Source organism: Anoxybacillus sp. MB8 (assembly GCF_011006755.1).
GTDB classification, from domain to species: domain Bacteria; phylum Bacillota; class Bacilli; order Bacillales; family Anoxybacillaceae; genus Anoxybacillus; species Anoxybacillus gonensis.
The window spans coordinates 1-57,671 of the sequence record NZ_RXXX01000007.1; the positions used below are offsets into that span (position 1 = coordinate 1).

Genomic DNA, 57,671 nt, shown 5'->3' on the forward strand with positions numbered 1-57,671 from the left:
CCACGGACACCCTTGCGTTAAGCTAACTGCTACTTCTGCCTTCGCAGTTCGGGACTTTCACCCTAGAGATTGCACCCATGCCGAGCGCACAAGAGAAACAAAAGAGGCATCATCGCCTCTTTTGTTCATCTTCCTGTTCAATAACCCCGCTAATGTATGCATCTGTAATTTGTTCCGTTACTTCTGCGACTCCATTTTCATCGTAATACAATTGTTCTTTTTGTTCCTTTTCACGCATCGTTTTACCCCTTTCGTCATAAATTTTTCGACAATACGTAGTGTTTGTTTTACAAAAAATGATATACTTGAATTGGAAGGAAAATTTTTTATTGGGGGAGTGTTTATGTACAAGTACAAAAAAATTTTAGTAGCAGTCGACGGCTCAAAAGAAGCAGAATGGGCGTTTAAAAAAGCAATTGAAATTGCTAAACGGAACGATGCTTCACTCGTTCTTTCGCACATTATCGACGTTCGTTCATTCGCGACGATCGAAGCATACGATCGAACAGTGGCAGAACGAGCGGAAAAATTCGCAAAAGAATTGTTGCAATCATACGAAAAGCAAGCAGTCGATGCGGGCGTGAAAGAAGTCGTCACAGATATTGAGTACGGTTCCCCAAAAGTAAAAATTTCGAAAGAAGTCGCTCCGAAATATGAAGTAGATTTAATTGTTTGTGGCGCCACAGGAATGAGCGCTGTGGAACGATTTTTCATCGGAAGCGTTTCCGAACATATTACAAGATATGCGAAATGCGACGTACTCGTCGTACGCACACCTGAACAAACAGAGGCATAAAAGCGTTTGCTTTTATGCCTCTATCATTTGTTTTGCTTTCTCAATGGCTTTTTTCACTTCCGTAAACCCTGTTCCTCCTGCGCTCATGCGACGGTTGACAGCTGTATACGGATTCAGCGCTTCATAAATGTCTTCCTCAAATAGAGGGGAAGCTTGTTGATACACATCAAGCGGTAAATCAGCTAAAAAAACACCTCGTTCAATACATGTCAGCACAAGTTTTCCAACGATTTCATGCGCCTCGCGAAACGGTACACCTTTTTTCGCTAAATAATCAGCTAGTTCCGTTGCATTTGAAAAATCTTGTTTCGTTGCTTTTTCCATCACATCTGTGCGGACTGTCATCGTTTCAATCATACCAGCAAAAATTTTTAAGCTGCCGATCACCGTTTGAACGGTATCAAACATTCCTTCTTTATCTTCTTGCATATCTTTATTGTAAGCAAGCGGTAGCCCTTTCATAACGGTCAATAAAGCCATTAAGTTCCCATACACTCGCCCCGTTTTCCCGCGAATGAGCTCAGCCATATCTGGATTTTTCTTTTGTGGCATAATGCTGCTTCCCGTCGCAAACGTATCATCCATTTCGATAAACTGAAACTCCTGGCTCGACCAAAGAATGAGCTCTTCACAAAAACGAGATAAATGCATCATTAAAATAGAGCTATTGCTTAAAAATTCAATAATAAAATCGCGATCACTTACCGCATCTAAACTATTTTCATATATGCTATCAAAACCGAGAAGTTGTGCTGTTAAATGGCGATCGATCGGAAACGTTGTCCCTGCGAGCGCTCCAGCACCGAGGGGTGATTTGTTAATTCGTTTGAGCGATTCGGTAAAACGTTCGCGATCCCTTTCAAACATCCATACGTACGCCATGAGATGATGGGCAAACGAAATCGGCTGCGCCCGTTGCAAGTGCGTATAACCAGGGACAAGCGTTTCAATATGTTGTTCCGCCTTTTGAACAAGCACGCGCTGCAGCTGACGAATAAGTTCAACGATCTCAATCACTCGTTTTCGCAAATATAAATGCATATCTGTCGCCACTTGATCGTTGCGGCTTCTCCCTGTATGAAGCTTACCACCGACAGCACCAACTTCATCTATTAACATTTTTTCAATGTTTAAATGAATATCTTCATAAGCAACAGAAAAAGAAAGTTCCCCTTTTTTCGCTTTTTCTAATAACTTCATTAATCCGTTTTTGATCGTTGCGACGTCTTCTTTCGGTAAAATGCCACATTCGCCAAGCATCGTCACATGCGCGATACTTCCTTCGATATCTTCTTCAACGAGCTGTTGATCAAAATGGATCGACGCCCCAAAGTCATCGACCCATTGTGCTGCTGTTTTTGTAAATCGTCCCCCCCATAACTTTTTCACACGTTCACCTTCTTTTCTCCATTGACGATGCTATATACTTTTGTAGGCAAGCCAAATAGAGAAATAAATCCAACAGCTGCTTGATGATCGAATTCGTCTTCTGCTGTATATGTCGCTAACTTTTCATCATATAACGAAAACGGAGATTTTCGCCCTTCTACAATTGCATGACCTTTAAACAGTTTCACACGTACAACGCCTGTAACATTTTTTTGCGTTTCTTTTAAAAATGCAACAAGCGCGTCTTTTAGTGGTGAAAACCAAAGACCGTTATAAATGACTTCCGCAATTTTTTGCTCGATAATCGGCTTGAAATGAGCTACTTCTTTTACAAGCGTTAAGTCTTCTAACTCTTTATGCGCTTTAATTAGCGTCATCGCTCCAGGACATTCGTACACTTCACGCGATTTAATGCCAACGAGTCGATTTTCAACATGATCGATGCGGCCGACACCGTGTTTTCCTGCTAGTGCATTTAATTGTAAAATGAGCTCTGCAAGCGAATATGCTTTTCCGTTAATTGTTTTCGGTACCCCTTGTTCAAAACCGATTTCAATGACATCTGGTTCATTCGGTGTATGTTCAAGTGCAGTTGTTAACTCATACGCTTCTTCTGGCGGTGCTGCCCACGGATCTTCCAAAATGCCACATTCGTTACTTCTTCCCCATAAGTTTTGATCAATGGAAAACGGGCTATCTAAATCGATTGGAATCGGAATGTGATGTTGCTTTGCATATTCAATTTCTTCTTCGCGCGACCATTTCCACTCCCGAACAGGTGCAATTACTTTTAAGTTCGGATTTAATGCTTGAATGGATACCTCAAAACGCACTTGGTCATTCCCTTTTCCTGTGCAGCCGTGCGCAACAGCAACCGCTCCTTCTAATTCAGCAATTTCAACGAGTTTTTTTGAAATTAACGGACGGGACAACGCAGAGATGAGCGGATATTTTCCTTCATATAGCGCATGGGCTTGTAAAGCAATTAACGCATATTCATTCGCGAATTCTTCTTTCGCATCAATCATATATGATTTTACAGCGCCAACTTTCAACGCTTTTTCTTTCACAAACTCTAAATCTTTTCCTTCTCCGACATCTAAACAACAAGCTACAACATCATATCCTTGTTCTTGTAGCCATTTAATCGCTACCGATGTATCTAAACCCCCAGAATAAGCGAGCACTACTTTTGGTTTTGCCATGATCGTTCCTCCCTAAAGAATAAAAATACTTGTTATTTAATATTTATTCATTTTGCATATTAATAATGTAACAGCTATTTTTCTTTTTTTCAATAACTATTTTGATTAAAATAAAAATTAATAAGTGAAAAGGATGGGAGAACGAAATGAGTGCACATTTTGTATATGATGAACGTCTTGGCATTCGCTTGCCACATTTAGAAAAAGCTTGGGATATGTACACGAAAGAAGAACAAGCAGAAATTTTATTAGAGTGGGAGACGATTCGCGGGAAAATTCCTGATCGAATTATTGAATTAGAACAGCAAATTAATGAAAAGCAAAGACAACTCGGAGAAGAAAGCGATTTTAACCGCTCATGCATGCTCAACTTTGAAATTGCAGCTCTCGCTTCAATTATTAACGATTTATGGATTTGGTATCGAATGAATCAAACAGTAACAAATCGCATACATCAATAGGAAAAGGTGCCCGTATGGACACCTTTTCTTACGCTAAGTTCGCTAATCTCATGACGTCGCGAGCAATCATCACTTCTTCATTCGTTGGAATGACTAATACTTTTACAGGCGAGTGCGGATAGCTAATAAACGCTTCTTTGCCGCGTACTTTATTTAATGCCGGATCCCAGTATACGCCCATAAATTCAAGACCACGCAATACTTTCGCACGAACGACATCACTATTTTCTCCAATACCTGCTGTGAAAATAATTGCATCGACACCACACATACGCGCTGCGTATGAACCAATATATTTATGAATACGCCCTGCAAACACTTCAAGCGCTAATTCAGCACGTTGATCGCCTTTTGCTGCCGCTTCTTCAATATCGCGCAAATCGCTTGAAAAACCAGTTAAGCCAAGCATACCGCTCTTTTTATTTAAAATATCAATTACTTCTTCTGCTGTTTTTCCTGTTTTTTGCATAATGTATGGGATTAACGCTGGGTCAATATTACCAGAGCGTGTCCCCATCGCTACACCTGCAAGCGGCGTAAAGCCCATGGACGTATCAATTGACTTTCCACCTTCTACCGCTGCGATACTTGCTCCATTTCCTAAATGACAAGAAATTAAGCGAAGTTGCTCGATTGGACGTCCTAATAGCTCAGCTGCCCGTTGTGTCACATATTTATGTGATGTGCCGTGGAACCCGTATTTACGAATGCCAAACTTTTCATAATACTCGTATGGCAAGCTATATAAAAACGACTGCTCTGGCATCGTCTGATGAAACGCTGTATCGAATACAGCCACAGCTGGTACGTTCGGTAACACTTCACGAAACGCTTTAATGCCAACAACGTTTGCTGGGTTGTGCAATGGGGCTAAATCTGATAAATCTTCAATTTCTTTTAACGTTTCATCTGTAATTAAAACAGAGTCGCTAAACTTTTCACCGCCATGCACAACGCGATGGCCAATTCCTTCAATTTCATCAAACGATTGAATAATGCCAAGCTCAATTAATTTATCAAGCAACATTTTCACAGCAACCGCATGATCTGGAATGGATGTTACTTCTTTTATTTTTTCTCCATTGACTGTAATATTAAAAATCGCATCTTCAAAACCGATTCGCTCAACCACACCTTTTGTTAATACTTCTTCACTCGGCATGTTGAACAATTGAAACTTTAACGAAGAACTTCCCGCATTGATCGCAATGACTTTTGGCATTTGACTAAACAGCTCCTTTAACATCGTTCACAATTATTGTATGCAAATATGCGAATTTCATCGGTACGTTTCTCATTTTACGGGTCGTTCATCGCTCTTTTCAAGTACGCAAACGTTACGAAAACGTTTTCTTCACATATTTGTTATATTCAGAAGGTTATGAACGATTTTCTTTCAGCCATTGTTCGAGTTTTACGACCATCGCTTGCATCGCCTCTTTATTTGAAAAGCTAGGAAGTTGTGCAAGCAATGCTTGTTTTGGCGCTTTCGCATGCGCACCTTTCTTTTGTAAAATAAAAATACTTTTCGCTGCTGCTTCATTTTTAAACATCGAAAGCGGAAGCTGCAACAAGCCTTGAATAAACGTTTCCTCTTTAATTAACGCATGCAACTTTTTTGATTCATCTGATGTAAAAAGCGTATTTGGGACGAGGAAAAACAAATATCCGCCTTCTTTCGTATAACGAATGCTTTGTTCAATAAATAAATAATGGGCATACGAATGGCCAGTTTCGGCATGTAAACGAAACGATTTGGCATGTTCATCGTCTGGATAATATCCGATCGGTAAATCGCATACGACTACATCGACTGGTTCAATAAACAACGGCTTTAAGCTATCTTGATGGAAAAATTGAATTTCATGTTGTTGTAAGTTTGCATTGACATAAGCAAGTTTCAATAGTAAATCGTCTGCATCTGCTCCGTAGCTTTTTACTTTTTTATTTGTGAGTTGATTCAACACAGCCGTCATTAAATTTCCTGTTCCAACAGCAGGATCGAGAATGGATAGCGAAAAATATGTTTTTGTAAATTCATCAATTAAATAACCGATAAATACCGATACAGCATCTGGTGTCATTTGATGATGAGGTTGTACATATTGTTTCATTCCTTTTAACATTGCCAATTGCAATGCTTTACGAATGTGTTCATTTTTCCAATCATGCAAACGGACGGAAGCGTACGCCTTTTTTAACCGTTTTTTTAACAACTCGTTTACTTCTTCTTGCAAAACATCTCCATGAAATAAGTTTTCACCTGTTTCTGCGACAGCTTCTAAATACGAACATTTTAACTCCTCTTGCAACCATGTCGCCGTTTCATCGATGACTGTAAATAGCTTTTCCAATGTGTTTCACTCCTTTCGGTCCGACATTTTATTTTAAAAAATATAAACGAAAAAGGCTATCCCTTTTTGAGATAGCCTCAAACAATTATTGTTGAGCCGCTTGTTTTGCTGCTTCAATGGCTGCTTCGTAGTTTGGATGATTTGTTGCTTCTGATACGTACTCGACATATGTGACGCGATCGTTACGATCAACGACAAATACTGCACGAGCGAGTAAGCGTAACTCTTGAATGAGCACACCGTACGCTTGGCCAAACGATACATCGCGATGGTCAGATAATGTAACAACGTTTTCTAATCCGTTTGCCGCGCACCAACGTTTTTGAGCAAATGGCAAATCAACGCTAATCGTTAACACCTTTACTCCTTCAATGTTTCCTGCTTCTTCATTAAAGCGACGTGTTTGTGCATCACAAACTCCTGTATCAATCGATGGCACAACGCTAATTAAACGAACAAATCCTTTTGTATCATCTAATGTCACCGGCGATAAGTCGTTGGCAAGCACAGTAAAATTCGGAGCTGCATCACCGACTTTCACTTCATGACCGACTAATGTGACAGGATTTCCTTTAAATGTAACCTTCGCCATAGTAAGCCTCCTCTTTATATAAGATACAGGCTCATCATAACGTAATTAGATGAAAAATTCAATTATTTCGATTGAGACTAAATATCAAAATCTGTTGCTTCGTTATGTTGTTCCTTCGGTTTTTCTTTTTTCTCAAACATTTGTTGAATTTTTTCGATCGCTTGTGGGGCGAGATCTAAAATTTTCTCGTATAAATGCGTGCTTTCATCTACATGTAATAGCTTTACGCCTGAACTGTTCACAATTAAAAAAGCAATCGGTGTAATTGATACACCCCCGCCACTTCCTCCACCGAATGGATGAGCTTCTTTTTGTTGTTCATTGCCATGATTCAACATAAACTCGCTACCACCTGCTGCAAAGCCGAAACCGACTTTCGATACAGTTAAGATGACGCTTCCATCAGGTGTCTCGACAGGATCACCGATAATCGTATTGACATCAATCATTTGTTTTAAATTTTCCATCGCTGTCGTCATTAATCCTTCAATCGGATGTCCATTCATTTTCATTCCTCCTAGAAACTTTTGCACCTTTTTTCCAATGTTTTACGACCTTCAGTCCTGCTAATATAGCATAACCGATTCGAAATCGAACCATACATGTAAACGATGTACGCGATAATGCGCCTTGAAAAAAAGGAACGATAGAAATGGAAGGAGTGCTACAAACGTTCATATATTTGCTCATTATTGCCACCATGTAATATTTAACCGACCAACCGATCCCGACGAGCAGCGCTGTTTTTGCCGCATCTCCGACGCCGATTTGCGTATGCCATTGAAACTGTAAAACCGAAACTTTTTGTAAAAATTTTTTTATAATCGTATGTAAATGAACGATGTCATTTAACCACCGTTTGATTTGTGCGATACGTTGGCGCGCATCAGTAACAGTAAATGTCGTTTTTTCATCTTTCCCTGTACTTGTTTTTTGTTCTGTCACTAATCCGGCTTCTCTTTTTGATATTTCAATGAGCGGAACAGTAAAACGATAACGAAGAAAACGAAGAAGGCGAATATCTATTGTTAATTGATCATTATCTTGTGCATGTTGAAATTGAATCGTCATGCGCACATATAAAAAAGGAATGATTGCTAAGAAGGCAATAAAGATGATGGCAATAACGAAAATCATCGGTTTTTCACTTCCTTCCCGATGACATTTTCGACAAAAATGAGCAAAATTAAACGAATAAATTCGCTATGAATGGAAAATAAATGATAAAATAAACATGAGGACATTTTAACGGAGGGAAAACGATGACTGAACGCCGTAATCGCATGTACTTCTTTCATAAACACGATGAAGAAACGACGAAACAAGTTCAACCGCTCATTGAGCTCGCCAAACAGTATGAATTTCAAGTTGTAGATGAGGCAAAACATGCAAACATTATTGTAAGCGTCGGTGGAGACGGTACATTTTTGCAAGCGGTGAGAAAAACCGGATTTCGTGAAGATTGCTTATATGCTGGCATTTCAACATTAGGCTCATTAAGTATGTATTGTGATTTCCATATTCACGATACAGAAAAAATGATTGAAGCGATGACAACGGAACAAATCGAAGTGCGTAAATATCCAACGATTCATGTGACAGTCAATGATTCTACGTCATTTTATTGTTTAAATGAATGCACGATTCGTTCAAGTATTATTAAAACGTTTGTCATGGACGTATTTATCGACAATTTGCATTTTGAAACGTTCCGAGGCGATGGAATGATCATTGCCACACCTACAGGAAGTACAGCTTACAATAAATCGGTTAATGGGGCAGTCGTGGACCCGATGCTGCCGTGCTTCCAAGTAAGCGAATTAGCATCACTAAACAACAATCGTTATCGCACGCTCGGTTCATCATTTATTTTAAGCGGAAATCGCAAGCTAACATTAAAAGTGGTACAAGACGGAAACGACTATCCAATTATCGGTATGGATAATGAAGCGCTAAGCATTCAACATGTTGAAAAAATAGATATTGCATTAAGTGGAAAAGTGATTAAAACAGTCAAACTGAAAGATAACTCTTTCTGGGAAAAAGTAAAGCGGACATTTTTGTAAAAAGAGGCATTACGCCTCTTTTTACCATTTTCTTCGATCGATGAGACACCGCTCTCCCTCATTTACACGATCAACAGAAACAAATGTCGGTGTGATACGAATAACGTTTTTTATTTTTTGTTTTGCTTCTTCATCAAGCTCTTTTTCGATGTAAATCGTCAATTGATCATGATCACCTTCATTTGTTACGACCGCTTGAAATAGCGGACATCCTACGTCAGCCATGACTTCCTTCAACTGTTGCTCATGCACAAACATCCCTTTCACTTTCACGCTTGTTCCGACACGTCCAAGCACGCCAACAATCCGTTCACCTTTGTACCCATCGACCCAACGTGACACATCTCCCGTACCAAATCGAACGAGAGGGTACGTCCGATCAAATATCGTAACGACAATTTCTCCCTCCTCATCAAGCGGTACTCCGCTAATCGGATCACACAGTTGGACGATAGCTCGCGAACTAATTTTCAACCCTGGTTCTTGACGATCTTCAAACGCAATACAACCACAATCGGCTGTCCCATATCCTTCAAAAACACGAATACCCCGTTGTTCAAACTGGTCGCGCATGTTTTCTGTTAACTTTTCTGCCGTGAAAAACGCCTTTTTCACCGTTACGTGTATTCCTTTTTCATCCGCATACTGCAACAATAAATGTAAAAAACTTGGCGTACCAACATATCCAGTCACTTGCAAGTCATTCATGAGCTGCACTTGCAATTCGCGATTGCCTGGTCCTGCCGGCACAACTGTTGCGCCGATACGGCGAAGAGCGCTATCAAACATAAAACCTGCTGGGGATAAGTGATATGAGAACGTATTTTGTACAATATCATCGCTTGTAAATCCAGCGGCTCGAAGTGCTTCCGCAAATCCCCAATCATCCTCTTCCTTTCCTTGCGGATCGTAAATCGGTCCTGGGGACATAAAGATGCGTGCCAATTCATTCGAGCGTGTTGTAATCATATTTCCAAATGGCAGCTGATGTTTTTGTAAAAGAGGTAATTGTTCTTTTTTCAATACCGGAATGCGATTCAGTTGCTCAATCGTTTCTAATTCGTATGGACTCATATTTGCTGCATCTAATCGCTCACGCAATGCTAATGACCGTTCATACGCCTCAATCAAAAATGATTTCCATCGTTCCATTACAACCACCGCTTTCTCCGTTTATACGACTTCACTTCGCGATAATTTTTACGCCCTTTTTCGCTCATCCCGAGGTAAAATTCTTTTACATCTTCATTTTCAAGTAATCTCTCCACAGGACCGTCCATGACGATGCGGCCATTTTCCATAATGTATCCGTAGTGCGCAATCGATAAAGCAATGTTCGCATTTTGTTCAACGACGAGAATTGTCGTTCCTTCCTCTTCATTAATTCGCTTAATAATTGAAAAAATTTCTTTCACAAGCAACGGAGCAATCCCTAACGATGGTTCATCAAGCAGTAAAATTTTTGGTTTTGCCATCATGCCGCGGCCAATGGCTAGCATTTGCTGTTCTCCACCCGATAAATATCCTGCTTGGCGATGGCGCAACATATGAAGCTTCGGAAAGTAATGATATACTTTTTGTAAATCTGCTTTAATATTGTGGCGATCTTTTCGTGTATGAGCACCGACAATTAAATTTTCTTCTACCGTTAAATGTTCAAACACTCGTCTTCCTTCCATACATTGAAAAATTCCTTTTTTCACAATTTCTTCTGCATCTTTTCCTTCAATTCGTTCTCCATATAGCTCAATATAGCCATCTGTTACTTCGCCATCTTCACTTCTTAATAATCCCGAAATGGCTTTTAACGTCGTTGTTTTCCCTGCCCCATTGCTGCCGAGCAACGCGACAATTTTCCCCTCTGGAATAACCATCGACATACCTTTTAACACAAGAATGACTCGATTATACATCACTTCGACATTGTTTAACGTAAGCATTTGTCTCCCCCTTTCTGAAAGCGAAAGGGTGCTTCCGATTGAAAACACCCTTTCATTCACTTTAGTATCCGAAGTAGTCTGTAAACACCTTAAACTGTCCATTTTCTACTTTTGCTAAACGAATTTGATTTGTCCCCGCATGATTATCAGCCGTAAACGTCACTGGTGCAGCTAAGCCGCCTAAATCAAGATCTTTTAATTTTTCTAATCCTTGACGAATGCCTTCTCCCGTCGTTGGATCGTCCGCTTGCTTAATTCCTTCTACTAAAATTTTCGCTGTGACCCACCCTTGAATAAACTTTTGGTTTTTATCCTCTAATTTTTCACCTTTGCTTGCTAAATACTCTTTCACTTCAGCCATACCTGGCAAATCTTCATATGGAAACGCATGTGTCACAACGCCGATAAACCCTTCTGCCGCATCTCCTGCAATCGGGAGCAATCCTTCACCAGTTGTCCAGTTTAAGCCAATAAATTGCGTTTCAATGCCTAATTTTTTCGCATCTTTTAAAATCGTTGCTGTCGCACCCCATGTTTGTTGAATAATCGCATAATCCGGTGCCTTTTTCTTCATGTTCAATAGTTGAGATGTCGCATCAAGCGCTTTTAAGTCAACGATTTGTTCGTCTACAATCTCTACACCAATTTCTTTCGCAAAGTCTTTTGCATCTTGAATTGGCGATTTTCCAAATGCCGTGTCATTATAAATGAGCGCAACTTTTGGTGTTCCACCTGTATGATTTTCTTTAATCCAACGAAGTACAGAGCGCGCTTGATCAGAGTAAGACGCCGCTGTTAAAAAGTTGTATGGGCTTTCTTTTATATTTTTTAAATTTTCTGAATAAGAAGCTGAGAAAAATGGTAGTTTATCTGCTGCAACTTGTTGTCGCAACGCTTCCGTATCGGCTGTTCCCCATCCTAAAATGGCTGACACTTTATCGCTCGCTTTATATTTTTGATACAGCTTTTGCGCTTCAGGAATTTTATAAGCGTAATCTTGTCCGACAAGCTCAATTTTATAGCCGTTCACACCGCCTTTTGAATTAATGTATTCAATATACGCTTTTTCTCCTTCAGCATACGGTGTACCAACATCTCCCGTTGCCCCTGTAATATCGAACAATGCACCAATTTTAATCGTTCCTTGTTCTTTTCCCCCTTCTTTTGCCGGTTCTGTCGCTGTTTTGTCACCTCCTGAACATCCGAATAACATGCTTGCTCCAAGGAGCAACGTAGCGAGTAGTGCACCTTTTTTCTTCATTCATTCATCCCCCTTATCTGTTTTTCATTTTATATAAAGCGGATATGCCGCTTTATACTACTTCGTATAAGAAAATGGCCAAAGGCGAAAATAATTTTTTATATTTGACCAAATTTTATTTAATCCATCTGGCTCATACACGAGAAATAAAATGATGACAACACCGAAGACGACTTCCTTCATTCCAACAAGTACTCCCTCTAATCCAGGAAACGTGCCGCTTAATACATCGACAACGCTTCGTAGCACAACGGGCATAAGCGTAATAAACACAGCCCCATATAATGAACCGAACACACTTCCTAAACCGCCGACTAAAATCATGGCTAAATATTCAATTGAAACGGAAATGCTGTAAAGCTCAGGGCTGACAATCATCGTGTAATGACCGAGAAGGGCGCCGGCAATACCGACGAAAAACGAGCTAACGAAGAAAGCAAGCACTTTATATTTAAACAAATCAATACCCATCACTTCCGCTGCAATATCGCGGTCGCGAATCGCAATGAACGCTCGCCCAACACGCGTGCGAAATAAGTTGAGTGAGAAGACGATTGTGATCAGTAAAACGACAAACATTAAATAGTAATAGCTCGTTTCGCTCATGAACGTAAACGAACCGATCTGTGGACGGTTCAATACGAGCCCAGCAGTTCCCCCTGTTAATGAATCCCATCTTGAAATGACAAACAAAATGATGACTTGCGCCGCCAATGTGGCAATGGCTAAATATAACCCTTTTAAGCGCAAAGACGGGATCCCAAACAGAGCACCGACAAGCGCAGTAATTAACCCAGCAAGCGGAAAAGCAACCCAAAAGCTAAGCCCTAATTTCGTTGTTAAAATCGCTGATGTGTAACCTCCTACCCCTAAAAATGCGCCAACCCCGATCGAAATTTGACCAGTAAACCCTGTCAAAATATTTAATCCGATCGCTCCAATGGCTGCAATCCCGCATAATGTCGCCAAACCGACTACATAGTCTGTCGCGACCATAGGAAAAAGAGCAAATAGCGCTACAATCATAAAAATACGCCAACGCACGCGAGCAATTTTCCAAATGGCCATATCTTGCCTATAATCAACATGAAATTCACCACATTGCATCACAAACGGATTTCGCACCATTTCTCACACCCTTTCGATTTCTTTCTTTCCAAATAGCCCATACGGTTTAACCATTAAAATGATAACTAAAATGACAAATGGGATCACTTCTTTTAAGCCGCCGCCGACAAGCGGGTCCAAATATCCTCCTGTCATACTTTCAATAATCCCGATTAAAATACCGCCAATGATCGCCCCGGGGATGCTGTCAAGCCCACCTAAAATAGCGACAGGTAACACTTTTAATCCGATTAGTGAAAGCGAAGAGTTGACCCCGTTAATATTTCCTAATAACACTCCACCAACAGCTGATACGATGGCTGCAATTGCCCAAGCAATCGCAAAAATTGTTTTTACGCTAATCCCCATAGACAAAGCCGCTTGTTGATCGTCTGCTGTCGCTCGCATGGCAATTCCAAACCGCGAATATTTGAAAAACAACGTAAAAATCATGAGCCAAATCATAACAATGACAAACGACCATGCGTATACAGGTGCGATAATGACTTCTCCGAACTGCAACGGTTTTTCTGAAAAAACAGGCGGATATACGCGCGTTTCGTGTCCCCAAATAATATGAACGATTCCTGCAAGTACGCTCGATAATCCGATCGTTGCCATAATCATAGAAATGACTGGCTTTCCAATGAAAGGACGCAACACAACTTTTTCTACGCTCCAACCAAGCAACGCACTAAACGCTAAAGCGAGCAACAAGGCAGCAATGAACGGAACGTTATAGCTAGCCACAAGCGTCAAACAAACGTACGTCCCGATGAGCAAAAATTCGCCTTGAGCAAAGTTAATAGCATCGCTCGATTTGTAAATAAGTACAAACCCTAGCGCAACGAGCGCATATACGCTCCCGACAACGATACCAGTGACAAGCATTTGTAAGAAAAAAGCCATTTACGCTGCTCCCTCCCCTTCATCAATCGAGACGACTTTCAACGTCGTTTTAATGACTTGCTCTTTGCCATCACGATATTTAATGGTTCCTTCTACATCAATGTGGTCTGTTTCTGAGTACATCCCTTCAATAAGTGAGGCATATTTTTTGGCAATGAATTGACGGCGCACTTTTTTCGTTCTCGTTAATTCTTCATCATCTGCATCAAGCTCTTTATAAAGCAAAACAAACTTTTTCACACGCGCCTTTTCTGGCAACGATTGATTAATTTCATTCACTTGTTCTTGAATGAGTTGAATCACTTCTTGTTTCGCGGACAAATCGGAATATGTCGTATACACAAGCTGATTTTTTTCTGCCCATCGCCCAACATTAGCCATATCGATATTAATGATCGCCACAACGTACGGACGATCGCGCCCAATGGCGACCGCTTCTTGAATGTATGGGCTAAATTTCAGTTTATTTTCAATAAATTGTGGGGAAAACATCTCACCTGTTTGCAAACGAATGACATCTTTTAAACGATCAATAACATACAAATGGCCTGATTCATCTACATACCCCGCATCGCCTGTATGAAGCCAGCCGTCTTCGATCGTCTCTCTCGTTGCCTTTTCGTTTTTATAATAGCCACAACATACACTCGGGCTTTTTAACAAAATTTCGCCTTGCTCAGAAATTTTCACTTCTGTTTCTGGGATTGGTATGCCAACGCTATCTACTTTAATGTCCCCGTCGCGATGAACAATCGCAATTCCTGATACTTCTGTTTGACCATAAATGCTTTTTACGTTCACCCCAATGCTATGGAAAAAGCGAAACACATCTGGACCTAACGGAGCGCCACCTGTATACGCTCGCTTTAAGCGCAACAACCCAAAATGGTCACGAATAGCGCTAAAGACGAAATAATCAGCTAGTTTATACAAGCACTTCGTCCAAAAGGAAACATCGCTTTTCGTAAAATGAGCTTCTGCTACTTTTTCTCCAATCGGCTTGCACCATTCATACATTTTTCGTTTAAACCAACTTGCGTCTTGAATGCGCACTTGAAATTTTGAAACGATGTCTTCATAAATGCGCGGTGGTGAAAACATAACGTGTGGTCCAATCTCTCGTAAATTTTCAAACACCGTTGAAGGTTCTTCTGGAAAGTTCACAACAATGTTGCAGTGGAATGCCATGGAAATGGTCATCATTTGTTCGCCTATCCAAGCGAGCGGTAAAAATGAAAGGTATTCGTCTTGTTCGTCAAGTGGATCGATTTTTGCGAGGTTTTTTGCCATTTCGAATAAGTTGCGATAAGAAAGTTCCGTCCCTTTCGGATTGCCCGTCGTTCCAGATGTGTATGATAAAATGGCGATATCATCATAACATCCTTTTTGCACTTCATCATCAAAATATGTCGGGTGCGTTTGTTCAAATTGGCGACCGAGCGTTTGTACATCTTGAAAACACAATAATTTATTGTGCTTATAGTTTCGCATACCGCGTGAATCGTAGTAAATAATATGTTTCACTTTCGAAAGTTCTTGTTCCACTTCTAACACTTTATCAACTTGCTCTTGATCCTCGACGACAACAAACGTCGCATCGCAATTGTCAATAATATACGCTAATTCGTTTGGTAACGATTCTTGATAAATGCCAACGGAAACGCCTCCTAAACTTTGAGCTGCGAGTTGGCTAAATACCCACTCTGGACGGTTATCACCGATAATAGCTAGTTTATCGCCGCGTCGAAACCCGAGCGAAGCAAGCCCTAATGCGAGCGCTTTCACTTGTTCGTAGTAGTCTCTATATGTGTATTCGTTCCAAATACCGTAATCTTTTTCGCGCAGAGCGACTTGCGTTGGTTTTTGTCGCGCACGAGCGGCTAATAGCTGTGGAAACGTCATTTGTTCCATAAAACTCCCCCTTTATCCCGCATGTTCTTCTCCTAAATATGCTTCTATGACGCGCGGATTTGTTTGCACTTCTTTTGGCGTTCCGTACGCGATCAATTTTCCGAAATCTAACACAGCAATATGATTGGATAAATCCATCACAACGCCCATATCGTGTTCAATTAAAATAATTGTCGTCTTTTTTTCTTCGTGAATATCGATAATATAACGCGCCATGTCTTCTTTTTCTTCGTTGTTCATGCCAGCCATCGGCTCATCAAGCAATAGTAAATCAGGCTCCATCGCTAATGCGCGACCGACTTCTACCCGTTTTTGTAGACCGTAAGAGAGCGTACCAACAGGCACATTGCGCACATGTTCGAGCTCTAAAAAATCGATCACTTCTTCGACTTTATAACGATGCTCTACTTCTTCTTTTTGCGCTTTCCCCCAGTACAATCCACCTGCAAGCACTCCTGTTTTCATGCGCACATGCCTACCGAGCATAAGATTGTCCAATACAGATAAATGAGGAAATAACTCAATATTTTGGAAAGCCCGTGCAATGCCTAAGGCCGCTCGTTTATGCGGCTTCACATGTGTAATGCGCTCATCTTTGAAAAAGATATCCCCTTCTGTCGGTTTATACAGCCCGCTAATACAGTTTAACATACTCGTTTTTCCTGCTCCGTTTGGGCCGATCAATGAGAAAATTTCCCCTTCTTTCACTTCAAAGGAAACAGAATCAAGTGCCAATACACCGCCGAAGCGAATGGACACGTTTTGCACTTTCAATATACCCACTTCATTCCCCCCTTTTTCTTTATTTCTCTCTCTTTCGATAACACTTTATGGACGTTTTTATATCTTTATGACTTTACACAACGAAAAAACAAAAATGTAAGCGTTATCAAAAGAGGTCACAAAAAAACATTTCTTAATTTTAAGAAAATTCTAAAAAGAATAGTACACAATTTTTTTTGGTCCGTCAAGCTTTTTTTCCGCTCCGAATGAATCGGAGCGGAACATGTTATTTTTGCATCGCTTTCATTTCACGTTCGCGCAATTCAACACGACGAATTTTTCCCGAAGTCGTTTTTGGCAGATCGTCGACAAACTCAATTTTGCGCGGATATTTATACGGCGCTGTGAGCTGCTTTACATGCTCTTGAAGTTGCGGAATTAAATTCGGGTCATTTTTATCTACTCCTTCACGCAATACAATAAACGCTTTAACAACGTGTCCCCGAATTTCATCTGGACTAGCAACAACCGCACATTCTTTCACAAATGGATGTTTCACTAGCGCATCTTCTACTTCAAACGGTCCAATCGTATAGCCGGAGCTAATAATAATATCATCGCCACGGCCTTCGAACCAGAAATACCCTTCTTCATCTTTTTTCGCTTTATCACCCGTAATATAATATTCCCCTCTGAACTGCATCGCTGTTCGTTCCGGATCTTTATAGTAACATTTAAACAAAGCTGGCGTTTCAACATGAACAGCAATATCGCCAACTTCTCCAACGGCACAAGGCTCCCCAAACTCATTAATAATTTCGACGCGATTTCCTGGCGTTGGTTTCCCCATCGATCCCGGTTTTATTTTCATTCCTTTCATAACCCCGACAAGCAATGTGTTTTCTGTTTGTCCATATCCATCGCGAACTTGAACACCGAAATAGCGCTCAAACGTATCGATCACTTCACGATTCAACGGTTCGCCAGCGGATACAGCGCTATGCAAATGCGGTAATTTATATTGGGAAATTGTCGGGACTTTAGCCATGAGACGATATTCTGTCGGTGTACAACAAAGGACGTTGATATGATATTTTTCTAACAGCTGCAAATATTTTTCTGGCTCAAACCGACCGTAGTACACAAACCCTGTCGCTCCAGAGCCAAGAGTCGATAGAAATGGACTCCACACCCACTTCTGCCATCCAGGGCTTGCTGTTGCCCAAACGAGGTCTCCTTCTTCAATACAAAGCCAATTTTTTGCGGCTGTTCGTAAATGGGCATATGCCCAAGCGTGCGTGTGCACTACACCTTTTGGATTTCCTGTCGTTCCCGATGTATACGATAAAAACGCCATATCTTCTCGCGACGTTTCTACAGCCATGAATGTATCGCTTTGCTTTGCCATTTCGTCATGCAAATCGAGCCAGCGCTCAGTCGAACCGCCAACAGAAAACGAAACAATATTTTCCATCCCTTCAATCGAAGAAAATTGCTCAATATATGGAAAATACGCAACAACTCCTTTTACTTCCCCATGGGAGATGCGATATTGTAAATCTTTTGTGCGCAACATTTCAGAGCTTGGAATAACGACAAGTCCTGCTTTCAATGCCCCAATATATACTGCATATGCCTCCAACAAACGCGGGAGCATAACGAGTACTTTATCGCCTTTTTGTAACTGATGACTAACGAAAGCGTTTGCAATTTTGTTCGCCTGTTTCATCAGTTCAACATATGTAATCTCTTTTGTTTCCCCCGTTTCACTTTCCCATTTTAAAGCGACTCGTTTTGGATCATCTGCATACTTTTCAAATTCGCTTGTTAAATTATACTTTTCTGGTGCGATTAAATTCATTTTCCTCTCCCCCTTAACCATATGATACAAGAAAATTATACAAAAAAATTGAATAGTTTTGTATAACTTTTCTAAAAATTTTTAAAAGATAAAAAACTCGGTAGAACGCGCTACCGAGTTTTGTTTATTATTTATTTTGACTACTTAGTTGTTGTTCTGCCATTTTCACGAGACGTTTTGTAATCTCGCCACCAACAGAACCGTTTGCTCGTGCAGTTGTATCTGGACCTAACTGCACACCAAATTCTTGAGCGATCTCGTATTTCATTTGGTCAATCGCTTGTTGCACACCAGGGACGAGCAATCGATTTCGATTTGCCATTCGTTTTCACCCCCTCGCATCTATAGGTTGTGCAAAACGAATGAACTTCATACATTTAAAAGAGCTCGTCCAATGGTTGATCTGGTTTCAACGTAATCGTTTCGACACGAGCGACCGTCTCCGCAATCATTTCGTCTAAAGGTAAAAATTGTTCATATTGAATAATTTTCTCTTTTTTCGGTTTCGTTTTTGGTGCTTTTGGAGTAAAAATTGTACAACAATCTTCATATGGACGAATGGAAATATGATGTGTCCCAATTCGTTCAGCAATTGCAATAATCTCCGTTTTGTCCATTGAAATAAGTGGCCGAAGAATTGGTGTCGTTGTTACATCGTTGACGACGACGATACTTTCCAGTGTTTGGCTAGCCACTTGTCCTAAACTTTCTCCCGTCACGATTGCTAATCCATTTTCTTTTTTACGAATTTCATCTGTAATGCGCAACATCGCACGACGAGTTGAAATAAGGGAGTAGTTTTCTGGCACTTGTTTATAAATCGCTTGTTGCAACTCCGTAAACGGCACAATATGAAGGCGAATCGTTCCGCCAAATTCCGTCAAACGTTGAGCTAAGTCAATGACTTTTTGCTTTGCTCGTTCACTTGTAAACGGCGGGCTAAAGAAGTGAACCGCTTCAATTTGCAAGCCTCGCTTCATCGCTAAATATCCCGCTACCGGACTATCAATTCCACCTGAAAGCATGAGCATCGCTTTTCCACTCGTTCCAACAGGCAAACCACCTGCTCCCGGCACGTCGTACGCTGTAATGTACGTACCTTCTTTTCGAACTTCCACTCGAACATCAATGTCGGGATGATGGACATCGACCGTTAAACCTGTTGTATTTTTTAACACATAACTACCGAGCTCATAGTTTAATTCATTTGTTGTGATCGGGAATTGTTTATCCGCTCTTCTTGCGGATATTTTAAACGTTTTCCCTTCATGCGGAAATTGTTTCACAAAATAAAGCGTTGCCTCTTTTATTTTTTCTAAATCGCTCTCCGTTTTTAACGCTAAACTTAACGATTGAATCCCGAACACTTCTTGCAATTTTTCAATGACGGGTTGCGGTGGTGTATGATGTAAACGAACGTACATCCGATCGCGTGATGATTCAATTTGAAGATTTGGAAAATGTTTTAATTTTTTCGCTATATTTCGTTTTAAACACCGTACAAATTGCAAACGGTTTTTTCCCTTTGTCGACATTTCACCGTAACGAATTACAATATGATCGTACGTCATTTCGTTCCCCTCGCTACTATTTTTAATCGTTCGTATGCTCGTTCAATGGCTTCAACGATTATGGAGATGTGCTCCATTTGTTGTTCGTATGATAAGCTTATGCGAATAGAACGCTCCGCTCGCATTTTTTCAACTCCCATAGCTAACAATGTTTTGCTTGGCGCTTTTTTCCGAGATGAGCAAGCTGATGTTGTTGATACATATACATGTTGTTTTTCTAACTCATGCACAAACGCCTCTGATTTGACTCCTTCTAAAGAAAAATGGATAATATGCGGAGCCGATTGTTCAAACGGGGTATGAACAACAATGCCTTCAATCGCTTGTAAACGTTCGATAAGCGCTCGCTTCATTTCTTCAAGGCGAGCAGAGGCTTCCTGATACTTTTCAACAGACAATCGCAACGCTTTCGCCATCGCTACAATGGCAGCGACATTTTCTGTTCCAGAACGCAACTGCATTTCCTGAGCCCCGCCAGATAAAAGCGGAGAAAGGCGTACACCTTCGCGCACATATAATACACCTGCTCCTTTTAAACCGTGAAATTTATGAGCGGATATCGTATATAAATCAACATTTGCGCGCTTTAAATGAAGCGGCACCTTCGCCGCACCTTGCACTCCATCCACGTGAAAAAGTACCTTTGGATATTTTTTTAATAACATCCCGATCTGTTCAATTGGCTGAATGGAACCTACTTCATTATTGACATGCATCACAGAAACGAGAATCGTATCGTCGCGCAACGCTTGTTCGATATGTGTTGGAGAAACGATGCCACGTTCATCGACGGGCACATATGTCACTTGAAAGCCAAGTTGTTCAAGCTGTTTACACGCTTCGGTAACGGACGGATGTTCAATCGCTGTTGTAATCATATGACGCCCGCGCTGCTGGTGTTGCCATGCAACCCCTTTAATTGCTAAATTGTTTCCTTCCGTCCCACCTGATGTAAAAATCACTTCGGTCGGTTTCACCTCGAGCAGACGTGCGATTTGTTCTCTTGCTTGTGTAAGCAATCGCTCTGCCTGCATGCCTAATCCATGTAGCGACGACGGATTGCCGAAATAATCGTTCGCTACTTTCATAAAAGATTGTAACACTTCTGGAAACGGTTTTGTTGTGGCGCTATTATCTAAATACATCATCGCCCTTGCCTCCATATACGTTCATATACAAACAGCCTTCTTATATTATCACATCTTTATTCAAAAAAGAAATGATCAAAGAATATTTTAAAGATTGAAACTTTTGATAAAAACGACAAAATTTTTATTTTATATGGTAGTATATAGGCTGGTACGGAGACAACAAAGGAGGATCAACATGTCGAAAAAAGATTTAATCGCTGTCGGTTTCATGTTATTTGCTTTATTTTTCGGCGCTGGCAACATGATTTTTCCTCCTGCTCTCGGACAAGCAGCAGGAGAAAACGTATGGATTGCTATTGCTGGCTTTTTAATTACTGGCGTCGGATTACCGGTTTTAGCCGTAAGCGCCATTGCAAAAACAGGAAGTGATTTACAACAATTAGCTAGTCGAGTACATCCTGTATTTGGTGTTATCTTCACAACGATCATGTATTTAGCGATCGGCCCCTTTTTCGGCATTCCACGTACAGGGACTGTCTCGTTTGAAATTGGGGTGACGCCATTTTTACCTGAAACAGCCGATCGTTCCATCATGTTAGCCGCGTATACAGTTATTTATTTCATTGTATCGCTTTGGTTAGCGTTAAATCCATCGAAATTAGTTGACCGCATCGGTAAGTTATTAACACCGCTTTTACTTATCGGCCTTACTTTGTTTTTTATCAAAAGTGTATGGACACCTATGGGAGAAATCCAAAAACCAACCGATGCCTATGCACATGCGCCGTTATTTAAAGGATTTATTGACGGATATTTAACGATGGATGCCATTGCAGCGCTCGTTTTTGGTATTATTGTCATTCAGGCTATTCAACAAAAAGGAATAACAAACAAAAAACAACTGACAAAACTTTGCATTCAAGCTGGGCTTATTGCTGCCTCTGGACTAACGCTCGTTTATTTATCGCTCGCTTTCATCGGTTCATCAAGCGTGCAGGCGATTGGTTATCGCGATAACGGTGGAGAAATTATTAGCCAAGCAGCCACTTACTTATTTGGCGAAGCAGGGACAGTCATCTTATCGGTTATTATTATGCTTGCGTGCTTAACGACATCCGTCGGTTTATTATCATCGTGCGCAAGCTATTTTGCGAAAATTTCGCCAAAGCTCTCTTATCGAATGCTCGTCATCGTGATGAGCGTCTTTAGCGCGTTCATCGCAAATGTCGGTTTAACAAAACTTATTTCATTATCCATTCCTGTGCTTATTATCATTTATCCGTTAGCCATTACTCTCGTCGCTCTATCGTTTTTACATGACTATTTTGGCGGAAAACAAACGGTTTACATCGGAGCGATTGCTGGTACATTTCTTGTGAGCGTCGTTGATGGGCTGAAAACAGCAGGATTTGATGTATCCGCCATTTTACACGTATACGAAAAAACATTGCCTTTGTTTGAACAAGGAATCGGTTGGCTCACACCGGCACTCGTCGGTGGCTTGATCGGTTTATTGCTAAACAAAACAAATCATGTCACACGTACCGAAAGAAAAGCAAGTTAAAAACGAGTGAAAGGATTCCCCTTTCACTCGTTTTCTTTTAGCCACTCACGAATACGTTCAAACGCTCCTTCTTCCACTTGCTCTACCGTAGCAATCGCTTTTTGTAAGGATAATTCGTATTCATATCGCCGAAACAACTGTTCCGCTTCTTCTAATCCTTCTTTCACCGTATGGAAACGACGACGATAACGGTTTCCATATTGAATGACTTGTTCAGCTAATCGAGCTTGTTCAATCATTTCCTTTGTTTGATCACATACATTTTGCACAAAAACGACCGCCTCGTCTAGCGCTTGATGAACAGCTTCCATATTTAACGGTTTTCCGTCTAATGTAAGCGACACACGCGTTAAGCTTTCCCGCGCTTCGCTCACTTGCAACATATAAGATTCCGGTAGCCCAGGAAGTTTGCTTTTTTTCACGAGCCGAATCGCTTCAGACAATTGTTTTTTCATTTCTGCTAATTTCTCACGCGCTGCTAATTCGTCTTTTCTTAGCGCATATAAGTGCTCACGAAATTGGGCGTGCTTTTCTTTCACCGCAGCAATTTGCGCTAAAATTTCCTCCAATTCTTCACGAATAAGCGAGTAAGCTAAACGCTCCTCGATCATTTTCGTTTGAATTAACATAAATCGTTTCATCAATTGTTGCACTTGCTTTTCAATTTGTCGATATTTATCAAGGTCATGTTGTGATAAATGATAACTTTGTTGAACAAATAACGTTTCATCGCGCGTTTCTTTTGTTTCTTCTTCTAACTCGTAAAGCGTTTGTTCAATTTTTTCCGTTTCATCATGAACGAAACGTTCCGCATATACTTCTTTCTCTAACAAATCGTACAACGTATCAACATCTTCTTGCACTTCTCGAAGAAGCTTTTCTGCTTCATCGACAGCAAGCGTTTCTAACAGCGTAAGCACTTTTGACAATTTCTCCCGAATCGTTTCTACTTCTTTGTCAACAGGCAAATGGTCAAGCACATATCCTTTCTCTAACAGTTCACGATATCCTTCGACAATATTGTCAAGTTGTGCTGGAATTTCAACTTGCGCATCGCTCAGTAAAAGTGGGATGTGTTCAATAAAATGGTTCAACTCATGTAATTCATTTTGAATAAGCAACACTACTTCACGAGCAGCTAAATAATTCCCTTCCGTCGTTAACTGTTCAAATGTTTGAAATTGTTGTTGAAGGGCATTTAATCGCGATTCAAGCGCAGTTTCTGTACGCCCAAACGTATGACGTTGAGTAAGCATCGCTTTTTTTACTTGGCGATACTTCTCTTTTAATTGTTCAATTTCTTCACGATTTTTTTCTTCACTTCCAACTAATTCTTGTAACTCTAATAAAATGCGTTGAATGCTCCCTTCAATTTCTTGAAGCTGCTGTTTTGTTTGCTGTAACGCATCTTTCGCTTTCATAAACCGATATTTGACTACTGCTTCCTCAATATCAAACAACTTTTCTTCTATGTTCGGCAGTTGAACAGCGACAATATCATCCCATTCATTCCGCCACTTTTCAAACAGCTGCTCTGTTTCCCCCATCATATTTAATGACTTAATTTTCGCCATTTCTTCTGGTACAGGGCGATTCATTAAAGAAATTTTCCATTGTTCTAATTGATCAATTTGTTTATATAAACGTTTTCGGTACACATATGTATATGTAAGTCCTCCGATGACGAGGAGCGCACTAATCGCTACAAATTCCATAATGGGCCTCCTTGTTGTCAAGCTTTCTTTTTTGTGGAGAAGGCATTTTCTTTTCAATGATTTTATGATACCATGTTAGCAACATTTTTTGAGCAAAAATTTTAATTTTTTTCCTAAAAAAACGTGATTTTGTCGAATTTTGCGCCAAAAGAGGTGAAAAACGTGCGTGACGGGCATATTCATACACCGTTTTGTCCCCACGGAAGCGACGATGCGCTGCATGAATATATCGAAAAGGCCATTTCGCTTGGTTATACAGATATTTCATTCACCGAACACGCACCGCTTCCGAAAGGATTTATCGATCCAACCCCTTATCAAGATAGCGCGATGAAAGAAGAACAACTAGCGTCGTACGTATCAATTTTACAATCATTAAAAAAACAGTACGAAAGACATATTCGTATTCGCATCGGATTAGAGGTTGATTTCATTGTCGGATACGAACAAGAAACGAAAACATTTTTAAATGAAATCGGTCCACAATTAGACGATAGCATTTTATCCGTTCATTTTTTACGAATAAACAATCGGTACATGTGTATCGATTATAGCGAAGACATGTTTGGCGAAATCGTTGCAGCGTTTCGCTCTATTGAACGAGTGTATGATGCATATTATCAAACCGTTCTCGCTTCTGTTGTTGCTGATTTAGGAGCATACAAACCAAAACGTATCGGGCATATCACGCTCGTCCGCAAGTTTCATTTGGCGTATCCATGCGAATATGACGCAACAAAAATCATAACCCGCATTCTAGATGAAATGAAAAATCGTCAACTAGAACTTGACTACAACGGTGCCGGCACAACAAAACCGCTCTGCTTAGAGCCGTATCCGCCTCATTGGGTCGTAAAAGAAGCGTTAAAACGTGGCATTCCGCTCGTATATGGCTCGGATGCTCACTCGATTGCTGGCCTTCACCAAGGAATTGAACATATGCTGATATAAAGGAGTGAAATACATGTTTCATGCACAAACATACAAAGGGACAAGAGAAGAAAATTATGCACTTGTCATCGATCAATTAAAAGCGTTAATTTCGGATGAAAAAAATGTTGTGGCAAACCTAGCCAATGCTTCTGCTTTATTGAACTACTTTTTACACGATATTAACTGGGTCGGTTTTTACATAACAGAAGGAAATGAACTTGTTCTCGGACCGTTTCAAGGATTGCCCGCATGCGTGCGCATTCCATTTGGCAAGGGCGTATGCGGAACAGCAGCGGCTGAAAAACGAACGGTGCGTGTGGCGGACGTTCATACATTTCCAGGCCACATTGCATGTGATGCTGCATCTCAATCAGAGATTGTCGTTCCGATGATAAAAGACGGCCGTGTCATTGGTGTGCTCGATATTGACAGTCCAATAAAAAATCGTTTCGATGAAGTAGATGAACAGTATTTACAACAGTTTGTTGAAACGCTTATTCAATATGTTAACATATAAGAAAGAGGCCGAAATATTTGGCCTCTTTTTAATATTCTTGAACAACGACGCGGTTTTTTCCTGTCCGTTTCGCGGTATATAACGCTTCATCAGCGCGATTAAATAACTCCTTCACAGAGTCCGCGCGATTTTTCTTCCAGTACGATACCCCACAAGAAATCGTCACCGGTGGGTTTGTTAGCTCACGAACTTTTTGTACTAAGCGGTTCGCAATCGATAAACCTGCATTAATAGACACTTTCGGTAAATAAATGGCGAGTTCTTCTCCTCCCCATCGAGCTCCAATATCATTTTGGCGAATGTTCGCTTTAATAATGTTTGCTACTTGAATAATAATTTCATCGCCTACTTGGTGTCCGTACGTATCGTTTATTTTTTTGAAATTATCAATATCTATTAAAATAAATGTACCTAATCCATCCTCTTCCATCGAACGTTGGATACGTTCATCTAAATAATGACGTGCATATAAATTTGTTAGCCGATCTGTAATGACCATTCGTTCAAGCTCTTCACGCAATGCTGCGTTTGTAAACGCCAACGTGGAATGATGAATAAGTGATTGTAACAATTTAAACATATCAAACGAAAAGTGGTACGCCTCTTGATGTAGCACGATCGCTACACCTTTCATCATTCCGCGCATCATCGGTACGGCCATAAGCGAACGAAAACGTTTCGCATGATCGCTATGAATTTTTACATCACCTAAAAATAAATTATCCCGTGGATGTTGAATGCGATGGAAAACGAAATCTACATATGCCTTTGCTTCGCGTGATTGGAAAAATGCCGTACTTCCAGGAAGTACTTTACGCTCTTTTTCTTGCAAAATAATAAAACCGACTTCTTCCGCATCGAATGACGTTTTAATTTTTTCAATCATAAACTGCAGGGCGTCTTGGAAGCGTAAGTTCGTATTTAAGTGGTGAATCGTCTCGTTAATAAGTTGTAAATCAGCAATTAATCGTTTCGATTGTTCGTATAATTTTGCATTTTCTAATGCGCTACCAGCCGTATTTGCCAATAAGGAAATAAAGCGCATTTCCCGTTCTGGCAGCTCCATAATTGTCGGAGCAATCATTTCGATCACCCCGTAAATCCCTTGAGCTCCTTTAATCGGGGCATAAATCACAGACTTTTTATAAACAAGCGAATCATGGAGCTGGATTTGTCCAGTGACATACGCTTGCATTGCCCCCATGTGCTCATCTTCATTTTCAAATGTAAGTAGTTTAATCGGCAAATCTCGGTCTGTTGTGCTGTCATAAGATAAAAACAAATGAAACGTAAATGCCGGATATACTTCTTTTAATGTTTTTACAATTTCTTCAAGTACACCCCCGATGTTCATAGACGCATGAATTTTTGTTGCCGCTCGATGTAACTGTTCATATCTTTTTTCTTCGCTTAACACTTCGGACACTTTACGAATGCGAGCAAACACTTTTAAAAAATCACGTTTTATTTGTTTGATAAACGCTTTCGGCAACATATCTCGTTCATGCAGCTGAAAACGAACAAGTCCGCATGAATCTTCTGAAAAATGTATACCAAATTGAACCGTTTTGATTTCGTTACCACTATCCAAAATCACAACATCATCAAATTGTTTTTTCAACTGATCATTAAACGGAATGATGTGTTTCTCTCGATGCTGTTCAATCGTTCGGTCTGTCGTCATTTCAGGTTCAAAAACATGCTTAAACGGGTTCAACGTGTAAAACGTAACATCTAATAAATGAAATTCGTGTTTCAGTAGGGCAATCAGTGCTTGAATCATGCGAGGTAAATCCGTAAAATCTTCTTCTGTTAAAAACCAATCGAAAAACTTTTGCTTAAACATGGCGTATTGATCGCGTTCTTGAACGTTCATTTTTTTCACTCACCCGCACATACTTCCTCTCTTTATATGTATGAGCCATATAAATAAAAAAATGAGAGTTTCTGTCATATTTCTAAAACTGAGGACCTATTAATTATATCATACCATACTCCTTATTATAAAGACTATACAAAAATTGTTGACTTAGACACGAAAAAAAACTATAATAGCCTTTGTGTAAAATATTGCAGCCTTTGTGCTCACATTTGTATGTCCATTTTGTTCCCCGTAGAGAGCGTCATTCTCTAATTGGAGGTTGTATCGTGTAACTCTCAGCTGCTAGGGCGAGGATACATGAAAACAAAATGGCGATAAATGGTGAGGCACGACTGTTTTTATTTTACCAAAAATAAAAACAAAGGAGGAGCATTTATGGCTCGTTATACAGGTCCAACTTGGAAAATTTCTCGCCGCCTTGGCATTTCATTGAGCGGTACAGGTAAAGAATTACAAAAACGTCCTTACCCACCAGGTCAACATGGTCCAGGACAACGCAAAAAATTATCTGAATATGGTATGCAGCTTCAAGAGAAGCAAAAACTTCGCCATATGTACGGTGTAAACGAACGTCAATTCCGTAAAACGTTCGAAGAAGCTGGTAAAATGGCTGGTAAACATGGTGAAAACTTCATGATCTTACTTGAGTCTCGTTTAGACAACCTTGTTTACCGTTTAGGTTTCGCGCGCACTCGCCGTCAAGCTCGCCAATTAGTTAACCACGGTCACATTTTAGTTGATGGCAGCCGCGTTGACATCCCATCTTATCGTGTAAAACCAGGTCAAACAATTTCTGTTCGCGAAAAATCTCGCAACCTTCAAATTATTAAAGAAGCGCTTGAAGTGAACAACTTTGTACCTGATTACTTAACGCTTGATGCAGACAAATTAGAAGGTACTTACACTCGTTTACCTGAACGCTCTGAATTGCCTGCAGAAATTAACGAAGCATTAATCGTCGAGTTCTACTCACGTTAATAAAAAAATCCTCTCTGCCAAAGCAGAGAGGATTTTTTATGCATAACGAATTAAATAATATTTTTTCTTGCCGCGGCGAATAATCGTAAAGCGTCCTTCAATGCGATTTTCTTCTGTCATGATTTTATTTACGTCTTGCATGCGCTCGCCGTTTACGTAAATCGCTCCATTCGCTACGTCCTCGCGAGCTTGACGTTTCGATGGACAAATGCCACTCGCTACGAGCAAATCAACAAGCGCCACTTCCTTTTCATGACATACATACGATGGTACATCTTTAAAACCTTGTTCAATTTCATTTGCTGTTAATTTTGCTACTTCTCCGCTAAAGAGCGCTTCAGAAATGTTGATTGCCTGTTGCAACGCTTCCTCCCCATGAACGAGACGCGTCATCTCCGCAGCTAATGCTTTTTGTGCTGCTCGTTTTTCCGGCGCTTCAGCTGTTTGTTTTTCGAATTCCATAATTTCTTCGTGCGATAAAAACGTAAAGTACTTCAAATATTTTACAACATCACGATCATCTGTATTAATCCAAAATTGATAAAACTCATATGGAGACGTTTTGTCAGCATCAAGCCATACCGCTCCACCTTCTGTTTTCCCAAACTTTGTTCCATCTGCTTTTGTTACGAGCGGAACGGTTAATCCAAACACTTTTGCATCTTCTTCTGTTTTTCTAATGAGCTCGAGCCCCGCCGTAATGTTCCCCCATTGGTCACTTCCACCAACTTGCAACTTGCATCCATACATTTCATACAGCTTCAAAAAGTCGTATGCCTGCAAAATCATATAACTAAACTCTGTAAATGAAATTCCTGTTTCCAATCGCGACTGTACAGATTCTTTCGCAAGCATGTAGTTAATTCCAAAGTTTTTCCCGACATCACGCAAAAATGTAATGACATCAAGCGAGCCGATCCACTCGTAGTTATTTGCGATAATCGCTGGATTGTCATCTTTGTCAAAATCTAAAAAGCGGCTTAACTGTTGTTTAATTCGCTCACTGTAATAAGCGACCGTCTCTTTTTCATTTAATTTTCGCTCTGCTTTTTTTCCACTCGGATCTCCAATCAGTCCCGTTGCTCCACCAACGAGCGCAATCGGTTGGTGACCAGCTTGTTGAAAACGACGCAACATTAAAATCGGAAGCAAATGACCGATATGCAAACTATCTGCCGTTGGGTCAAAACCACAATATACTTTGACGCTTTCCTCTGCTAACAGCGCTTTCAGTCCATCTTCATCTGTCATTTGATTAATTAAACCGCGAAATTGTAAATCTTGAAGCAAATCCATTGCAACCACCCTTTCTGTTTATTATGGAAACAAAAAAACCCGTCCTTCATATGAAGGGACGAGTTTCATCGCGGTACCACCCTACTTAGAGAACATATATGTTCTCTCGCTTCATTGACATAACGGCCTATACCGTCTTTTGCTACTTTCGCACAAGCTGTTCGCAAAAGATGCTCACGGAGGTAATTCATGCTTACCTATGTACTAGTTCGCACCAACCACTAGCTCTCTGTCAACAGGGAGATAAGCACTACTCGTTCCGCTCATCGCTCAATTATTTACATGTTAGTATACCCTCTTTTATCATAAAACATCAACTGTTGTCAAGATATTCAAACAAAATTAGACATTTTCCGATACGAAAAAACAAATTATGATATAATAATGAAAATACAATACGGATGGGAGGTCACTATGTCAGAAAAACAAGTCCGATTTTCATGGCAAAAACTATGGCATCATTTTACGATTACGTACGAAGTGATTTGGAATGTATGTTTAATTATATTGATCGCCTGTTTATGCGCATTCAGTTTTGCCTTCGGTGTCGGTGCAGGATATTTTGCCTCACTTGTGAAAGATGCCAATCCAATTCCTTACAAAGAAATGAAAAAAGATATTTATAACTATGAAGAAACAACGCATATTTATTTTGCTAATCGTGAATATCTTGGCTATTTCCGTTCGGATTTAGAACGCGATGAAGTCAAACTTTCACAAGTTTCCCCTCATTTCATTCAAGCGGTCATCGCTACAGAAGATGAACATTTTTATGAACATAAAGGGGTTGTACCAAAAGCTATTATACGTGCCATTTTCCAAGAAGCAACAAACTCCTCGACACGTAGCGGAGGAAGTACATTAACTCAACAGCTTGTAAAAAATCAAATTTTAACGAGCGAAGTGTCGTTTGAGAGAAAAGCAAAAGAAGTGTTGCTCGCTTTACGACTTGAAAAGTTTTTCTCAAAAGATGAAATATTGGAAGCCTACATTAACGTTGTGCCGTTCGGGAGGAACGCATCTGGGCGAAATATTGCCGGCGTGCAAGCTGCCGCAAAAGGCGTTTTCGGCGTCGATGCAAAAGAATTAACGCTGCCGCAAGCTGCTTTTTTAGCAGGATTGCCACAAAGTCCATTTCGCTATACACCGTTTACAAGCGAAGGGGAACTAAAAAGCGATTTATCTCCCGCGCTAAATCGGATGAAAACTGTATTAACGCGCATGAAAAAAGCTGGATACATTTCAGAAGAGGAATATAAGGCCGCGTTATCATACGACATTACAAAAGACTTTGTTTCTTCCTTGCCATCTCCAGTGGAAAAATATCCATGGCTGACGTTTGAAATCGAACGTCGCGCTAAAGAGATTTTCATCGATTTATTAGCGAAAAAAGATGGATACGAACGGCAAGATGTACGTTCCAACGACCAGTTATATAAAGAATATGCCGAAAAAGCCGAAAAACAATTACGCCAAAACGGCTACACGATTTACACAACGATTGATAAAGACATATATGAGCGGATGAAAGCGATTGTCGAAAAATATCCGTACTTTGGAAGCGATACAGTTGTGCGGAAAAGAGATGAAAAAACAGGACAAATGATTTCTGTTCGTCAACCGGTAGAAGTCGGAGCGATTTTAATCGAAAACAAAACAGGGCGTATTATTAGCTTTGTCGGTGGACGAGATTATAACAGAGAACAACTGAATCACGCCACCCAAGCGTATCGTTCGAACGGTTCAACGATGAAGCCGCTTCTCGTTTATGCACCAGCAATGGAAATGGGCATTGTTCAACCAGGAACTGTCATTCCAGATATTGATTTAGAAATTCCTACACAACAAGGCCCATATCGCCCAAAAAATGCAGATGGTAAAACACACGGCTTAACATCGGTTCGTCATGCGCTAAAAAAATCGTATAACATTCCTGCGATTCGGACATATGCGCGCATCATCGACCAACGCCCCATTTCATATTTAGAAAAAATGGGCTTCACAAGCTTAACGACGGGAGATGGACATCATTTATCCCTTGCCCTTGGGGGATTAACAAAAGGAGTAACGATCGAAGAAAATGTAAACGCATATGCAACATTTGCAAATGATGGAAAGTTCATTGACGCGTATTTAATCGAAAAAATTATCGATAAAAATGGGAAAGTTGTATATGAACACGAGACAAAACCAGTCGAGGTGTTTTCGCCTCAAACAGCATATTTAACAATCGATATGATGCGCGATGTGATTCGCTCTGGCACAGCAGCCTTTTTAAATGGCAAGTTAAAATTTTCAGCAGATTGGGCTGGAAAAACAGGAACGAGCCAAAATACAAAGGACGCTTGGTTTGTTGCGACAAATCCAAATGTAACGTTCGGTACTTGGATAGGATACGATACACCAAAGCCGCTTGAAAAAAGCTATAAAGGGTTATCATATTCACAAAGAAACTTATTGCTATGGGCACAGCTGATGAATGGGGCGTACGATATTCGCCCAGAATTGATTGCGCCGAAAGAACGATTCCAAATGCCTGGAGGAATTGTTCAACGCTCATATTGCGCAATTTCTGGATTACTTCCATCAGAAACGTGTAAACGATTCGGACTGATCGAAAGCGATTTATTCAATACAGCGTTTGTACCGAAAAAAGAAGACCCGTATTTAATTAGCGGAGCTTTCGTTGAGTTGAGCGGAGAACGATACGCCTCTTTACCGACAACACCGAAAGAATTTACAAAAGAAGGCGTAATGATCGATGCTTCGTTACTTGAACAGTGGGGAATTCAACATATAAAAGATATGAGCAAATTACTCCCGCAAAACGATAAATGGAAACATGTATTTGTCGCAAAAACGCTTCAAGAAAACGGGAAAAAACCTGATCCACTAGCTGTACAACAAAAAGGAACGACGCTCGTTTGGAACGAACATCATGAACAAGACGTCATCGGTTATCGGGTATACTACGCTTCATCCGAAACAGCTACGTTTCAAGTTATCGCTACCATACGTAAAGGCGAACAAAAAAGCATCCCGTTAAAACAAGGAATATATTACGTGACGGCTGTCGATATCGCTGGATTGGAATCGAATCCGTCCAACATCGTTCGTCTGTTACCTGCGACACCACCCGAACAATCAACCGATGAACAACCGATAGAAATACCAGCGGAAGAACAGTCATCAACAAACTAAAAAAATCGGGCCATGCCCGATTTTTTTAGTCTTCCATTGTTGATAAGTCGCCTGTTGGTAAGTTTAGTTCCCAAGCTTTCAAGACGCGACGCATAATTTTTCCACTTCGCGTTTTTGGTAGCTTATCCCGGAACTCGATCTCACGTGGCGCCGCATGCGCAGCTAAACCTTTTTTCACAAAGTTACGAATATCTTCTTTTAATTCTTCTGATGGCTCGTACCCTTCTCGTAAAGCAACAAACGCTTTAATAATTTCACCGCGCACCGGATCTGGCTTTCCGATAACACCTGCTTCTGCAACAGCAGGATGTTCAACGAGTTTGCTTTCCACTTCAAACGGACCAACACGCTCTCCCGCTGTCATAATGACATCATCAATTCGTCCTTGGAACCAGAAATATCCGTCTTCATCCATATATGCCGAATCGCCAGATACATACCAATCACCAGGTAAGAAGTACGACTCGTATTTTTGTGGATTGTTCCAAATCGCGCGCATCATTGAAGGCCAACCTTTTTTAATTGCTAAATTGCCCATGCGATATGGCGGTAACTCATTTCCTTGATCGTCAACAATCGCTGCCTTTACTCCTGGAATTGGTTTCCCCATCGATCCCGGCTTAATTTCCATACACGGATAGTTACAAATGAGTTGTGCCCCTGTTTCTGTCATCCACCACGTATCGTGAATACGGCGATTGAACACTTTCATTCCCCAACGGACGACTTCTGGATTGAGCGGTTCCCCTACGCTTAAAATATGGCGAAGCGAGCGCAAATCAAACTTTTTCACAAGCTCGTCCCCAGCACCCATTAACATACGAAACGCCGTCGGTGCACTATACCATACCGTAACACCGTAGTCTTCAATCGTTTTATACCATGCTTCAGGGTTAAAGCGCCCACCTACAATGACATTTGATGCCCCACAAAGCCATGGACCGAAAATGCCGTACGAAGTTCCTGTCACCCAACCCGGATCAGCCGTGCACCAATATACGTCATCTTCTTTTAAATCTAATACCCATTTTGCTGTTTGATAATGTTGAATCATCGCGTTATGCACATGCAGTACACCTTTTGGTTTTCCTGTTGAACCAGATGTATAATGTAAAATAAGTCCGTCCTCGCGTCCGACCCATTCAATCTGAAAATGTTTGCTTGCTGCGTTCATCCGCTTTTTCAAATCAAAAAACGGCCCTTCTTCTTTGATGTCATCTCCGACTAAAAATACGTATTTTAACGCTGGTAATTCATTTACAGGTACACGTGGTAAAAGCTCCGGCGTCGTAATAATCACTTTTGCTTCGCTATCTTCTAAACGGTCACGTACCGCTCCTTCCATGAACGCCTCAAAAAGAGGTCCAACAATTGCGCCAAGTTTAATTGCTCCAAGCACAGAGAAGTACAGTTCAGGCGAGCGAGGCATAAAAATGAAGACGCGATCGCCTTTTTCTACATCGGCCACTTCTTTTAACACGTTGGCTACTTTGTTTGAAAACTCCTTCATTTCTTTAAATGTGTACTTTTCTTCTCTTGTCGCATCACGATAATAAAGAGCCACTTTGTTTTTTCGGAACGTTTCTGCATGACGATCAATCGCTTCATACGCCATGTTTACTTTTCCTGTTTCATACCACGAAAAATACTTTTCTGCTTCAGACCAGTCAAACGTTTTATACGTTTCTTCATAGTTTTTTAAATTGAAATCCCCTTGAATGACTGGTAGCGTTTCCACTTTAATCATCCCAAACTCCCCCTTGTTTGAAGTGTTTACATTCGTATTATATTATACTATAAACAATTTCTCAATTTTTAAAAAATTTTCATTAATGTTTATTATGAAAACGATTTAATTTTTATTTTTTTATGTATAATTGAAGTGAGATTATTTCAGTAGGCGGTGGGGCAATGGAGCATAAAAAAACATATAACGCAAAACAATTAAAAACACCGAAAGGAACGTTAATTATTGAGGGACCGATTTCTCCAGAAAAATTAGCTAGCTACGAATTTCATCATGATTTAACAGCGTTTCGTCAACCGCACCAACAACATCAAGCGCTCATTGAAATTGCAGGCCTTCCAGAAGGACGAATTATTATTGCCCGCCACGGTCATACGATCGTTGGTTACGTCACGTTCTTGTATCCTGATCCCCTTGAAAGATGGTCACAAGGGAAGATGGAAAATTTAATCGAACTCGGGGCAATCGAAGTCATTCCAGAATTTCGAGGGTGTGGTGTCGGAAAAAATTTATTGAAAGTAGCGATGATGGATGATGCGATGGAAGATTACATCATCATTACAACAGAGTACTATTGGCATTGGGATTTAAAACGAACCGGTTTAAACGTATGGGAATATCGAAAAGTGATGGAGAAAATGATGAACGCGGGCGGACTCGTTTGGTATGCAACGGACGATCCTGAAATTTGTTCGCATCCAGCTAACTGCTTAATGGCGCGTATTGGGAAACGCGTCGATCAACAGTCGATCCAAAAATTTGATCAACTTCGCTTTATGAACCGCTTTATGTATTAAAAACAAAGGGGATGGGGAAATGATTGTCGAACAAATGATGAAAACGGATGTCATCGCACTAAAACCGTCAAATACAATTGCCGATGCGTTAAATATTGTCAAGCAAAAAAACATTCGTCACTTACCAATTGTCGATGAGGAATATCATGTCATTGGAATCGTCACCGATCGTGATTTACGTGATGCAAGCCCATCGATTTTCCACGCAAATGAACATGTAGAAGATTTACAAAAACCGTTAAGCACCATTATGAAAACAAACGTCATTACAGGTCACCCGCTTGATTTCGTCGAAGAAGTGGCAGCTTTATTTTACGAACATCGCATCAGCTGCATGCCAATCGTCAAAGAAAATAAACTCGTCGGCATTATTACGGAAAGCGATTTGCTATATACGCTCGTACAATTAACAGGGGCTCATCAGCCCGGCTCACAAATTGAAATTAAAGTGCCGAACCGAACAGGGATGTTAAGTGAAGTCGCTTCTGTTTTTCAAAAACGGAACATCAATATTTCAAGCGTTCTTGTATATCCTGATCAAGATGAAAAGTATAAAGTGCTCGTGTTTCGTATTCAAACGATGAACCCGATGGCGATTATTGATGATTTAAAAGCGCAAGGATACGACGTACTATGGCCAAACTTGCCGGGGGTTTCATCATGAGCAAAAATAGTGTGTTCGTTTATTCCGATGCATTTCAAACGTATAAATTCCATGATCGCCATCCGTTCAATCAACTGCGTGTCAAACTAACATATGACTTATTACAAACGGTCGGTGCGCTCCATGATTCACAAATTGTAGCACCGCGTCTTGCCACAGATGAAGAGCTAGCTCTTGTTCACGATATAGATTACATTGAAGCAGTAAAAAAAGCGGGGAAGGGACAACTTTCAGAAGAAATTGCAATCAATTATGGCTTAGGAACGGAAGATACACCTATTTTTCCAAACATGCATGAGGCGAGCGCCCTTCTTGTTGGAGGAACATTAACAGCGGTTGATTACGTGCTTTCTGGAAAAGCTGAGCATGCGCTCAGTTTAGGCGGAGGGCTTCATCATGGATTCCGCGGCAAAGCATCCGGATTTTGCATTTACAATGACAGTTCTGTCGCCATTAAATATATGCAAGAAAAATACGGTGTCCGCGTTTTATACGTCGACACAGATGCCCATCATGGTGATGGGGTACAATGGACGTTTTATGACGACCCAAATGTTTGTACATTTTCCATTCACGAAACAGGGCGTTACTTATTCCCTGGTACAGGAAATGTCAATGAACGAGGACAAGGAAAAGGATATGGCTACTCCTTTAACATTCCTGTCGACGCGTTTACAGAAGATGAGTCTTGGCTAGCAGCATATAAAGAAGCACTCATGGAAATCGCCGACTTCTTTCGGCCTGACGTCATTTTAACCCAAAACGGTGTGGACGCTCATTATTACGATCCGTTAACTCATTTATGTGGGACGATGCGCATGTATCGCGAAATTCCAAAACTTGCACATCAAATTGCTCATCAATATTGCAACGGTCGTTGGATTGCAGTCGGTGGCGGAGGATACGACATTTGGCGCGTTGTTCCGCGTGCATGGGCGCTATTATGGCTTGAAATGACAGAACAATCCGATATTTCTGGACGTTTACCGGAAGAATGGATTGCTCGCTGGCAACAACATGCACCCGTTTCTTTACCGCTCGAATGGGATGACCCGGACGACTTATATCCACCCATTCCGAGAAAAGCAGAAATTACAGAAAAAAATGCCCAAACTGTCATCAAAGCACTTCAACCGATTCGAAGCAATAAACAACGATTAAATTTATAACTGTAGTTGAGCAATTTTAATTACAATAATTACCATTTAAAAAGAGACAAACAGGGTATCCCTTATGCCACGTGGAGCTGTTTTTTCACGGTATCAATGGGAATATTTTGTTTTGCTGCACGATAAATGAACTCCACGAGGCTATGTCCTTTTCTCTTGCGCAGGAGATCGAGCCCATCCGAAAAATCACTGTTCGACTCGAACATGCTGTACACATACGCAAGTTGCACCAAGATCCAATACCGTTTCACCGCCCGACGCCCGCGAACGCGGTATCCATCGAGTTTCAGCTGGTCTTTCGCTTGACGGAAAAAACATTCGATCGACCAACGTGCAGCATAGTAGCGCAAGATCTCTTCATCGCTTAGCTCGCGATCGGTGCTCAAGACGCAATGAAGATGTTTCGGCGTCATCGGCTGATCGGCTTTCCATGCGAGCAGCACCACGGCATCCTTGAGACCGTTCAGAGCACCTTCGTAGCGATACACCCGATAACGCTCTTTTCCCACCGTGACGAGGCGGGTATCCCGTGGCTCCATAGATTTGGCAAATTCCTTTGCTTGAATGGCCGTCTCTTTTGGATAGAGAATCCGATTCGTCTTGAGCATCGCGATGACGTGGAACCCTTTTTTCAAGCAGGCTCCCACGAGGGTTTTCGATGGATACCAAGAGTCCATGAGCACATAAACGGGTCGACTCACATCCAACGAAGAAAGCATCTCGATCGCGAGTTCCCCTTTGCTTTTCCCCACCGTCTTGTCGTAGAGGCGAAAGGCAAAAGGAAACGCTTGGGTCATCGTATGAACCATGAGCCAAACGAGAGAATGTCCCCAGATCGACTTTTTCTCTGCGTGAGAATAGTGCCAATCACACCCTTGAATGGCGTGTGTTGCCCGTGACGAGGGCTTCGTTTTTTGGCAAATCGTATCATCGATCGAAACAAAAATGGGTTGATTCTCTCGTTTCGAGCTGCGTTCGACACGATGAAGCACCCACTGCTGGAGTTTGCGAAGCAGCGTCTCTTCCTCCCATGGGCTTTTCGTGAAAAAATGGCTGAGTGTCGTGCGGTGGTTCGGATGAAAACTCCAATGATGAAGATCGGTCAATGTTCCCGCAAATCCTTTGGTGGTCAGCGCATCCACGATATGAACGAGATGCTTCATCACAGGTTTCGAGAAATAAAGGGCCAACCCCAACATCGTGAAAAACTTGTGAATTCCTTGATGATGTGCTAATCTATTCATGAGACATGAACCTCCTTGTGGATAGTTGTGGCACATCTATTCTAACCAAGGAATCGGGTTCATGTCTTCTTTTTTGTTTGGTTGTAAATTTATGTTAGTAAATTTGCTCATCTACAGTTTATAAGAAAAGCGCAAAGCGCCCCCCATTTCGCCTAAAGGCAGCCCGCGTCCTGCGGGCAACGGCGAAATGTCGCCATCCTTGGCTCCGCGAAGAGCGCACAAGCCCCACCGAGGAAGCTTAGCCGCCGAAAGAATGGGCGAAGCGACTCGAGCCGATGGCGCTTGGAGCTAGACATCAACTCCAAATTTTATACTTTCTTATCTTTTAAAAAAATCATAAAGAGGCTTCTGCCTCTTTATGATTTTGTCGAATCGCGATATTCAATTCGATGTGGTAATACAACAATGTGATTGTCCACATGTTCTTTGTTCATATATTTTGTTAATAAACGCATCGCTACCGCACCAATATCGTACATCGGCTGTACGACTGTCGTTAGCTTCGGGCGAACCATTGTAGCTAAACGAGTGTTATCAAAACCGACTACTTCTAATTCATCAGGAATGCGCACACCACGGTCTTGGGCCCCATGAATGACACCAAGCGCCATTTCATCTGTCCCAACAAAAATGGCTGTTGGTCGCTCGGCAAGTTCGGCTAGTTTTTCATATGCTTCCATTCCTGAATCATACGTGTAATCCCCTTCAACGACGAGCTCGTCATCATAAGCAATATTCGCTTCTTCTAAAGCGCGGCGATAACCAGCTAATTTTTTCAATCCGTTAATTGGGTCATTTAGCGGCCCTGTCACATAAGCAATTCGTTTATGTCCTTTTTCGATTAACATATGTACTGCATCATATGCCGCTTGCTCATAGTCAATATTGACGGATGGAATAATATTGTTTTTTTCAATGGTTGCAGCTAATACAATCGGTACATCTGACTTTTTAAACTGCTCGACATGCTCTTCAGTGACATCGCCGCCCATAAATAAAATGCCATCGACTTGTTTTGCCAACATCGTATTTAATAAATGCATCTCTTTTTCTTTATTTTGATCTGAATTACTTAAAATAATGTTATACTTATACATCGTTGCAATATCTTCGATGCCGCGAGCCATTTCTGCAAAGAAAATGCTTGATATATCTGGAATAATTACTCCGACTGTCGTCGTCTTCTTACTTGCTAATCCGCGAGCCACCGCATTCGGACGATATCCGAGTCGCTCAATCACTTCTAATACTTTTTTGCGTGTAGAAGGCTTTACGTTTGGGTTCCCATTTACTACACGTGAAACGGTCGCCATCGACACGTTTGCTTCTCTTGCGACATCATAAATTGTTACATTCATCACATACACACTCCTTTTCAGCGCTCTATATATCGAAAACTGTCGTACATCGCAATTTTATGTAAAAATATCATACGATAAATGATTACCCAAGTGCAACGTTTTCACAAATAAATTCATAAGAAAAAGAAAAGCTGGCGAACAAATCACCAGCTTCTTCTCGTTATGCTTTTACAAATTGTTTTTGAAATGATTTTAATTCTTCCATAAACTCATTGAACTGATCAATGTCCATCTGTTGTGCGGAATCAGATAACGCCACAGCAGGATCAGGATGCACTTCAGCCATGACGCCATCCGCCCCAATGGCAAGCGCTGCTTTCGCACACGGTAAAAGTAAATCTCGACGCCCTGTCGAATGTGTCACATCAACAAAAACAGGTAAGTGCGTTTCCTTTTTCAAAATCGGCACTGCAGAAATGTCAAGCGTGTTGCGCGTCGCTTTTTCATATGTGCGAATGCCACGTTCACACAAAATGATTTGTCCATTTCCTTGCGACATAATGTATTCTGCCGCATGAATAAACTCTTCAATCGTTGCAGCTAATCCACGCTTTAACAACACCGGTTTATTCACTTGCCCAGCCGCTTTGAGCAACTCAAAGTTTTGCATATTGCGCGCCCCGATTTGAATGACGTCAATATAATCAAGCGCTGTTTCAATATCTGCAGGCGTCACAATTTCACTAATAACCGCTAAATCGAATTCATCTGCTACACGTTTTAAAATTTTTAACCCTTCTACTCCAAGACCTTGGAAATCGTATGGTGATGTGCGTGGTTTATACGCTCCCCCTCGCAACAATTTTAAACCGTGACGCTTGATTGCTTGTGCAACTTCCGCCACTTGTTCATAGCTTTCAACGGCGCATGGTCCCATGACAAAATATTGATTGCCATCGCCGATTTTTTCCCCTTTCACATCGACAATCGTATTTTCTGGCTTTTTCTTTCGAGATACGAGCAATGCTTTTTTATGATCATCTTCTTGTAAATCAAGACCGGCTTTAAAAATTTCTTTAAAAATATGTTTTAACGTCGCCGTATCAAACGGGCCGTCGTTATGTTCTAAAATTAAATCCAACATTTTTCTTTCACGAACAGGATCATAAAAATACGTCCCTTGGGCATCTTTAATTTTCCCGATTTCTTGAACAAGGCGTCCACGTTCATTAATTAACTTTAACAACTGTAAATTTAACTCATCAATCTTTGCTCTCAGCTCATCTAATCGTTCGTTACTCATTCATCTCATCCTTTCTTTATATAAGCTAAAAAATATGGTACATTTCTATATAATTAGAGATTATTATAAACGAAGTGGATAAAGTTGTCACCCCTTTATTTATAAAACGCGTTTAAGCAATAAAGAATTTTTTAATTTTCGAAAAAGAAGGTGGGAAGCTTGATTTTTGCATTAGATATCGGCACTCGTTCAGTGGTTGGCATTATTTTAAAGGAAACAGACGGACAATATCAAGTTGAAGACATTGTCATCAAAGAACATGAAGAACGGGCCATGCTTGACGGACAAATTCATGACGTACTTGCTGTTGCGAAAGTCATTATCGATATAAAAAAAACGTTAGAGGAACGGCATGGGTCTCTTACACGTGTATGCGTCGCAGCAGCAGGTCGTTCATTAAAAACAGAAAAAGGAAAAACAACGATTTCAGTGAAAGGAAAACCGCTTTTAACTCATGAAGATGTCACATACTTAGAACTCGCCGCCGTTCAACAAGCACAAATGACGTTAGCGGAAAAATCATCGAATGAAAAAAGTCATCATTATTACTGCGTCGGTTATTCGGTGACGCGCTATGAAATTGATGGTGAAGAAATCGGTAGCTTAATTGATCAACAAGGAGATGAAGCGAGCGTTGAAGTCATCGCCACATTTTTACCGAAACTTGTCGTCGAGTCGCTTCTTGCAGCATTGCAACGTGCCCATTTAGAAATGGAGGCGCTAACACTCGAACCGATCGCTGCCCTAAATGTACTCATCCCTCCGACGATGCGGCGATTAAATGTTGCGCTTGTAGATATTGGTGCAGGAACGTCTGATATCGCGATTACAGATGGCGGGACAGTGATTGCTTACGGAATGGTACCGATGGCGGGCGATGAAATTACAGAAGCGATTTCTGATGCATATTTACTCGATTTCCCTCTTGCAGAACAGGCAAAACGTGACTTACATACAAAAGAAACAGTAACGATTACAGACATTCTCGGTTTTGAAACAGAAGTGTCTCGCGAACAAATGATTGCAACTATTTCTGAGGCGATTGATCGACTTGCTGATGCGATCAGCCAAGAAATTTTACGATTAAATAACGATCAACCGCCGAAAGCGGTGATGCTTGTTGGAGGAGGAAGCTTGACGCCAGAACTGCCAAAACGGCTTGCTCAAAAACTTCATCTGCCAGAAAATCGCGTCGCCATTCGCGGCATTGATGCCATTCAAAAATTGCACATCGATCGTGAAGAAATGAAACATCGTCCAGAACTCGTAACCCCTATTGGCATTGCGATCGCTGCAAAGCAAACACCCATTCAATACGTAACAGTAGAGGTAAACGGACAATCGATTCGTTTATTTGATATGAAACAATTGACGATCGGTGATGCACTATTAACTGCAGGTATTCAATTACATAAACTATACGGCAAACCCGGCTTAGCTTGCGTCGTTACGCTCAATGGAAATACAATTACAGTTCCCGGAACACACGGAGAGCCACCAATCATTATGAGAAACGGTGAACCAGCAACGTTCGATACACCGATTAAAAACGGCGACCATATCGTTGTTGAAAAAGGGAAAGACGGAAAGCAAGCAACCATTCAACTTCGTGATTTGCTTGAATCATTACCGACAAAACAAGTGACGATCAATGGGCAACAATATACGATTGAACCGCTTGTGTTGCGGAACGGGGAACCTGCTTCCCTCGATGCTGTTTTATGTGATCGAGACGCCATTGTCGTCCATATGCCAGAAACGATGGAACAACTTTTGCAAGCAACAAAAAACGACCATCTTCTCCAACATCTCGAGCCATTTACGATCACGTTAAACGGAAAAAAAATAAAGTTTCCTGAATGGGGCGCAACGATATATCGAAATGGAATGGAGTGCCAACGCTATACCTCATTTGAAGACGGCGATCACATCGTCGTTCATGAACAAAAACAGCGAACAATCGCTCAAATAGCGGAAGCAAGACAGTTGAACATTCATTACTCGCTTCCAATTATATTTAACGGTGAAACGTTAACATTAACAAAACAAATTGGTGCGTTTTATCGTAACGGTGAACAGCTTCATGAGGACGATCTCGTTCAACATGGAGATGAGCTTCAATTTAGCCAGCGAAAAATCGAGCCGTTTATTTTTCAAGATATATTTCAATACGTCCAAGTTGATATTCCTCAAGGAGCGTCAACAACATTTACATTACTGAAAAACGGAAAACCGACAACATTTTACGAGACGCTTGCCCCAGGTGATCAACTTGAAATTATTTGGCAGAAGAAAAAGCAACTATGAGTAGCCCATAGTTGCTTTTTTTCTTTTATTTTAAGTTTTCTGGATTTAACGGCTCTAACTCTGGGAGAACAAAACGGCCGTCTTTACGAATGAGCACACCATCAAAATATATTTCACCGCCACCATATTCTGGACGTTGAATCATAACCATATCCCAATGGATGTTCGAATGGTTGCCATTGTACGCTTCATCGTAACATTGACCTGGTGTGAAATGGAAGCTACCATCGATTTTTTCATCAAATAAAATGTCTTGCATCGGATGTTGAATGTACGGGTTGACTCCGATTGCAAATTCGCCGATGTAACGCGCCCCTTCATCTGTATCAAAAATTTGATTAATACGTTCTGTATCGTTTGCTGTTGCTTCAATAATTTTTCCGTCTTTAAACGTTAATTTGACATTTTCAAACGTAAAGCCTTGATAAGGTGAAGGCGTATTAAATGTAATTGTACCATTGACGGAATCGCGAACAGGAGCGGTATACACTTCTCCATCTGGAATGTTCATTTGACCTGAACATTTTATAGCAGGAATATCTTTAATGGAGAACGTTAAATCTGTACCTGGTCCTGTAATGCGCACTTCGTCTGTTTTATTCATCAACTCAACAAGGGCATCCATCGCTTTATCCATTTTGCCGTAGTCTAAGTTACATACGTTGAAATAAAAATCTTCAAACGCCTCTGTACTCATTTTCGCAAGCTGTGCCATAGACGGATTCGGATAGCGGAGCACGACCCATTTCGTTTTCGGTACACGAATGTCCCGATGCACTTTTTGCATAATTGTTTTTCCATGAATTTTCATTTTGTCAGCTGGTACATCCGCAAACTCATTAATGTTATCCCCTGCACGTAAGCCGATGTAAGCATCCATTTCTTTCATGACGTTTGCTTCAAATTCAGCCATCATGTGAAACTGCTCTTCTTGTGCACCAAGCAAAAGCGCACGATCGACTTGATGATCTTTTAATGAAACAAACGGATACGCTCCTACAGCGTACGCTTCACGCACAAGTGCAATGACGAGCTCTCGCTGCAAACCGAAGTTTTCGATTAATACTTTCTCCCCTTTTTGTAGGCGAAGCGAGTAATGAATTAAATTTTTCGCTAATTTTTCAATGCGCGGATCTTTCATTTTGTATTCCTCCATTCCATCGTATGTACATGTATATTGTAACCGATCTACAAAAAATTTGGAGTTTTTTGCAGGATTTTTTCTCTTTTTGTCGAATGAAATATAAGATAGACAGAAAGGGGTTTTACAATGAACATCGTTTTGTATAGTAGCATTGCGCTCATCTCCATCGCCTTTCTCATTTTAGTTATTTATGTCGTCCAAACATTAAAAACACTTCAAACGACATTGCAACACGTTGCAAAAACAGTAGAAGAAGTTGAAAAACAAATGCATGAAATTGGGAAAGAAACGGCACAATTACTACATAAGACGAACGCGCTTGCAGATGACGTGCATAAAAAAGCAGAAAGCTTGCAAAGCGTATTCGATGCAGTAAAACAAGTAGGTGTTACCGTTCAAACATTTAGCAACTCGATTTCTAAAACGTTAACAACAAACGAAAAAAAAATTGCGCAGGCAATTCAGTGGGGACAAACACTCATTGAAATATGGACAAAATGGAAAGAGAAACGAAAGTAAGGAGGCATTCATATGGCGAAAAACGGTTCTTTTCTACTCGGGGCCATTGTTGGGGGAATTGCAGGTGCAGCAGCAGCACTCTTTTTGTCGAGCGAACGCGGAAAGCAGTTATTAACCGAATCAGCACAACATGGAAAACAACTGTTGAATGATTTCAAAGAAAACAATATAAATGAATGGAGAAAAAGTGAAGAAAAAGAAGAACCGATAAAAAGCGAACAAGAGAAATCGCATTCCATTTCATCTATCCCGATTCCGCTTCCTTCATCAGATGTGGAACAGTTATTAAAAGAAACCGAACAAGCGGTTCATGATGTCGAAAAACGTTTGAATAAAGGAACTGATGCACATGGAGAAAGTTGAAACAATTGAACAATTTGAGCAAATTTTCTTGTCACATCGCCCGTTTTTATTTATGAAACATAGCCTTACATGCCCAATTAGCCATCGGGCATGGCTAGAATTTGAACGGTTTACAAACGATTTTCCACACATTCGCGCCTATTACTTACATGTACAACACGCTCGTCCGTTGTCACAGCATATCGCAGAAGCGCTCCAAGTAAAGCATGAATCTCCTCAAGTGTTATGGGTGACTGAACAAGGAGTAAAGTGGCATGCTTCACATTGGAACATCACATACGAACAAATGAAAAAAGCAACTATGAGCGCATCATAGTTGCTTTTTGCTTATACGTGAACCGATTGTTCGTATTTCTCTTGAAATTTTTGAATATCGCCTGCTCCCATAAAAATAAGGACAGCGTGATCATGGTGTTTTAACACGTCAACTTGTTCCTCATGCAACAGTTTAGCCCCATCAATTTTTGCACGCAAATCCTCGATGGATAATTTCCCTTGGTGCTCGCGCGCTGAGCCAAAAATATCGCACAAATATACCGCATCAGCAAGCGATAAACTTTCAGCAAACTCTTGTAAAAATGTTTGCGTCCGTGTATATGTGTGCGGTTGAAAAATCGCAACAATTTGACGATCTGGATACTTTTGTCTTGCCGCCTCGATCGTTGCCCGTATTTCCGTCGGATGATGAGCATAATCATCAATAAGCACTTGTGAACCAAACGGTTTCTCATGGAAGCGACGTTTCACCCCAGGAAACGTTTTTAATCGTTCTTGAATAATGCTCACATCAATCCCTTCGTAATGGCAAAGCGCAATGACAGCAAGCGCATTCAGTACGTTATGATCGCCATATCGAGGAATATGGAAAGAAGCAAAAAACGTATGGCGCACAAACACATCAAACGATGTACCTTCTGATGTTTTCACAATATTTCGTGCTTGAAAATCATTATCTTCAGCAAACCCATAAAAAACAACAGGAACTTTCGCTTGAATTTTTTGTAAATATTCATCATCCCCGCAAGCAATAATTCCTTTTTTCACTTGCCACGCCATTTGTTGAAATGCAGAAAACACATCTTCAATATTTGCAAAATAATCTGGATGATCGAAATCAATATTTGTCATAATCGCATAATCAGGGCAATATGCTAAAAAGTGACGACGATATTCGCACGCTTCAAATACAAAATATTTACTTCCTTCTCTTCCCTTTCCGGAACCATCTCCGATTAAATATGACGTCGGTTGCGCTCCTTGCATCACATGAGCGAGCAATCCTGTTGTTGACGTCTTCCCATGGGCGCCAGTCACAGCGATACTAGTAAATTTCTGCAAAAATTCACCTAAAAACTGATGATAACGAATGACTGGTACACCGAGTTCGCGAGCGGCTACAATTTCTTCATGAGTATCTGGAAATGCGTTCCCTGCAATCACAACCATATTTTTTTGAATATTTTCCGCCCGAAATGGAAGAATGGGAATCCCACGTTCTTCTAAAGCCTCTTGCGTAAAAAACCGCTTATCATAGTCTGAACCTTGCACAACACATTTCATATCATGTAACACTTGAGCAAGTGCGCTCATTCCAGTACCTTTAATGCCGACAAAATGGTAAATAGTCATAAAAAAACCTCCACCAACTATCGTTGATCTATATAGCAGTATATGACACAAATTCCGTTTTGCTATTTTCATCTTATGTAACAAACTTCATTATACCATCGTTTCACCGCGATGATAAGAAAAACTGATAGAAGCATCATTCTTCTATCAGTTTTTCCGTGTTACTGACCAGTATACTCCACTTTTTCAAGGCGTGGATTTGGACGATAACGGCGCCCTGCTTTCGCTTGATGTTTTCCGTTTAACAATACGTTATCGCCAGTAAAGCCGATGTGTACTTTTAACAAACTGCTTCCTACACCGTACATATCAACTGGCACACCTTGTTTTTCAAACTCAATAATGCGCTGTTCGTTGAATCCGCCACTAACAACAATTTTCACATGCTCAAATCCTTCGCGATCAAGTGCCTCACGCAAAGCGAAAATAAGTGGTGGATTGACACCGCGCGGATCAAATGTGCCAAGCACTTCTGGGTGACGAATAAAATATTGATCGATCATCGTTCGAGACGTATCGACGCGAACAGCCTTTAACTTATCACCAAACTCTCGCGCCACTTTCAGTGCATCTGTAATACAGTCATTATTATAATCGACAAGAACGATTAAATCGTCATCTGGATATTTTGTGTGGTACGCCTTTGCTGCCGCAACAACATCCCCATCAAACAATTGAATGAGCGCATGCGGCATCGTTCCCATTCCTTGTTTCCCCCACCATTCGTTCATCGCATGGGTCGCTTGCGCGGTTGAACCGCCAATAAAAGCGGCATATCCATCACCCGCTTGCATCATAAAATGGTCATCACGATCCCCCATAAAAATGACCGGTTTTTGCACACCTGACAAAGCGGCAGCTTTAACGACGTTATACACGTTTGTTGCTACAGATGTTCGGCGCGCCAAAATCCCGTCAATAATCCCTTCTAAATATCCGAAATTTTGATACGGACCTGTGATGGTCAACACCGTTTCAAACGGGCTAATTTTATCTCCGTCTTTTAATGAATAAATTTCTAATTTTTCTGGTTCGTCCGCAAATGTATGCAACAAAGCAATCACTTCATCCGTTCCGCATAAGACTGCATGTTCTTTTTGGAAAAACTGCATCGTGACAATATTATTTGGACGAAATTCTTTTACAATTTCGCGCGTTTTTAAAAAATATACAGCTGAAAACCAACCATCTCGCACACGCTCATCAAATTTAAACGTTTTATTCGTTAGCCGTTTAATCTTTCCTTGTAGCTTTAATTCGATTTCTTTCATTTTGCTTTCCCCTTCAACCATCGTTTTCACTTATTTAGCATAGCATGTTTTCTATTTCACGACCACTTGATCTAAATCGTATCTTGTAGTTGCTCAAGATCTTGCTCATCAATTAAAACATCACGCGGCTTACTTCCTTTCGGAGCTGATACGATTCCGCGTTGTTCCATCATCTCAATTAAACGTGCCGCTCGATTGTAGCCAATGCGAAAGCGGCGTTGTAAACTTGATGTGGAAGCGCCCCCCTGTTGAACAACAAACTCACACGCCTCATAAAACAATTCATCATCTTCATCAGCTTGTACATGTTGTTGCAACAGCTCGTCATGTTGAAATAAATAAGACGGTTCCATTTGCTGACGCACATGGGCAACGACGCGCTCAATTTCTTCATCGGATACGAAATTTCCTTGTAAACGAATCGGTTTCGCCGTTCCATTTTCTAAAAATAACATATCGCCTCGCCCCAGTAACTTTTCCGCGCCGTTTATATCAATAATCGTGCGTGAATCAATTTGTGACGATACAGAAAAGGCAATGCGTGTTGGAATATTTGCTTTAATTAAACCGGTAATCACGTCCACCGATGGTCGCTGTGTAGCAACAAGCAAGTGCATACCACATGCTCGCGCTTTTTGAGCAATACGGCAAATCGCTTCTTCGACGTCAGCTGGCGCAACCATCATTAAATCGGCAAGCTCATCAATGACAATGACGATATAAGGTAAATGTTGTTCCGGCTTTTGTGCTTTTCGCACTAACTCGTTATAACGAACTATATCACGTACACCCGTATGTGCAAATAGTTCGTATCGTCGCTCCATTTCAGATACAGCCCATTTTAACGCTGCTGTTGCTGCTTTTGCATCAGTGATGACCGGACTGACTAAGTGTGGAATATGATTATATGGTGCAAGCTCAACCATTTTCGGGTCAATCAGTAGCAACTTCACTTCATGTGGTGTTGCTTTATACAACAAGCTGACTAACATCGCATTCATACATACACTTTTCCCTGATCCTGTTGCCCCAGCAATCAATCCATGAGGCATCTTTTTTAAATCGGTCACAACGGGTCTCCCTGAAATATCTAATCCTAAAGCAACGGTTAATGGAGAGTCTGACTTTTGAAACGCTTCGCTTTGTAACACTTCGCGAATAAAGACCGGGCGACTTGATCGATTCGGCACTTCAATCCCTATTGTGTTTTTCCCTGGAATAGGTGCTTCCATCCGAATATCGACAGCTGCTAAATTTAATTTAATATCATCTGCTAAATTCGTAATTTTATTCACTTTCACGCCAAGTTCCGGCTGTACTTCAAAACGAGTAACTGTCGGCCCTTTCGTTACATGAACAACCTTTGCTCCAACGTTAAAATTTTTAAACGTCTCGTTCAACCGCTCCGCTTGTTCTTTTAACCATGTTTCATCATCTTCTTGACGGATGAGTGGTGGATGCAACAATGATAAGGACGGGAACACGTATGTTGACTGTTTTTGTCGCTCTTTCCATTTTTCTCGATCTTGCTTTAACATCATCACATTGTATGGCACACCACTTCGTTGCCGTACTTGTTTCTCCTTTTCTTCTTCTCTCCCTTGTTCTCTATTTTCTTGTGGCTGTTTTTGTGCCGTTTTTTCTTCAACAATTTCTGTTTCTTCTTGCTTTTCGTCTTCCTTTTCGTGAACAAAATCGTCCACCTCATGACGAAGTGGCTCACTCTCCTGTATATGCGCATGTTCGTTTGTCTCAGCAACAACATGTTCTTCTTTTTCTATCGATTCAGTTGCCTCTACATTCACACATTCGTTTGTTTCGACTTTTTCAACAATCGGAAGTTCAAATTCAACCATTTGTTTATCTTCATTTTTTCGTTCTACGCGTTCCATTCTTTGATAACCAAATACAGGTGATGGGACATCCGTTGGGCGAAATGCGCGTGATTCACTTGCTTTACGATCGAGACGATATACTTTTTTCTCGAATGAACCCGTTTGTGGCAACGGTTCATCTGTTCTATCTTTTCTTCTTTCTTTCGGTTCATCTGGAATTAACGGAAAGCGAAACTTCCCTTTCGGATATTCATAAACGACTTTCGCCTCCATCTCTTTATGTTCGTTTTTTGGTACGGATGGAGAGTGTTTTCGCGTCTCTTTTATCTCATCGTTCTCCCCAAATAAATAACGAAATAATGCCTTTAACCAACCCATTCAGTCCTCACTCTTTCTTTGTACATTCAGTTTTATTTTATCACAAAAAAAAGCTGACTGCCGCAACGGAAGTCAGCTGAAAAATGGTTGGCCTACTTCGTACTCATCATTTAAAACGAGAATGCCTTTCTCTTGAGGAGCGTTCGGTAAGTTTAGTTCGCGTGCAGAACAAATCATTCCGTAAGATTTTACGCCACGCAGCTCTGCCTCTTGAATGACAAGACCGCTTGGCATGACTGCCCCAACTTTTGCAACAACAACTTTTTGTCCAGCTTCAACGTTTGGAGCGCCACATACAATTTGCAACGTTTCCGTACCGACATCGACTTGACAAACGCTTAACTTATCAGCATTCGGATGTTTCTCTTTTTGTTTCACGTAACCAACGACAAACTTCGGTGAAAAATCAGCCGCTACTTGCTCATCTACACCGTTTTTTTGAAGTATATCATTAATTGTCGCAATCAGTTGTTCTGTTCGTTCAATGACCCCATTTCCTTCAAATGTACCGTATGTAGATGCGTGAAAAATATTGTAACCGACTGTCTCACCTGTCTGCTCATTGAAAATGCGCACGACATCTCCTTTTTTCTCAAAAGCTCGCACTTGCGGATCGACAGCTTTCAATGTAATAAGTAACGTATCTCCGATCCCTTCACGATTGTAAAATACATTCATTGTTTCTCATCCTTTCGACGATTTTTTCCAAGAATAAAAATCGGTTGAAGTTGCCCATCTTCGTATAAAAATGAGAGGGCGGTAATCGGCACTCTACCGCTTGCAAAAAAACTCATCGTCAACTGCGCAAGTACATCATATCCGATTTCGTTCTCAATGTCAGCAATAATAAGCACATCTTGATGAGGAACGGCCAATAACATCGTTCCTTTTATTTTTTCAGAAAACTTTTTCAAAAAAGCATCATTTAATATGCGACTTGCATCATACCCATCGTTTGTATTCAAAAAGTAAAACGTATTACCTGCAACACGGTCTTCTTTCACCGTTGTAGGCAATGAACGCACATTAAAACGCGCAATTTCTTTTAATTGTTGCACATCCCAGCGCTCCGATTCAACTAACCGCTCATCAATAAGCCGATACGTTGTTCCTAAATCAAGTGCATAATAAATGCGCGTTTCTGCTGTATGTTCATCATAAATAAACATCGCTCCTTCGTTCGTCTTTGTCGGAAATGAAGTAGAGCGAATAACCGGATATACATGTTTTTCTTTTCCATGCAACGATGAATCATCATGTAATGCATTCAATGTTTGTTCTACATAATAAACGACTTCATCAATAGCGCGCTCTTTTTCCAGTTCCCATTTCGCAATAATTGGAGGTAAGGAGATCGTCACGCCTTTTTTCGTTTCGCGATGTTCAATGCGAAGTGTATCTTTTTTTCGATCCCATTGAAACTCCCACGGATAATGAGATAATCGCTGTTGAATATGCTCGCTTATTTGTTTACTATTCATCACGCTCACCTAAATGTTCAATAAAAGCAACGATTTCTTCTTTTGTTTTCCGATCTTTGCTGACAAATCGGCCTCGTTCTTGTCCGTTTTCATACGCGATAAAACTTGGAATGCCGAATACGTTATGCGCTGTAAACAAATCGAGCAATTGATCGCGATCAACCGCATAAAACGTATAATCCGAAAACTGTTCTTCGATTTCTGGCAAAATCGGCTTGATAACTTGACAATCTGGACACCAATCAGCTGTAAACATCATAATAACTTTCCCTTGTTGAATGACTTCATTATATTGCTCTATACGTTCAATTGTTTTCATCTATCTATCCATCCTTTCTTTTGATGTTCATACTGCCCTTTTAACATATGAACAATATGTGTATACATCGTTGTTCGATCGATCGCTCCGTTCGTCAAAATACCAATCGCCCCTTCATTTGAACGAACGTCGCGGCGATTTGCGTATTCATCCATCACTTCAGCTAATTCTTTTCCACTTCTTAATTGTTCACCGATTTCAGCGGGGAGGGGAATACGTGCCCCTCCTGCCACAACAACAACTCCATCGCGATCAACGAGCGCCCCCCAATTACATAACCAAATTCCCCCATTTTGTGCAACGAACACACCACCTTCTAAACCAATCCCGATATGTGCTTGTTGTTTACAAACAGCTAACGTCGCTCGCTCAATCGCACCTTGCAACGTTTCTTCGTCGGAAAACGGTTGTTTTGACACACTCGGTTGCACATCACTCGAAATAATCGTATAGTGTGCCTCATGAAACACAGCCTTTACCGCTTTCACTTTTGTATTATTTTTCGTTCCAACAGCTATGTTCATCTCTCGATCTCCTTAAGCGTTATGACGAATAGCGTCTACTGTCGCACGGTCACATCGTTTCACAAGAGCGACTAATAACTGTTTTGCCGCTTCATAGTCATCCACATGAATGATGGAAGCATGTGTATGAATATAGCGTGCACAAATGCCAATCACCGCTGAAGGGACACCGCTATTCGCGATATGTACTCTTCCTGCATCTGTTCCACCACCTGGTGAAATAAAGTATTGGTATGGAATGTTGTTCGTTTCTGCGATGTCTAAAATAAATTCACGCATGCCGCGATGCATAATCATTGTACGATCATAAATGCGCACGAGCGCACCTTTGCCAAGATGCCCAAACTCTTTTTCGTCTCCTGTCATATCGTTCGCTGGGCTAGCATCTAGCGCAAAGAAAATATCTGGTTTAATCATCGTGGCTGCCGTTTGCGCCCCACGAAGCCCAACTTCTTCTTGAACTGTCGCTCCAGAATATAATACATTCGGTATCGTTTCGTCTTTTAACTCTTTTAACAATTCAATGGCTAAACCACAGCCGTAACGATTGTCCCATGCTTTCGCCATAATTTTTTTCTCGTTTGCCATCGGTGTAAACGGACAAATAGGCACAATTTGTTGCCCCGGGCGAATGCCCATGCGCTCTGCATCATTCCGATCATCTGCTCCAACATCAATGAGCATATTGTTTATATCCATTGGCTTTTTTCGCTGCTCTTCGTCAAGCAAATGAGGAGGAATCGAGCCGATTACACCAACAATGGGACCGCGATCTGTTATAATTTGTACACGTTGAGCTAACAATACTTGATTCCACCAACCGCCAAGTGGCTGAAAACGAATCATTCCTTGTTCTGTAATGGCGGTCACCATAAAACCTACTTCATCCATATGCCCTGCAACCATCACGACTGGACCATCTTCTGTTCCGCGCTTTACTCCAAAAATGCTCCCAAGCCGATCTTGCACAATATCATCAGCATATTTTTTTAACTGTTCACGCATAAAAGCACGCACCGCATGTTCATTCCCCGGTGCCCCCGGCAATTCGGTTAACGTTTGAAACAACTGCAAATCCATCGTTTTTTCCCCTTTCTTAGCTCGCTATTTGTCATTGTAGCGAATTTTACATGTAGTTTCCACTCGAACAATTCGGTATACTAAAAGAAAAAGTGGAGGAATGGATTATGCGCGTCAAAACGTTTCTTACTGGGATCGTTGTCGGTGCAACAGCAGCATACATATGGAATGAGTGGCAACATCAACGTTTTATTTCATCTGAACAAGCGCTCCAAAAGGCGAAAGATGCCTTTCAACAAACGGGTGACATTACAGGATCGTGGATCCAAACGACCGTTGAAACAATTGAAAAAAATGGGCTACGCTACAACGTCTATCGAGGTGGCATTACGCGTCCAACTGGCGCATATGAGTGTCTCATTGATGCAAAAACAGGAACAATTATTGAAGCACGAAAATTGTAAAACCCAAGCAAGCCGCTTGGGTTTTTATTGACGTTTAATCGATTCAATGATTTGAAACTCATCATTCCAACGGACAGCGCGATAATACGCATCGTGATAAAACGTAAACCATGCATCGTTTTCCATTCCATAGGCGAGCCATTTTTGTTTAGCGAAAATGGACGTCATCGGGTAATCATCGTATGCCATCACCCAAAGCGGATTTTGATGTGCATGTGTCGGCATTAAATCACCGAGATGAACGGCCGTTTCTCCTTCAGATGTAATAATAATAATGGCATGTCCATCGCTATGACCGCCTGTATGAATCATCGTCACACCAGGAACAACTTCTAACTGCTCAGCAAACGTATCAACTTGCTCTACAATGGCTTCCCAGTTTTCTTTCCAGTACGTATTGCACGAACGAATATTCGGCTCTTTCATCTCCGCCCATTCCACTGCCGATGTAATAATGCGCGCACGCGGAAACGTTGGAACGAGCTTATTTTCTTCCCATTTTGTTAACCCGCTCGCATGATCGAAGTGCAAATGCGTCATTAATACAAGATCGATGTCTTCAGGAGTTAAAGAAAGAAGCGCCAACTGCTTTTCTAAGTCAGACTCTTCCGTAACACCAAAATTTCGTTTTTGCTTCTCATTCAATTTTCCTTTTCCAATGCCTGATTCAATGAGTATGTTTTTCCCATCCACTTGCAATAAAATCGGATCCGTGCGAAGCGGAATTTGATTTTGGTCGTTGCATGGATATTTTTTCATCCAAAGCGGTTTTGGCACGACACCAAACATCGCTCCCCCATCTAAATGTGTAATTCCTCCATTCAACCACGTCATCGTTATTTGACCGATCGTTAATTTCTCCATCTTCTCTCCCCCTCTCATGCTCTATTTTAACATTATAAAAATATTCAGAAAAGGAAAAAACCTATGTCCAATTACGACATAGGTTTTCGATATTTTACTTCACAGCGATAAATTGGATTTCCTTTTTCAGAAAACTTTTGTTCATACTCTGTCATGACGTTTCCTTCCACATCGCTTCGATGAAGATCGAGGCTAACATATTGAAGAACTAAACCGTATTGTGAAAAGCTGACAAGGGAATATTCAAACAATCCTCGGTTATCTGTTTTGAAATGAATTTCCCCTTCATCGACTAAAATGTTCTCATACAACTCTAAAAATGAACGATATGTTAACCGTCGTTTTTCATGTCGCTTTTTTGGCCACGGATCAGAGAAATTCAAATAAATGCGCTCGACTTCTCCCTTTGCAAAAATGTTCGTTAATTCTTTCGCATTCACATTCAATAAACGTAAATTTGGCAAATCGTTCTCAATCAGCTTATCTAGTGCACATACAATGACGCTTTCATATAACTCAATACCGATATAGTTAATATGCGGATGCATTTTTGCCATTTCCGTAATAAAACGACCTTTTCCTGTCCCAATTTCTATATGAATGGGATTGTCGTTTGCAAACAATTCATGCCAACGACCTTTATATTGTTCCGGTTGCGGAATAATATATTGTGGATATGATGCAATTTTTTCTTTTGCCCAAGGCTTATTCCGTAAACGCACGTCTCATCCTCCGTTTCTTTGCATATAAAAAGATAAAAATGGCCATATTATAAAACGAATAGGGGGATGAACATGGCCATTAATCATGAGCATCAATTAACTGTGTTAAAAGACATTTTATCAGAGCATCAACTTGATCGTTCAGGGACAGTAGCCGAATGTGAACAAATTGAACGGCTCGCCAAATCGTTAATCGCAAACGATGCTGTCCATTCTGAACTAAAACAAACGTTATCTCATATTTACACGTACAGTCAAAGCGGAAAAAACGCAACTGATCTTTCTTCACACATCGATCAACATGAACAACAGCTCGCTGAATGGATGGATCAATTAACGTAACACATGCTCGAGGAAATGCAACAATCGTTGCATTTCCTTTTCGTTATTCCGCCCTTTATGCCATGCAAGCAACATTATCGTTTGAGCCACCGTATACCATTTCATGCGCAGCAGCAACTGCTCATTAAACGGTAAACCGTATTGCTTTAACCAGCTGTCCCATTGTTCTCGTGGAATGTAAGCATACAACAACATCCCGATATCAATTGCTGGATCAGCAATCATGGCGCTATCCCAATCAATTAAATAAAGCTGGTTATCTTCTGTTAACAACCAATTGTTATGATTCATATCACAATGACAAACGACATAATCTTCATGATACACATCATGTACATGTTTCTCTAAAAACATGATAGCATCTTGCACAACATCATTTTCTTTTATAACACGTCCGTTTTTTTTCACTTCTTCTAGCAAACGATTCGGCAATAAAGGTTTTTTACCGAGCCGTTCCATCATCGCCAACAATTCTTTTGAGCGATGAATTTTTCGAAGCAGTTGGGCAACTTGTTTGCTAGTCATATCGTGCGGCTTTAATTCGCGCGCTTGTAAAAACTGCTGGGCTGTAATGACATCCCCGTTTTCCATTCGTTTCGTCCATACTAATTTTGGAACGATTCCTTCTGCCGACAAAACAGCTAAAAATGGAGAAGAGTTGCGCTTTAAAAACAACTTCTTCCCATCATGCTCCGCAATATATGCATCCCCTGTTGCACCACCTGCCGGGGAAATTTCCCACTCCTTACCTAGTAACTGTTCCAAGTGAGCTCACCTTTCGACTTAGTCAAAATAAAAATAGCGATTGTCATCTTACTAGATTTTATCTTTCTGATCGTTTCCACGTCAACATTAAATCAATACCCACGTGCCAATTCCATTTATTTCAATAAACTGTTCATATCGTTTTCCTATTTCTTCTTGATTCGAACTAAAAACGA

Annotated in this window: 56 protein-coding genes and 1 other annotated feature (1 of these 57 running past the window's edge); of the genes, 17 read left to right on the forward strand and 39 right to left on the reverse strand. The window is 40.9% G+C overall.

Translation table 11 applies throughout. The features are described 5' to 3' along the window. Positions 1-109: 109 nt before the first annotated feature. Complete coding sequence (locus EKC99_RS15970; protein ID WP_009361530.1) at positions 110-238, reverse strand: hypothetical protein; 129 nt, start codon at positions 236-238, stop codon at positions 110-112. A 105-nt stretch (positions 239-343) separates the two neighbouring features. Here EKC99_RS15970 and EKC99_RS04200 point away from each other — a divergent pair, with 105 nt between their 5' ends. Beyond that, positions 344-796 (forward strand): universal stress protein, encoded by a 453-nt coding sequence (locus EKC99_RS04200; protein ID WP_009361531.1) that lies wholly within the window; start codon positions 344-346, stop codon positions 794-796. A gap of 12 nt (positions 797-808) precedes the next feature. Here the strand turns inward: EKC99_RS04200 and argH are convergent, their stop codons facing one another. After that, positions 809-2,185, reverse strand: coding sequence for an argininosuccinate lyase (gene argH / locus EKC99_RS04205; protein WP_163150696.1), 1,377 nt, complete (start codon positions 2,183-2,185; stop codon positions 809-811). Beyond that, positions 2,182-3,390, reverse strand: a complete 1,209-nt coding sequence (locus EKC99_RS04210) for an argininosuccinate synthase (RefSeq protein WP_035065335.1) — start codon at positions 3,388-3,390, stop codon at positions 2,182-2,184. The genes argH and EKC99_RS04210 overlap by 4 nt, the downstream gene beginning before the upstream one ends. A 146-nt stretch (positions 3,391-3,536) precedes the next feature. Here EKC99_RS04210 and EKC99_RS04215 point away from each other — a divergent pair, with 146 nt between their 5' ends. Next, entirely contained in the window at positions 3,537-3,851 is a 315-nt protein-coding gene (locus EKC99_RS04215) for a hypothetical protein (RefSeq protein ID WP_009361534.1), read from the forward strand. 28 nt (positions 3,852-3,879) lie between these two features. On the opposite strand, the gene EKC99_RS04220 is transcribed toward EKC99_RS04215, so the two are convergent. From EKC99_RS04220 to EKC99_RS04240, 5 genes are all read right to left on the reverse strand, one after another. Then, entirely contained in the window at positions 3,880-5,073 is a 1,194-nt protein-coding gene (locus EKC99_RS04220) for an acetate kinase (protein ID WP_009361535.1), read from the reverse strand. Between the two features lie 157 nt (positions 5,074-5,230). Further along, entirely contained in the window at positions 5,231-6,205 is a 975-nt protein-coding gene (locus EKC99_RS04225; protein WP_009361536.1) for a class I SAM-dependent methyltransferase, read from the reverse strand. Between the two features lie 85 nt (positions 6,206-6,290). Continuing rightward, the gene (tpx, locus tag EKC99_RS04230) at positions 6,291-6,797 is read right to left on the reverse strand and encodes a thiol peroxidase (protein ID WP_009361537.1); all 507 of its coding nucleotides are present in this window, start codon (positions 6,795-6,797) and stop codon (positions 6,291-6,293) included. 77 nt (positions 6,798-6,874) lie between these two features. Beyond that, positions 6,875-7,303: a GerW family sporulation protein gene (gene ytfJ / locus EKC99_RS04235; RefSeq protein ID WP_163150698.1), complete on the reverse strand. Its 429-nt coding sequence runs from the start codon at positions 7,301-7,303 to the stop codon at positions 6,875-6,877. Further along, the gene (locus EKC99_RS04240) at positions 7,284-7,934 is read right to left on the reverse strand and encodes a DUF2953 domain-containing protein (protein WP_009361539.1); all 651 of its coding nucleotides are present in this window, start codon (positions 7,932-7,934) and stop codon (positions 7,284-7,286) included. Before EKC99_RS04240 ends, ytfJ begins: the two co-directional genes overlap by 20 nt. Positions 7,935-8,059: 125 nt before the next feature. Between EKC99_RS04240 and EKC99_RS04245 the strand changes: the two genes are divergently transcribed. Further along, positions 8,060-8,863: an NAD kinase gene (locus EKC99_RS04245; RefSeq protein WP_163150701.1), complete on the forward strand. Its 804-nt coding sequence runs from the start codon at positions 8,060-8,062 to the stop codon at positions 8,861-8,863. 21 nt (positions 8,864-8,884) lie between these two features. On the opposite strand, the gene EKC99_RS04250 is transcribed toward EKC99_RS04245, so the two are convergent. The 11 genes from EKC99_RS04250 to EKC99_RS04300 form a co-directional block, all read right to left on the reverse strand. Continuing rightward, positions 8,885-10,015, reverse strand: coding sequence for a phenylacetate--CoA ligase family protein (locus tag EKC99_RS04250; RefSeq protein WP_163150703.1), 1,131 nt, complete (start codon positions 10,013-10,015; stop codon positions 8,885-8,887). Further along, positions 10,015-10,803 carry an ABC transporter ATP-binding protein gene (locus tag EKC99_RS04255; protein WP_009361542.1) on the reverse strand — a complete coding sequence of 263 codons (789 nt, stop codon included), beginning with the start codon at positions 10,801-10,803 and terminating at the stop codon, positions 10,015-10,017. Before EKC99_RS04255 ends, EKC99_RS04250 begins: the two co-directional genes overlap by 1 nt. Before the next feature lie 61 nt (positions 10,804-10,864). Then, positions 10,865-12,064, reverse strand: coding sequence for an ABC transporter substrate-binding protein (locus EKC99_RS04260; protein WP_009361543.1), 1,200 nt, complete (start codon positions 12,062-12,064; stop codon positions 10,865-10,867). Between the two features lie 57 nt (positions 12,065-12,121). Beyond that, positions 12,122-13,192: a branched-chain amino acid ABC transporter permease gene (locus EKC99_RS04265; protein ID WP_019416665.1), complete on the reverse strand. Its 1,071-nt coding sequence runs from the start codon at positions 13,190-13,192 to the stop codon at positions 12,122-12,124. 3 nt (positions 13,193-13,195) lie between these two features. Beyond that, positions 13,196-14,080 (reverse strand): branched-chain amino acid ABC transporter permease, encoded by an 885-nt coding sequence (locus EKC99_RS04270; protein ID WP_009361545.1) that lies wholly within the window; start codon positions 14,078-14,080, stop codon positions 13,196-13,198. Continuing rightward, complete coding sequence (locus tag EKC99_RS04275; protein ID WP_163150705.1) at positions 14,081-15,991, reverse strand: AMP-binding protein; 1,911 nt, start codon at positions 15,989-15,991, stop codon at positions 14,081-14,083. It lies immediately after the preceding gene. A 12-nt stretch (positions 15,992-16,003) separates the two neighbouring features. Then, a complete protein-coding gene (locus EKC99_RS04280; RefSeq protein ID WP_042534742.1) occupies positions 16,004-16,774 on the reverse strand; it encodes an ABC transporter ATP-binding protein in 771 nt (256 codons plus the stop codon). 226 nt (positions 16,775-17,000) lie between these two features. Then, positions 17,001-18,575, reverse strand: a complete 1,575-nt coding sequence (mbcS, locus tag EKC99_RS04285; protein WP_163150707.1) for an acyl-CoA synthetase MbcS — start codon at positions 18,573-18,575, stop codon at positions 17,001-17,003. Positions 18,576-18,702: 127 nt separating this feature from the next. Next, positions 18,703-18,897: an alpha/beta-type small acid-soluble spore protein gene (locus tag EKC99_RS04290; RefSeq protein WP_009361549.1), complete on the reverse strand. Its 195-nt coding sequence runs from the start codon at positions 18,895-18,897 to the stop codon at positions 18,703-18,705. 55 nt (positions 18,898-18,952) lie between these two features. After that, on the reverse strand, positions 18,953-20,146 hold the full coding sequence (thiI, locus tag EKC99_RS04295; protein WP_163150709.1) for a tRNA uracil 4-sulfurtransferase ThiI: 1,194 nt from the start codon (positions 20,144-20,146) through the stop codon (positions 18,953-18,955). Further along, positions 20,143-21,294 carry a cysteine desulfurase family protein gene (locus EKC99_RS04300; RefSeq protein WP_163150711.1) on the reverse strand — a complete coding sequence of 384 codons (1,152 nt, stop codon included), beginning with the start codon at positions 21,292-21,294 and terminating at the stop codon, positions 20,143-20,145. The genes thiI and EKC99_RS04300 overlap by 4 nt, the downstream gene beginning before the upstream one ends. 178 nt (positions 21,295-21,472) lie before the next feature. Here EKC99_RS04300 and brnQ point away from each other — a divergent pair, with 178 nt between their 5' ends. Beyond that, a complete protein-coding gene (gene brnQ, locus EKC99_RS04305; protein WP_163150713.1) occupies positions 21,473-22,801 on the forward strand; it encodes a branched-chain amino acid transport system II carrier protein in 1,329 nt (442 codons plus the stop codon). Between the two features lie 23 nt (positions 22,802-22,824). Here brnQ and ezrA read toward each other — a convergent pair whose 3' ends face one another. After that, a complete protein-coding gene (ezrA, locus tag EKC99_RS04310; RefSeq protein ID WP_009361553.1) occupies positions 22,825-24,516 on the reverse strand; it encodes a septation ring formation regulator EzrA in 1,692 nt (563 codons plus the stop codon). Between the two features lie 162 nt (positions 24,517-24,678). On the opposite strand from ezrA, the gene hisJ reads away from it, so the two are divergent. Both hisJ and EKC99_RS04320 read left to right on the forward strand, forming a co-directional pair. After that, positions 24,679-25,467 (forward strand): histidinol-phosphatase HisJ, encoded by a 789-nt coding sequence (gene hisJ, locus EKC99_RS04315; RefSeq protein ID WP_163150715.1) that lies wholly within the window; start codon positions 24,679-24,681, stop codon positions 25,465-25,467. Positions 25,468-25,480: 13 nt separating this feature from the next. After that, the gene (locus EKC99_RS04320; RefSeq protein WP_163150717.1) at positions 25,481-25,966 is read left to right on the forward strand and encodes a GAF domain-containing protein; all 486 of its coding nucleotides are present in this window, start codon (positions 25,481-25,483) and stop codon (positions 25,964-25,966) included. 28 nt (positions 25,967-25,994) lie between these two features. On the opposite strand, the gene EKC99_RS04325 is transcribed toward EKC99_RS04320, so the two are convergent. Further along, complete coding sequence (locus EKC99_RS04325) at positions 25,995-27,842, reverse strand: sensor domain-containing diguanylate cyclase (protein ID WP_483296093.1); 1,848 nt, start codon at positions 27,840-27,842, stop codon at positions 25,995-25,997. Between the two features lie 381 nt (positions 27,843-28,223). On the opposite strand from EKC99_RS04325, the gene rpsD reads away from it, so the two are divergent. Beyond that, entirely contained in the window at positions 28,224-28,826 is a 603-nt protein-coding gene (gene rpsD, locus EKC99_RS04330) for a 30S ribosomal protein S4 (protein ID WP_006320770.1), read from the forward strand. Between the two features lie 36 nt (positions 28,827-28,862). On the opposite strand, the gene tyrS is transcribed toward rpsD, so the two are convergent. After that, complete coding sequence (gene tyrS, locus EKC99_RS04335) at positions 28,863-30,122, reverse strand: tyrosine--tRNA ligase (RefSeq protein WP_163150721.1); 1,260 nt, start codon at positions 30,120-30,122, stop codon at positions 28,863-28,865. Between the two features lie 51 nt (positions 30,123-30,173). Beyond that, positions 30,174-30,398: a binding site (T-box leader), on the reverse strand. A 138-nt stretch (positions 30,399-30,536) separates the two neighbouring features. Here tyrS and EKC99_RS04340 point away from each other — a divergent pair. Next, entirely contained in the window at positions 30,537-33,323 is a 2,787-nt protein-coding gene (locus EKC99_RS04340; RefSeq protein WP_163150723.1) for a transglycosylase domain-containing protein, read from the forward strand. Between the two features lie 25 nt (positions 33,324-33,348). Here the strand turns inward: EKC99_RS04340 and acsA are convergent, their stop codons facing one another. Beyond that, a complete protein-coding gene (gene acsA / locus EKC99_RS04345; RefSeq protein ID WP_026011489.1) occupies positions 33,349-35,067 on the reverse strand; it encodes an acetate--CoA ligase in 1,719 nt (572 codons plus the stop codon). A gap of 167 nt (positions 35,068-35,234) precedes the next feature. On the opposite strand from acsA, the gene EKC99_RS04350 reads away from it, so the two are divergent. From EKC99_RS04350 to EKC99_RS04360, 3 genes are read left to right on the forward strand one after another with little or no spacing between them, the layout of a single operon-like run. After that, positions 35,235-35,867, forward strand: a complete 633-nt coding sequence (locus EKC99_RS04350) for a GNAT family N-acetyltransferase (protein ID WP_163150725.1) — start codon at positions 35,235-35,237, stop codon at positions 35,865-35,867. A 19-nt stretch (positions 35,868-35,886) separates the two neighbouring features. Next, entirely contained in the window at positions 35,887-36,531 is a 645-nt protein-coding gene (locus EKC99_RS04355) for an acetoin utilization AcuB family protein (RefSeq protein ID WP_163150727.1), read from the forward strand. Continuing rightward, the gene (locus EKC99_RS04360) at positions 36,528-37,700 is read left to right on the forward strand and encodes an acetoin utilization protein AcuC (protein WP_163150729.1); all 1,173 of its coding nucleotides are present in this window, start codon (positions 36,528-36,530) and stop codon (positions 37,698-37,700) included. The genes EKC99_RS04355 and EKC99_RS04360 overlap by 4 nt, the downstream gene beginning before the upstream one ends. Before the next feature lie 62 nt (positions 37,701-37,762). Here the strand turns inward: EKC99_RS04360 and EKC99_RS04365 are convergent, their stop codons facing one another. From EKC99_RS04365 to EKC99_RS04375, 3 genes are all read right to left on the reverse strand, one after another. Next, positions 37,763-38,944 carry an IS701 family transposase gene (locus tag EKC99_RS04365; RefSeq protein WP_075039809.1) on the reverse strand — a complete coding sequence of 394 codons (1,182 nt, stop codon included), beginning with the start codon at positions 38,942-38,944 and terminating at the stop codon, positions 37,763-37,765. Positions 38,945-39,300: 356 nt separating this feature from the next. Then, positions 39,301-40,302: a catabolite control protein A gene (ccpA, locus tag EKC99_RS04370; protein WP_163150770.1), complete on the reverse strand. Its 1,002-nt coding sequence runs from the start codon at positions 40,300-40,302 to the stop codon at positions 39,301-39,303. Between the two features lie 163 nt (positions 40,303-40,465). After that, positions 40,466-41,548: a bifunctional 3-deoxy-7-phosphoheptulonate synthase/chorismate mutase gene (locus EKC99_RS04375; RefSeq protein ID WP_009361563.1), complete on the reverse strand. Its 1,083-nt coding sequence runs from the start codon at positions 41,546-41,548 to the stop codon at positions 40,466-40,468. 150 nt (positions 41,549-41,698) lie between these two features. Here EKC99_RS04375 and EKC99_RS04380 point away from each other — a divergent pair, with 150 nt between their 5' ends. Further along, positions 41,699-43,855 carry a cell division protein FtsA gene (locus EKC99_RS04380; RefSeq protein ID WP_163150731.1) on the forward strand — a complete coding sequence of 719 codons (2,157 nt, stop codon included), beginning with the start codon at positions 41,699-41,701 and terminating at the stop codon, positions 43,853-43,855. Positions 43,856-43,880: 25 nt separating this feature from the next. Here EKC99_RS04380 and EKC99_RS04385 read toward each other — a convergent pair whose 3' ends face one another. After that, positions 43,881-44,996, reverse strand: coding sequence for an aminopeptidase (locus EKC99_RS04385; protein WP_009361565.1), 1,116 nt, complete (start codon positions 44,994-44,996; stop codon positions 43,881-43,883). Positions 44,997-45,125: 129 nt separating this feature from the next. Here EKC99_RS04385 and EKC99_RS04390 point away from each other — a divergent pair, with 129 nt between their 5' ends. From EKC99_RS04390 to ytxJ, 3 genes are read left to right on the forward strand one after another with little or no spacing between them, the layout of a single operon-like run. Continuing rightward, the gene (locus EKC99_RS04390) at positions 45,126-45,518 is read left to right on the forward strand and encodes a DUF948 domain-containing protein (protein WP_163150732.1); all 393 of its coding nucleotides are present in this window, start codon (positions 45,126-45,128) and stop codon (positions 45,516-45,518) included. A gap of 12 nt (positions 45,519-45,530) precedes the next feature. Beyond that, entirely contained in the window at positions 45,531-45,881 is a 351-nt protein-coding gene (locus tag EKC99_RS04395; RefSeq protein WP_163150734.1) for a YtxH domain-containing protein, read from the forward strand. Next, positions 45,868-46,197, forward strand: a complete 330-nt coding sequence (gene ytxJ, locus EKC99_RS04400) for a bacillithiol system redox-active protein YtxJ (RefSeq protein ID WP_163150736.1) — start codon at positions 45,868-45,870, stop codon at positions 46,195-46,197. Before EKC99_RS04395 ends, ytxJ begins: the two co-directional genes overlap by 14 nt. 11 nt (positions 46,198-46,208) lie before the next feature. Here the strand turns inward: ytxJ and murC are convergent, their stop codons facing one another. From murC to EKC99_RS04440, 8 genes are all read right to left on the reverse strand, one after another. After that, positions 46,209-47,510, reverse strand: coding sequence for a UDP-N-acetylmuramate--L-alanine ligase (gene murC / locus EKC99_RS04405; protein WP_009361569.1), 1,302 nt, complete (start codon positions 47,508-47,510; stop codon positions 46,209-46,211). A gap of 161 nt (positions 47,511-47,671) precedes the next feature. After that, positions 47,672-48,781, reverse strand: a complete 1,110-nt coding sequence (locus EKC99_RS04410; protein WP_009361570.1) for a nicotinate phosphoribosyltransferase — start codon at positions 48,779-48,781, stop codon at positions 47,672-47,674. 71 nt (positions 48,782-48,852) lie between these two features. After that, on the reverse strand, positions 48,853-50,994 hold the full coding sequence (locus EKC99_RS04415; RefSeq protein ID WP_163150738.1) for a DNA translocase FtsK: 2,142 nt from the start codon (positions 50,992-50,994) through the stop codon (positions 48,853-48,855). A gap of 72 nt (positions 50,995-51,066) precedes the next feature. Then, the gene (ytpR, locus tag EKC99_RS04420) at positions 51,067-51,672 is read right to left on the reverse strand and encodes a YtpR family tRNA-binding protein (protein ID WP_009361572.1); all 606 of its coding nucleotides are present in this window, start codon (positions 51,670-51,672) and stop codon (positions 51,067-51,069) included. Next, positions 51,669-52,475, reverse strand: a complete 807-nt coding sequence (locus EKC99_RS04425) for a DUF1444 domain-containing protein (protein ID WP_009361573.1) — start codon at positions 52,473-52,475, stop codon at positions 51,669-51,671. Before EKC99_RS04425 ends, ytpR begins: the two co-directional genes overlap by 4 nt. Then, complete coding sequence (locus EKC99_RS04430) at positions 52,468-52,794, reverse strand: thioredoxin family protein (RefSeq protein WP_009361574.1); 327 nt, start codon at positions 52,792-52,794, stop codon at positions 52,468-52,470. The genes EKC99_RS04425 and EKC99_RS04430 overlap by 8 nt, the downstream gene beginning before the upstream one ends. Continuing rightward, positions 52,791-53,318 carry a DUF84 family protein gene (locus tag EKC99_RS04435; protein ID WP_019416647.1) on the reverse strand — a complete coding sequence of 176 codons (528 nt, stop codon included), beginning with the start codon at positions 53,316-53,318 and terminating at the stop codon, positions 52,791-52,793. Before EKC99_RS04435 ends, EKC99_RS04430 begins: the two co-directional genes overlap by 4 nt. 12 nt (positions 53,319-53,330) lie before the next feature. Beyond that, the gene (locus tag EKC99_RS04440; protein ID WP_163150740.1) at positions 53,331-54,398 is read right to left on the reverse strand and encodes a M42 family metallopeptidase; all 1,068 of its coding nucleotides are present in this window, start codon (positions 54,396-54,398) and stop codon (positions 53,331-53,333) included. Positions 54,399-54,505: 107 nt separating this feature from the next. On the opposite strand from EKC99_RS04440, the gene EKC99_RS04445 reads away from it, so the two are divergent. Further along, positions 54,506-54,802 (forward strand): PepSY domain-containing protein, encoded by a 297-nt coding sequence (locus EKC99_RS04445; RefSeq protein WP_009361577.1) that lies wholly within the window; start codon positions 54,506-54,508, stop codon positions 54,800-54,802. A 24-nt stretch (positions 54,803-54,826) separates the two neighbouring features. Here the strand turns inward: EKC99_RS04445 and EKC99_RS04450 are convergent, their stop codons facing one another. Both EKC99_RS04450 and trmB read right to left on the reverse strand, forming a co-directional pair. After that, complete coding sequence (locus tag EKC99_RS04450; RefSeq protein ID WP_163150742.1) at positions 54,827-55,666, reverse strand: YtnP family quorum-quenching lactonase; 840 nt, start codon at positions 55,664-55,666, stop codon at positions 54,827-54,829. 71 nt (positions 55,667-55,737) lie between these two features. After that, positions 55,738-56,388: a tRNA (guanosine(46)-N7)-methyltransferase TrmB gene (gene trmB / locus EKC99_RS04455; RefSeq protein ID WP_009361579.1), complete on the reverse strand. Its 651-nt coding sequence runs from the start codon at positions 56,386-56,388 to the stop codon at positions 55,738-55,740. A 72-nt stretch (positions 56,389-56,460) separates the two neighbouring features. On the opposite strand from trmB, the gene EKC99_RS04460 reads away from it, so the two are divergent. After that, on the forward strand, positions 56,461-56,730 hold the full coding sequence (locus tag EKC99_RS04460; protein ID WP_009361580.1) for a YtzH-like family protein: 270 nt from the start codon (positions 56,461-56,463) through the stop codon (positions 56,728-56,730). On the opposite strand, the gene EKC99_RS04465 is transcribed toward EKC99_RS04460, so the two are convergent. Together EKC99_RS04465 and pulA are read right to left on the reverse strand one after the other, a co-directional pair. Beyond that, a complete protein-coding gene (locus tag EKC99_RS04465) occupies positions 56,722-57,495 on the reverse strand; it encodes a phosphotransferase family protein (protein ID WP_163150744.1) in 774 nt (257 codons plus the stop codon). The genes EKC99_RS04460 and EKC99_RS04465 overlap by 9 nt on opposite strands. Before the next feature lie 87 nt (positions 57,496-57,582). Then, positions 57,583-57,671, reverse strand: partial view of a type I pullulanase gene (pulA, locus tag EKC99_RS04470; protein ID WP_163150746.1) — the 3' portion only. 2,029 nt of this gene lie beyond the right edge of the window; the window shows 89 of its 2,118 coding nt (coding positions 2,030-2,118); the start codon falls outside the window, past its right edge — the gene reads right to left on this strand; the stop codon is at positions 57,583-57,585.

Coding starts and splice junctions, on each gene's coding strand:
- EKC99_RS04300 (WP_163150711.1), bottom strand. CDS start 21,294: ATGATGTATTTAGATAATAGCGCCACAACAAAACCGTTTCCAGAAGTG.
- EKC99_RS04450 (WP_163150742.1), bottom strand. CDS start 55,666: ATGGAGAAATTAACGATCGGTCAAATAACGATGACGTGGTTGAATGGA.
- EKC99_RS15970 (WP_009361530.1), bottom strand. CDS start 238: ATGCGTGAAAAGGAACAAAAAGAACAATTGTATTACGATGAAAATGGA.
- brnQ (WP_163150713.1), top strand. CDS start 21,473: ATGTCGAAAAAAGATTTAATCGCTGTCGGTTTCATGTTATTTGCTTTA.
- EKC99_RS04350 (WP_163150725.1), top strand. CDS start 35,235: ATGGAGCATAAAAAAACATATAACGCAAAACAATTAAAAACACCGAAA.
- ytxJ (WP_163150736.1), top strand. CDS start 45,868: ATGGAGAAAGTTGAAACAATTGAACAATTTGAGCAAATTTTCTTGTCA.
- tyrS (WP_163150721.1), bottom strand. CDS start 30,122: ATGGATTTGCTTCAAGATTTACAATTTCGCGGTTTAATTAATCAAATG.
- EKC99_RS04260 (WP_009361543.1), bottom strand. CDS start 12,064: ATGAAGAAAAAAGGTGCACTACTCGCTACGTTGCTCCTTGGAGCAAGC.
- ytfJ (WP_163150698.1), bottom strand. CDS start 7,303: ATGAATGGACATCCGATTGAAGGATTAATGACGACAGCGATGGAAAAT.
- EKC99_RS04240 (WP_009361539.1), bottom strand. CDS start 7,934: ATGATTTTCGTTATTGCCATCATCTTTATTGCCTTCTTAGCAATCATT.
- tpx (WP_009361537.1), bottom strand. CDS start 6,797: ATGGCGAAGGTTACATTTAAAGGAAATCCTGTCACATTAGTCGGTCAT.
- EKC99_RS04215 (WP_009361534.1), top strand. CDS start 3,537: ATGAGTGCACATTTTGTATATGATGAACGTCTTGGCATTCGCTTGCCA.
- EKC99_RS04360 (WP_163150729.1), top strand. CDS start 36,528: ATGAGCAAAAATAGTGTGTTCGTTTATTCCGATGCATTTCAAACGTAT.
- murC (WP_009361569.1), bottom strand. CDS start 47,510: ATGACTATTTACCATTTTGTCGGCATTAAAGGTACTGGAATGAGCGCA.
- EKC99_RS04365 (WP_075039809.1), bottom strand. CDS start 38,944: ATGAATAGATTAGCACATCATCAAGGAATTCACAAGTTTTTCACGATG.
- EKC99_RS04255 (WP_009361542.1), bottom strand. CDS start 10,803: ATGCTTACGTTAAACAATGTCGAAGTGATGTATAATCGAGTCATTCTT.
- EKC99_RS04290 (WP_009361549.1), bottom strand. CDS start 18,897: ATGGCAAATCGAAATCGATTGCTCGTCCCTGGTGTGCAACAAGCGATT.
- EKC99_RS04265 (WP_019416665.1), bottom strand. CDS start 13,192: ATGGTGCGAAATCCGTTTGTGATGCAATGTGGTGAATTTCATGTTGAT.
- EKC99_RS04460 (WP_009361580.1), top strand. CDS start 56,461: ATGGCCATTAATCATGAGCATCAATTAACTGTGTTAAAAGACATTTTA.
- EKC99_RS04410 (WP_009361570.1), bottom strand. CDS start 48,781: ATGAAAGAAATCGAATTAAAGCTACAAGGAAAGATTAAACGGCTAACG.
- EKC99_RS04220 (WP_009361535.1), bottom strand. CDS start 5,073: ATGCCAAAAGTCATTGCGATCAATGCGGGAAGTTCTTCGTTAAAGTTT.
- thiI (WP_163150709.1), bottom strand. CDS start 20,146: ATGACGTACGATCATATTGTAATTCGTTACGGTGAAATGTCGACAAAG.
- EKC99_RS04440 (WP_163150740.1), bottom strand. CDS start 54,398: ATGGATTTGCAGTTGTTTCAAACGTTAACCGAATTGCCGGGGGCACCG.
- EKC99_RS04415 (WP_163150738.1), bottom strand. CDS start 50,994: ATGGGTTGGTTAAAGGCATTATTTCGTTATTTATTTGGGGAGAACGAT.
- EKC99_RS04385 (WP_009361565.1), bottom strand. CDS start 44,996: ATGAAAGATCCGCGCATTGAAAAATTAGCGAAAAATTTAATTCATTAC.
- mbcS (WP_163150707.1), bottom strand. CDS start 18,575: ATGAATTTAATCGCACCAGAAAAGTATAATTTAACAAGCGAATTTGAA.
- EKC99_RS04430 (WP_009361574.1), bottom strand. CDS start 52,794: ATGAAAACAATTGAACGTATAGAGCAATATAATGAAGTCATTCAACAA.
- EKC99_RS04435 (WP_019416647.1), bottom strand. CDS start 53,318: ATGAACATAGCTGTTGGAACGAAAAATAATACAAAAGTGAAAGCGGTA.
- EKC99_RS04325 (WP_483296093.1), bottom strand. CDS start 27,842: ATGAACGTTCAAGAACGCGATCAATACGCCATGTTTAAGCAAAAGTTT.
- ytpR (WP_009361572.1), bottom strand. CDS start 51,672: ATGAATGTATTTTACAATCGTGAAGGGATCGGAGATACGTTACTTATT.
- ccpA (WP_163150770.1), bottom strand. CDS start 40,302: ATGAATGTAACAATTTATGATGTCGCAAGAGAAGCAAACGTGTCGATG.
- EKC99_RS04250 (WP_163150703.1), bottom strand. CDS start 10,015: ATGGAACGATGGAAATCATTTTTGATTGAGGCGTATGAACGGTCATTA.
- rpsD (WP_006320770.1), top strand. CDS start 28,224: ATGGCTCGTTATACAGGTCCAACTTGGAAAATTTCTCGCCGCCTTGGC.
- EKC99_RS04355 (WP_163150727.1), top strand. CDS start 35,887: ATGATTGTCGAACAAATGATGAAAACGGATGTCATCGCACTAAAACCG.
- EKC99_RS04445 (WP_009361577.1), top strand. CDS start 54,506: ATGCGCGTCAAAACGTTTCTTACTGGGATCGTTGTCGGTGCAACAGCA.
- EKC99_RS04320 (WP_163150717.1), top strand. CDS start 25,481: ATGTTTCATGCACAAACATACAAAGGGACAAGAGAAGAAAATTATGCA.
- EKC99_RS04245 (WP_163150701.1), top strand. CDS start 8,060: ATGACTGAACGCCGTAATCGCATGTACTTCTTTCATAAACACGATGAA.
- EKC99_RS04200 (WP_009361531.1), top strand. CDS start 344: ATGTACAAGTACAAAAAAATTTTAGTAGCAGTCGACGGCTCAAAAGAA.
- EKC99_RS04395 (WP_163150734.1), top strand. CDS start 45,531: ATGGCGAAAAACGGTTCTTTTCTACTCGGGGCCATTGTTGGGGGAATT.
- EKC99_RS04340 (WP_163150723.1), top strand. CDS start 30,537: ATGTCAGAAAAACAAGTCCGATTTTCATGGCAAAAACTATGGCATCAT.
- EKC99_RS04375 (WP_009361563.1), bottom strand. CDS start 41,548: ATGAGTAACGAACGATTAGATGAGCTGAGAGCAAAGATTGATGAGTTA.
- EKC99_RS04390 (WP_163150732.1), top strand. CDS start 45,126: ATGAACATCGTTTTGTATAGTAGCATTGCGCTCATCTCCATCGCCTTT.
- ezrA (WP_009361553.1), bottom strand. CDS start 24,516: ATGGAATTTGTAGCGATTAGTGCGCTCCTCGTCATCGGAGGACTTACA.
- EKC99_RS04275 (WP_163150705.1), bottom strand. CDS start 15,991: ATGGAACAAATGACGTTTCCACAGCTATTAGCCGCTCGTGCGCGACAA.
- EKC99_RS04210 (WP_035065335.1), bottom strand. CDS start 3,390: ATGGCAAAACCAAAAGTAGTGCTCGCTTATTCTGGGGGTTTAGATACA.
- EKC99_RS04425 (WP_009361573.1), bottom strand. CDS start 52,475: ATGAATAGTAAACAAATAAGCGAGCATATTCAACAGCGATTATCTCAT.
- EKC99_RS04270 (WP_009361545.1), bottom strand. CDS start 14,080: ATGGCTTTTTTCTTACAAATGCTTGTCACTGGTATCGTTGTCGGGAGC.